Below are 55,070 nucleotides of genomic sequence, written 5' to 3' on the forward strand. Positions count from 1 at the left end.
CGGGCACGCCCTCACTGCCGGGCGGCGGTGGCGGCGGCGGCGCGATCACCGTCGACCTCGACGAGTTCGAGGGCATGGCCGCGGCCCTCGAAGGCCTGTCGAAGAACGCGTCGGGAATCAGCGACATCGCACAGCAGACGGCCGGGGCCGAACTCGTCTGGGGACTTCCGGGTACCTTCGGGTTCGAGAGTGCCTACAACGAGTCCTGCCAGGGACTCGTGGAGGCCATCGGCGAGATCGAAGGCGCCTACAACGGGAACGCGATGCGGTTGCGCTCCTGCGGTGAGGCGTACAAGTCGACCGAGGAGGCCAACGCGGCCAACCTCAACAAGTACCTCACGAAGTTCGCCTAGGGAGCAGCATGGCGCACCGCCCGTTCGACGTCGCCCGGGACGCCAGGTGGGTGCTGCAGAAGCAGTGGCTGGGACCCTCGGAGGGCCTTGAGGCCTACGCCGGTGTCGCGCGCCGGCGGTGCTACGTCGAGGTTCCGGGTCTCGGCGACGACGGACGCCGGCCCGCGCCGTGGATCGTGCGCGGGCTGAAGGCGGTGCTGCGCGGTCTGGGGATCGTGTTCATGCTGGCGATCCTCGGGGGCGGCGACCCGCCGTCGCGGCTGCGCCGCAACGCCCGGGTGATCGTGTGGGGCGAGCGCGCCGACTGCGAGGCCGTGCGCTTCGCCGCGCCGGGCCCCGTCGGGACGGGAATCTGGGCGCTCACCGAGCTGCGGCTGGCCTTCCTTGAGGCGAAACCGCTGCCGGCCGTCGACCTCGCCGACCCGAACTCCTCGGGTTACCTCAAGCCGCAGCCGGTCGACCTGAGACCGCTCGCGGAGGCGCCGGCCACGGCATTCCGGTACGAGGGGGTCGTGGAGCGCCCGGTGCGCAAGGGCGTGCCGGTCCGGTTCCACCGGGCGCGTTTCGCCGACGGTTCCGGGGTTGACATCCGCATCCTGTCGGGGGCGATGGAACAGTGACCACGGGTGAGTTTCCGACCGCATGATGGTGAACGGTGGCGTTGAGTCGCCGTCGTCCCTTTCTTTGATCTCTGTGTCCCTCTAGGGTGTTTCGCAAGTTGGAACCCCCTCAGGCGGGAGCCGTCCCGCCTGGACGAGAGGACCGTCCATGGACATTGATCCCACCCGGGTACGGCAGATCGGCGGGAAGATCCGCCAGGTCGGAGAGGACGCACAGGCGTTCCTCGGCCGGATGTCGGGTCCGGCGGCCGCGCTGAAGGGCTTCGCGGGTCTCGGTACGATCGCGACCCTCCGGCAGGTCAACACCAGGCTGACCCGGCGGACGTCGGACCTGGCCACGGCGTCGAAGCAGCACGGCGGGAACGTCATCACCGCCGCCGACAACCACGTGGCCAACGACGCCGCCCAGAAGAGCGCCATCGACCAGCTCACGCCGGCCCTGGGACGCTGATCATGGTCGAGTACAAGCACCTTCGCGACATGACCTTCGAGCCGCTGACCGAGTACGCCGACGCCGCTCGCAAGATGGCGACCGAGCTGGAGAGCTTCAGCACCGAGACTCAGCGGCAGAAGGTCGCGCTGGCCTCGGCCTGGCAGGGCGAGGACGCCACGGCCGCCGACACCGCCATCGGGCGGCACGCCACCGAGTACCAGGACACCTCCGGCCAGTACGGGCGCGTCGACGCGATCGTCACCAACCTGGTCGAGCAGCTCCGGTGGGCCAAGCAGAGCCTCGACACGGCGATCGGGGCCGTCCCCAACGTCCCCGCCCGCATCAACGACGCAGGCAGGGTCCGTGTCAACTACGCCGCACTCGGTTCCAACCCGGCACCGGCCGCCGTCAGGGCGGCCGAATCGCGTGCGCGTCAGGTCCAGGAGTACGTCAACCAGGCCGTCCAGCACGCCACCGAGTCCGACGAGAAGGCCAAGACCCAGCTCGCCGAGGTCAGGCCCGAGCCGGTGACCGTCCCGCGCGGCGCTCGGACACCTGTCGGCGACCTGAACATGGCGCAGATGGCCAACGCCGAGGCGATCATCAAGGTCGGCGAGAGCATGGGCATCAGCGAGCGCGGACAGGCGATCGCGCTGGCCACGGCGATGCAGGAGAGCACCCTTCGCAATCTGGCGAACACCACCATGCCCGACTCGCTGACGGTGCCCAACGAGGGGACCGGCAAGGACCACGACTCGGTGGGGCTGTTCCAGCAGCGGCCCAGTCAGGGCTGGGGGACGATCCGGGAGTGCATGGACCCCGACCACGCGTCGACGGCGTTCTACAACGAACTCAAGCGCGTGAAGAACTGGGAGAACCTCGACCTGACCGTGGCCGCCCAGAAGGTGCAGCGCTCGGCCTATCCCGACGCCTACGCCAAGTGGGAGGACCTGGCCTACCAGGTGCTGCGCTCGCCGCGGGCGCAGTAGGTGGAACGTGGCGGCGGTCCGGGGGCGGACCGCCGCCACCGCTGCGGGGTTTGCGGGGGCGCCGGTCCATGCTGCGCAGGCTGACTTCACCGTCTGCGCCTACGCCCACCCCGATGAGATCATGGGGGCATGGCCAAGCTCGTGCTCGACCTCCACGACATCTACAACAAGGGCACCCAGATCGACCGGGCCCTTCGCGACATCATCGACGAGGCGATAAGCAAGAAGATCACGACCGTAGAGATCATCCCGGGCAAGGGGTCGGGCGCGCTCAAGAAAAAGGTCCTGCGCTTCTTGGACCAAAAAGAGATCAAGGCCCTGTATCACCGCATCGACAAGGACTCTCGGAATTTCGGACGCCTGTTCGTCTACTTCAAGTTCAAGTAGGCGAGCCCTGGCGAGTCCCGCTCGGTCCGTCACCTGCGATGACGCCGGATCGTCGCCGTTTTGAAGCCGCTCGGCCGAACAATCGCGGGATACCGAAGGGAGAACCATGCGCCACATGCATGCGATCGCCGACCGTCTGCTCGCCGCCTTCGTCCCGGGTGGGCGTGCTGAGGCCGCCTGCGTTCCACAGACCTGGCGGGAGCAGAAGTACGTCACCTGCCCCGGCGGCCTGCGGAGCTGTACCCGTACCTGCTCCACGTTGAGCAACTGCGTCACGAGTTGCACCACCTGGGTCTGCGGCGGGTGTAACCAGTCCTGACCCCTCGACCCGGGGGCCGTCCGGTCCCCGGGTCAGGACAGGCCCTTCAAGGCGATCTCCACATCGCGCGCCTCGGAGCGGCCCAGAGCGGCGAAGATCGTCGCGGACTCCTCCCAAGCGGCGCGCGCGCCGGCCGTGCGGCCGAGCTGAGCGTGCATCTCACCGAGATCACGGAGAGTCACGGCCAGTGAGTAACTGACGTCCTGGCCCCGGTAGCACTCGGCCGCCTCGGCGTAGTACCGCGCGGCCTCCTGCAGGTCGCCGCGCCGGCGGTGCACCAGGCCGAGACTGTGCAATGTGGACGCTTCGCCGAGTCGGTTGCCCAGCACGCGGTTGACGGCCAGCGCCTCGCCGCAGCTCAGCGCGGCGGCGTCCAGGTCGCCCAGGTTGGCCTGGAACCAGCCGACCTGGTTCAGGGCCCGCGCTTCCAGGTGCGCGCGCCCGCGCACGCGCGCCAGCCCGCTCTCGGCGTGCCTCAGCGCCGACTCGTGATCCCCCAGCAGGTCGTAGACCTGGGCCGCGTGCTGATCGACAGTGCCGCGCGCATCGGGACCGGCGCCCTCGACCAGGTTCAGCGCCGCGGAGATCTCCCGGCGGGCCGCGATCTCGTTCTCCAGCATCGCGTGCAGGCGGGCGAGCCGGGCGTGGATGACGGCGTCGCGGACGGGATCGGGCCGGTCGCCGACCGCGCCGACGGCGGCCAGGTGCGCGGCCACGGCATCGTCCCAGCGGCCTCGCAGCGACTGGTACGGCAGCAGGGTCCAGGCCAGATCACGTGCGTGGCCGGGGAACCCGGAGGCCCCGGCGTGCACGGTGGCGGCTTGGAGGTTGTCATATTCGGTGGCGAACCAGGCGAGTGCCTCTTCCCGGCCGGTCATGGCCGCGACGTCGGCGGTCACCGGTTCGCGGTTCGGGTCCAGAGCGCGGGAGGCCGCGTCGGCCCACCGCAGATAGTGGTCGAGGAGGCGCCCGAGGGCGGCCCGGCGCTCCGAGTCGGTGTCCTCGGCGCGAGACCGTTCGGCGGCGTAGACGCGCAACAGGTCGTGGTGGCGGTAGCGGCCACCGTCGTCGGCGAGCAGTGCGGCGGCGGTGAGTTCCCGCAGCAGCGGATGTGCCTCTGACTCCGCGACGCCCGCCAGGTTCGCGGCGGCGACGGCGTTGACATCGGTCCCGGACAGTGTCCCCAGCAGCCGGAACAGGCGCGCCGCCGCTGGGCTGAGGGGATGGTAGGACCAGGAGAACACCGAGCGGACGTCGCCGGGGAGGTCGTTGTCGGCGAAGCCGTCGAGCCCGGGGCCGCTTTCGAGTTCACTGGCCATCGACGCCATCGGAAGGCGGGGACGCAAGGCTGCTCGCGCGGCCGCGACGGCCAGCGCGAGCGGCAGTCGTGCGCAATGACCGATGACGCGAGTGGTCGCCTCGGGCTCGGCGCGCACGCGCCCGGTGCCCAGTCGCCTTTCGAGGAAGCTTCTAGCCTCGCCGGCGGAGAGCACGTCGAGGACCACCGGGCGCGCACCGTTGACGGCGATCAGTCCGGTGAGCCGTTCCCGGCTGGTCACGACGGTCAGGCACCGCGCCGAACCGGGAAGCAGTCGGCGCACCTGCTCGGCTTCACGCGCGTTGTCTAGCACGACGAGGACGCTGCGATCGGCGAGGAGGCTGCGGTAGAGGGCGAATCGGGCGTCCTCGGCCACCGGCGCGTCGCGCAGCCGGACCCCGAGGGCTTCGAGAAACCCGCCGACCACCTCGGCGGCGCGGCGGGGCCGGCCGGATGGCGCGTGACCGCGCAGGTCGGCGTAGAGCTGGCCGTCCGGGAACCGCGCGGCCACCTGGTGTCCCCAGTGGACGGCAAGGGTGGTCTTGCCGACACCGGGCGGTCCGGTGATCGTGAGCAACGGCATTGCCGCCGACGTCGACAGGTGGGGATCGAGGAGGCCGAGTGCGTCACGGCGGCCGGTGAAACCGGCCAGGTCGGGTGGCAGCTGGCGCGGCACGACGTCCGGCGCCCGGTGCCGCGCGGGCACCCCAGGGTCCTGTCCTGCGAGGAGGGCCGCGTGGATCGCGCGGAGTTCGCCGCCGGGGTCGGCGCCGAGCTCCTCGGCGAGGTGGCGCCGGACCGTTTCGTACCTCTCCAGCGCCTCCGCGTGGCGACCGCAGCGGCGCAGGACGTCGAGCAGCCGTGCCCACAGTGACTCGCGTGAAGGGTGCAGGGCCGTCAGTTCCAGGAGTTCGGCGACGCACTCGGCCGGGTCCCCGTCGCGGATGTCGAGATCGACGCGCCGCTCGACGGCCGCCAGTCGCCGCTCGATCAGCGCCGCCCCGTAGACCTCGTGCAGCCGCGCCGGGTCAAGTCCTTCGAAGGGCACGCCGCGCCACAGGCCGGCGGCCTCGGCCAGGTTCTCGCGCTCGCGCCCCGGATCGCCGGCGCCGACCAGCGCGGTGAACCGCAGCGCGTCGACGTCCACGAGGGCTGCGTCGAGGATGTAGCCCGCGGGGTGGCTGATGATCGTCGCGGCCCCGATCGCCCGCCGCAGCCGTGCGATGTAGGTCTGCACGGTCCGCCGCGGACGAAGGCCCGGGTCATCGCCGTCCCAGAGCATCACGATCAGATGGTCGACGGGCACCGGCCGTCCCGCCGACATCGCCAGTGCCGCAAGGACCACCCGCAACCGGTTCGACAGTTCGATCGACCGGCCTTCGACGCGCACTTCCCAGGGACCCAGCATCCGGATCTGGATCAAAACGACAGACACCTCCGCGCACGCTCGCGCGCACTGATCCTGCGCGAGGACGCGATCGGGCGGGATCGCACCACAGTAGACCCCACAAGGTTAACCGCCTCCGACACCGCCGACCGAGGTCACACCAGGGACGGGTGGCCCACGTCCGTCTCCGACTCCGACAGTGCCGGGGAGTCGGCCCGCGCTCAGCGGGTCTCCTGGCTCCGGGCGTACCGCGCACCAGGGCACGGCCTATTCCGGCGGCCGGCTCAGCCGCGCAGCGGATGCAGGTCGAGACACCGGCGTTCGATGATCCGTCCCTGCCGATCGCGACGGAATCGAGCACCCGGCCGCCGGTCGCGCTCTCACGCGCTCTCACGATCTTCGAGTCCGACCGCCGCCCTGGCCTCCTTGATGTCCCTGTTGAGTTCCTCCGACCCGTGCTGGTCGGCCATCGCCGCGAGGATCTTCGCGATGGCGTTCAGCTTGTCCTGGGTGGCGGCGTCGGCGCGGGTCTGGGTGTTCTGCAGGAGCGCGACCATGAGGAAGGTGACGATCGTGGTGGTCGTGTTGATGATGAGCTGCCAGGTGTCGATATCGCTGATAAGCAGGATCGACGGCGCCCACAGCAGCACGATCAGCACACAGAAGGCGAAGAACCAGGGCTGCGAGAACAACGTGGAGGCCTGAGCGGCGAAGCGGTCGAAGAAGCTCACCTTCGACGACACGTCACTCGGCATGTGCGGCGTGGTCGAGGACATGTCCTCCCCCAGTCTCTGCGGGCTCTGGTGCCCAGGGCTTACCCCTCCCCGGACAGGCGAAACCCCCGCCGTCGTTCTTCGTGGCGGCTGGGGCGCATGCCGTGGCGATCATGCGGGTAGACGGCAGAAAGGGGCAACCGGCGACCCGCATCGCGGCACGTCAGCCGCGCCTTCGACACCAGGGGTACCGGACACCGAAGAATCGAGGCGGACTCGTGCGTTTCACCCGTTCGACCAGCCTGGACATCCTGCTCTGGCACGTGCACGGATCATGGACGACGTCCTTCGTCCAAGGCCGTCATCGATACCTTCTGCCGACCTTGCCCGACTCGTCGGCGTGGGGCCGCGGTCGCGGCGGCCGCGACTGGCCCGACAGCGCCCGCGAGGTCGCCGCCGCCGACCTCGCCGCCACCGAGGTCGACCTCGTCGTCCTGCAGCGTCCCGAGGAGCTGGAACTCGCGCAGCGGTGGCTCGCAAGAGCCGTCCCCGGCGAGGTCCCGGCGGTCTACGTCGAGCACCACGCACCGCACGAGCACGCGGCCACCACCGTCCACCACTTGGCCGCGCGCCACGACATTCCGGTCGTGCACGTCACGCACTTCAACGAACTGATGTGGGACAGCGGGTACGCGCCGACCGTGGTGATCCCCCACGGCATAGTCGACCCCGGTCACCTGTACTCGGGCGAACTCCCCCGGGCCGGCGCGCTGATCAACGAGGCGAACCGCCGCCGGCGGGTCACCGGAACGGACCTTCTGGAGGGCTTCGCGTCCGTGGCCCCCGTCGACGTGTTCGGGATCGACGCCGAGAACATCGACATCCCCGGCGTCACCGGAGTCGGCGACCTGCGGACACCCGAACTGCATCAGCAGCTCGCCCAGCGCCGCGCCTACGTTCACACCGCGCGCTGGACCTCTCTCGGGCTGTCCCTGCTGGAGGCGATGCAGCTGGGCATGCCGGTGGTGGCACCCGCGACGACCGAGGCCATCGCGGCGGTCGCGCCCGGCACGGGCGTGATCTCCACCGACATCGCCGTCCTCCAGCGCGCGCTGCGCGACTTCGCCGATGACCCCGACCTCGCCGCCGACCGCGGCAAGAACGCTCGCGAACACGCCCTCACCAACTTCGGGCTCCCCGCGTTCCTCGACACCTGGGACACCCTGTGCGGCGAACTGACCCGATGAGAACGGAGCCGACCATGCACATCGCGATGACCTGCGAACAACCCCGGCCCATGGCGGGAGCGTCGCTGTGAGCACCATCGAGATCCGCGACCCCGCCACCGGCGCGCACGTCGGCAGACTGGAGGGCGCCGGCCCCGGGGAGGTCGCCGCGACCGTCGCCCGGGCCCACGCGGCCACCACCGGCTGGTCGGCGACACCGGCCAACCAGCGGGCGAAAGCGCTGCGGGCGGCCGCCCGCGCGGTCGGCGACAGCGCCGGCGAACTCGCCGCGCTGAACAGGGCCGAGACCGGCCGTCCGCTCGACGAGGCCCGAGAAGGGATCCTGGCCGGCGCGGCGACGCTGGAGCAGTACGCCGAGCTGGGCGCCCTGCACCGGGGCCGCAGCCTGCTCGGCGACACCGAGGCGGTGGACATGATGGTCCCCGAGCCGCGTGGCGTGGTCGCCGTCCTGACACCGTGGAACGATCCGGTGGCGATCGCCTGCGGCCTCCTCGGCGCCGCGCTCGTCACCGGCAACGTCGTGGTGCACAAGCCGAGCGAACGCTCCCCGCACACCGGAGCACTCCTGACCGGCCTCATCGCCGAGGCCCATCCGGACGGCGTCGTCAACGCGCTGACCGGCGCCGCGTCCACCGGTGCGATGCTCGCCTCCTCCGAAGGCGTCGACCTCGTCGCCCACGTCGGTTCGAGCCGGACGGGACGCGCCATCGCGACCGAGGCCGCGCGCACCGGCGCCGCCGTCCTCCTCGAAAACGGCGGCAACGACCCGCTGCTCGTCGACGAGGATGTGGATCCCGCGTGGGCGGCGGCCCAGGCGGCTTTGGGCGCCTTCGCCAACTCGGGACAGATCTGCACCTCCGTCGAGCGCGTGTACGTCCACGCGGCGATCGCCGGGGAGTTCCTTGCCGCGCTGACCGCCGAGGCCGAGAACCGCGTCCTCGCGCCCCTGGTCGACGTCGCCCATCGAGAGATGGTGCACGAGCAGGTCGCCCAGGCGCTGGCGGCCGGCGCGACCGCGCTGACCGGGGCGGCGATCCCGCCCGGCGCCGGCGCCCACTACCCCGCGACGGTTCTGGCCGGCTGCGACGGGGGCATGCGGATCATGACCGAGGAGACCTTCGGGCCCATCGCTCCCGTCCAGGTCGTCGCCGGTTTCGACGAGGGCCTCGAAGCCGCGCGATCGGGCGACTACGGCTTGGCCGCGACCGTGCTCACCCGCTCCATGTCGCACGCGCAACGGGCATGGCGGGAGCTGCCGGTCGGGACGGTGAAGGTGAACGCGGTGTTCGGCGGCGCACCGGGCGGGTCGGCCCATCCGCGCCGGATGAGCGGGCAGGGCTACGGATACGGCCCCGAACTGCTCGACGAGATGACCAGGACGAAGGTCGTGCACGTGCGGCCTCCGGGACCCTGAGCCCGAACGGCCGCTCCTTGGACCTCGGCCCTGCCGTCCACGATGTCGCGGGCGAGGTCAGCCGGCCGCGGGTTCGCCGAGCGCCGCCGCCAACTCGGCCTTGTTCATCTTCGATCGGCCCTCGATGCCACGTCGCTTCGCCTCGGCGTACAGCTGGTCGCGGGTGCGTCCCCCGGGTCCGGAATGGGAGTGCTGTCCGCCCCTTCGAGACGAGGAGATGTCCTTGGTCGAGGACCTGCTCGCGGTCTTGCTCTGCCCCTTGCGTGCGCGCTCCTTGTTGACCGTCGCCGCCGCGATCTGCTCGGCCCGGGCCTTCGACCTGCCCGAACGCTTCTCGGCGGCCTTGATGTGCTTGTACTTGCGCTCCTGCTCGTCGGTCCACTCCTTGGGCATGGTCCTCACCTTCCTGCCGCGGGCTTCGACGGATTCTTCCTTGCGATACCCCCCCATTTGCCACCCCAACCGCCCGAATCGGCGGCGAACATTCCAAGCTGTCCTCAGCCGGGCCGCGCCCCGGTGAGGCGGCCGACGAGCTGGAGCCTCACCCTGGCCGGGAGTTGGCCGGTGAACCGTTCGAGGTAAGAGCGCAGGTGTCCGGGCTCGGTCAGAAAAGGCAGATCGACGTCCCGCATCTGCCGGATCGCCAACAGCGGCACCGGTGCCCGCAGCGCCTTGAAACCGCGGTTCCAGAGGCCGGGGCTGTCGCAAACGGGATGGAACTGCCCGATCATGAGACCGCCGGTCACGTACTCGTCCTTGAGACCGGCCTGGACGCGGTCCAGGCCGGCCGGGTCGGTGGGATCGACACCGGGAAGGACCACCAGGTACGACAACAGCTCCCGGTCGGACTCGCCCAGGCCCGCGGCGTGGCGAAGATACACACCCCGGATCGCCGACAGCAGCCGCGCGATCGCGTCCGCGGTCGTGGCCGCCGGGGCGGCGGTGAAGCGGAGCAGGTCACGGCGCAATGCCGGCGCGGTGTACGGGCACACCGGCCCGCTGCGGCCGAGCCGTGGATGAACCGCCGTCAGGTACTCCGCGCTCCAGCGCAGGATCGAGCGGAGCGCGGGGAGAACGGCCGGTGGAGGCACGCCGGCGGTGATCTCAGCGGGCGACCACAAGGGGTTCATCTCCCGGCGAGTTCTTCGACGCGGTGGTGGAGGCGGTCGAGGTAGGTCTCGAACTCGGGTTTGAGCAGGACGCTGCGCAGGATCCGCGCATGCTCGCCGTCGCGGGCAACGCCCGGGCGCCGGGCGGCGAAGGCCTCCCCGTCGGTGCGCAGAAGACTCAGGAACACCGGGTCGGTCTCGTCCGCGCGAGCTTCGGCGCACAGCCGCGCCGAGCGCGCGTCGACGCCGGCGAGGCTCTCCGGCTCAGTGCGCGGGAAGAAGGTGACGATGTCCAGCTCGGGCCGCTGGTAGAGGTCGAGAACCGGGGACGCCTCGATGAGATCCGACCAGCGAAGCGCCGCGCGGCGGCCGACCGCCAGTATCGCGCCGAGCCCGTCACGGGTCAGTGGGAGGACCTTCAGGGTGAGCCAGAGAGCGGCGGCGGCCGCTCCGGCTCGCGAGCATTCGAGGCTCACCTCGCCCAGATGCAGCGCCGCCTCCGTGAAGTACGTGAACGGCGAGTCGTGCCGGTAGTGGCGGGCGACGGACGGATCACCGAAGAGCACCGCCCCGCAACCGTAGGGCTGGAGCCCGTGCTTGTGCGGATCGACGACGACCGAGTCGCAGTCGGCGATCGCCCGCCACGGCTCGGGTGCCAGCGCCTCGCCACCGGCGCCGCCGGCGAGGAGGGTGAAGAACCCTCCATAGGCGGCGTCGACGTGCAGCCGCACTCCGTACTTCTCCTTCAGCGCGAGGGCCTCGTGGACGGGGTCGACCGCGCCGAGACCCGTGGTTCCCGCCGTCAGCACGACCGTGCCGATCCGGCCGCCGCGCACCAGTTTCTCCAGGGCGCCCATGTCCATCCGGCCGTGTGCGTCAACGGCCACCGAGTGCCCGCGGATCCCGAGGACCCGGCACATCCGCGCGTGGCTGAAGTGCCCGTCTGCGCTGAAGGCGATCTCCTTGCCCGGATGCGACTCGCGGGCGACGTACAGGGCCTCCAGGTTGGCGATCGTGCCGCCGCCCGTCAGGTGGCCCAGATGCGCGCCGAAGCCGAACATGCCCGCCAGCTCGGCGATCACCTCGATCTCCATGTCCGTCGTGGCCGGCCCGCCCTCACGGGCATGGTTGTTCGGGTTGGCCAGCATCGCCGTCAGGTACCCGACCACGGCCGCCGGATGCGGTGGCTTCACCATCTGCCCGGCGTAGCGGGGATGGAAGAACGGGTTGCCGCCGTCCATGCGTTTGACGAACTCGCCGTACGCGGCGCCGAAGGTCTCGTCGTCGATCTCGCCGGCCGGATGCGCCGTGTACGGCCCGAATCCGGCGCGCCACGCCCCATGCGCCTCAAGTGCCCGCAGCAGCCATCCCTGTAGATCCATCCCGATCATTATCAGCGCTCTCGCCCTGATTTCCGCCGTTTCGGCCCGACCCGGCGAAGAGATGCCGGATAGCGGCGAAAACCCATGCCCCACCGGCGGTTTTGCTAGCTTCGGGTCGGCGGGGGCAGCTCCGCCGGGCCACAAGCCCGCAAACACGAAAAACGGGGGAAACAGCGTGACGACCGCAGTTCTGGACCGCAAGTACCAAAAGCTCTTCACCAACTACGACAGCGACGGCGACGGGTTCATCGCCCGCGCCGAACTCGAGGAGTCGAGCAGCCGCCTCAGCCGTGAGCTGGGCGAGGAGGGCTCGCCCAAGGCCCGCCGCCACGTCGCGGCGACCACCCGCTACTGGGACCTCATCGCCCAGCAGATCGGCACGCCCGAACGCATCCGGGCCGACCAGTGGGTCAGCGCAGCGCGCCAGATCGCCCGCACGCCGGAGTTCGCCCGCGTCATCACCGAACTCATCGACGCCACCCACGATCTGTGCGACGCCGACGGCGACGGCGAGATCAGCCTGGAGGAGTTCCGCGCGGCCCACCGCGCCTCGGGCGCCTCCGACGCCGACGCCGCCAAGGCCTTCAAGCGCATGGACACCAACGGCGACGGCAGGATCTCGCGCAGCGAGACCGCCAAGGCCGCGCACGAGTACTTCACCAGCGAGGACCCGAAGGCGGCCGGGAACTCGTTCTTCTAGGCCGTACGGAACGCCGAAGCGGACGGGCCCGGTGCCGGGCTCGTCCGCTTCGGCGCGGGTCGGCCTCACTCGGCGGGCTGCCGGCAGTCGTCGAGCGGACATCGGGATCGGCGATGCGGGGGACCTTGAGGCGCATCACCCGGGCTCGACGACCTCAGCCGTCGTCCTCCTCGGGCAGCGGGCGTCTATCGAGAGGTTCGTTGGCCGGGCCCTGCAGAACGGTTCCGTCGGTGGCGAAGCGTGAGCCGTGGCAGGGGCATTCCCAGGTGCGCTCGGCGTCGTTGAAGGCGACCGTGCAACCCAGGTGCGTGCAGATCGCCGACACGGCGTGGAGCGAGCCGTCGTCGTCGCGGTAGACCGCGGTGGGGGTGCCGTCGACGCGCAGCACCGTGCCCTTGCCGCAGGCGAGCTCTCCGACCGCGGTCTCCTCGCCCGGCGGGTCGACCCGGTCGCCGATGAAGTGCTTGGCGACCTGGGTCTGGGCCTTGAGGATCGGCACGGCCTCGCGCAGATGGAAGCGGTGCGGGTCGTACAGGTCGGTCCAGGGCCGCGGGTCCTCGGTGAGCAGGCCGGTGAGCAGCCGTGCCGACATCACACCGTTGGTCATGCCCCAGCCGCCGAACCCGGTGGCGACATAGACGCGTCCGGTGCCGAAGGACGCCTTGCCGACGAACGGCAGCCGGTCAGGTGTGTCGTTGTCCTGCGCCGCCCACCGGTACCGGAAGCCGGTGGCCCCGAAGTGGACGCCGGCCCAGGTGGCGAGGCGCTCGAAACGCGCGGCGACGTCGCCCTCCCCGGGTTTGAACGACTCGCCGGTGATGATCAGCAGCCGCCGGCCGTCACCGTAGGGCGCGGTTCGCACCGACCGCATGTGGTCCTCGCTCGTGACGTACATGCCGTCGGGGTCGGACTCGGCGGGGATGGGTGCTGCGAGCACGAGTTCGCGCCGTGGAGTGAGGCGGGTGAACAGTTTGGCCTTGTCGAAGACGGGATATCCGGTGGTGACGACGACGTCGGCGGCGGTCACCTCGCCGTTGGCACTTCGCAGGCGGTAGGGGCCGCCGCCCTCGATGTCGAGGACCCTGGAGTCCTCGAAGATCAGGCCGCCGCGTTCGGCGATGCCCTCGGCGAGCGCGATGAGGAACCGGCGGGGGTGGAACTGGGCCTGGCCGGTGACGCGCACCGCTCCCGCGACGTCGAACGGCAGACCGGTCTCGGTCACGAACGCGGCCGGCAGGCCGGCGTCTCGCGCGGCGGCGGCCTCGGCCTGGAGATCGCCGACCTGGTCCTCGCGGGTGCTGTAGCTGTAGGCGGTCTTCTGCTCCAGCTCGCAGTCGACGCCGAGTTCGGCGACGATCGCGGCGAGGTGGGCCATCGCGTCGAGCTGGGATCGCCCGTACAGGCGTGCCGCCTCGCGACCGGCGCTGTCGGTGAGGTGCGCGAAGATGCTCCCGTGCTGAGCGGTCACCTTGGCGGTGGTGTTGCCCGTGACGCCGGCGGCCACGCGGCCGGCGTCCAGGACGGCGACCCGGCGCCCGGCCTTGATCAGCTCCCACGCGGTGGACAGGCCCGCGATCCCGCCTCCGATGACGGCGACGTCGACCGCTTCGGGCCCCTCCAGCGCTGGATAGGGGCTTCCCGGCGCGCTCTGGAGCCAGTACGACAACTCATCTCGTGGTCCCGTCATGCGCCCTATTTGCCCAGTTCGGGGCGAGGGCATGCACCGCCGTCAGTCCCAGCGCGCGGAGTTTTCCTCGTCGAACCTCTCCGGGGGCGCGGCGATCACGCAGAACGGGAGGCCCGCCGGGTCCCGCAGGATCCACAGTTCCCCGATCTGGCGAACGCGCTTGGCGCCGAGGGCCTCCAGGCGTGTCACCTCGGCGTCGAGATCGTCGGTGATGACGTCGAGGTGGACGCGCGGTTCACCGGAGCCGAGTTCCTGTACGAGGATCTCGAAGTCGACCGAGCCGAGCGGTGCGACCTGGAACTCCGGGTGCCCGTCCGCGGGACTGAACGGCCGTCCCAGCGCGTCGCGCCAGAAGGCCAGCTCGCGGTCGTGAACCGTGGGCGGAGCGTCCACCACCGCCGCGACGAGTCTGCTGTGATGCGTCATGGGATCCCCCTCCTACCGTGGCCGGCGTCAGCGCGGTGGGCCTTCGCCGTCGGATTCGACGGGGTGGTCGGCGCGCAGCGCCGCCCCGCGCGGGACTTCCTCGCCGTCGACGGCGCCGACGCGGTCCTGCTCCTCGGTCACCGTGTGCACGGCGTCCTGTTCGGGCCCGATGGTCGGGTCCTTGCCCGCCTCGGCGCCTTGGAGGGCGCCGTCACCGTCGCCGTCGTCGACGAGCACGCCAGAGCGCGGTCCGGGTCCGTCCTCGCGGCTGTCGTCGGCCGGCGCCGGCTCGTCGGAGCGTTCGGCGGCCAGGCGCAGGTCGAGGCTCTCGCCTTCCCTGGCCTCCTCCGGCGTGGTGCCCTGCCGGTCGGCCTCGCCGTAGTCGTCGCGCGAGAGGATCTCGTTCTCCAGGCGCTGGTCGGGTTCCTCGATGGTGTCATCGTCGTCGACGAAGCCGAAGGTCTCGTTGTCGGCCGCGTCGAAGCGTTCGTTGCTCATGTGCGTCCCCACCTTCGTTTCGGCTGATCAGGACCGGGTGCGAGCACCCGGCCCGTGGTCGATACCCGCCGCGACGGCGCGGCATGCGCGGTGGGAGCGGTCGGTGGCGGCGCCGGTCAGGGGCACGCGCGGGGACGCGGTGGTCACAAGTCGATGTCAACCGCCCGGAGAAACTTGACGGCCCCGCGTGACGATCACGTACGGTGACCGCATCCATCGCGATCTCGCATCGAGACCGCCGTGACCTCGGACGTCACCGGCTCGATGCGGACCGATTCCCTACCGGAGGACGCGAAGATGTCGGCGAGCCCGCAGGGGCCTCCCGCGAAGGGCAGGCTGCTCAGTCTCGGTGCGCTCCTCGCACCGGTGCTCGTCGTCGCCGGTCTCGCGGTGGCGACCACCGGCGCGGGCGCCTCCGTCCCGGCGAGTTCGGCGGCGGCGTGCGTCCCTCGTGTGACGACACCCGTGGAGGGCGTGCCGCTCAGCACCGAGCAGTGGGCCAACGCCGCCACCATCGTCGACGTCGGGGTGGCGAGCAAGGGGCTGCCGGTGCGCGCCGCGACCATCGCCGTGACCGCCGCCATGCAGGAGTCCACCCTGCACGACTACGGGCGTCTCGGTGAGTACGACGACGAGGACGCCCTCGGCCTGTTCCAGCGCAGCGCCGCCGACGGCTGGGGCACGCCCGAGCAGATCCTGGATCCCGTGCACTCCGCGGGGCGCTTCTACGACGAACTCACCGCCGTCGACGGCTGGGAGACGATGTCGCCGGCCGCCGTCGCGAAAACAGTGCGGATCCCGTCGTACCCCGCCGCGCATGCCGCGTGGGAGCCCCTCGTGACGACCCTCGTCGCCGCCCTGACCACCGGATGCTCCGTGTCGGACGCAGCGGCGACCGCCTCCGGCTGGACCGACCCCGCCCCGAGCGCGCCCCTCTGCTCCGGCTACCGCACCCTCGAACGACCCGGCCACGACGGCGTCGACCTGTGCGGGGAACGCGGCACTCCCATTCGCGCCGCCGCGGCCGGGATCGTCATCGCCATGATGTGCAACGCCTCGAAGTCGAACGGGGCGCCGTACTCCTGCGACGTCGACGGCAGCCCGAGCATCCTCGGTTGCGGCTGGTACGTCGACATCCTCCACGCCGACGCCGCCGTGACCCGCTACTGCCACATGAGCCGGGAACCCGACGTCAGCGTGGGGCGGGTCGTCACGGTCGGCGAGCAGCTCGGGTTCCTCGGATCGAGCGGCAACTCCTCGGCGCCGCACCTGCACTTCGAGACCCACACCGCCTACCCGGCCGACTCCCCCAACGCGACCGAGCCGACCGCCTTCCTCGACGCCCGCGGGGTCGAGGGGCTGGGGTGAGGGGTCGCGGTCACGCTCGGCGCGCGGTGAGCGTCTCGGTGAACATCGCGAGATAGCTCTCGTGGGCGAGGCGCAGTGCCGCGAGTTCGTCCTCCCGGAACCACGCGATGGCATCGTGCTCGTGGGGCTCGACATTGACCGGGGTTCCGGTCCAGGTGTCGATCAGCCAGATCCGCATGTCGTAGGTGGGGCCTTGGAGCCGCCGCATGGGCGGACCCGCAGGTGCCTCCACGTCGATCCCGAGTTCCTCGCGCAACTCCCGCGCGAGCGCCACGCCGGGAAGCTCGCCGGGTTCGATGTGTCCACCGGGCAGATCCCACACGTCGGGGTACCAGCGGCGCTGGGGAGATCGGTGGCACAACAACACCCGGTCGCCGTCGCGCAGGAGCCCCACAACGATCTGGGCCCGAGCGGGGCCCTGCGCAGAGGTCGACATGCCCGTAGTCTGTCAGCACCATGCCAGAGAGTCGGTGACACCACTGGCCGCTTCGGCGAAGGACCGCGGCAGGCTCACGCGCCCCTCAAGCCCCGTCGGCGGCGTCGGCCGCGTCGTGGGCGAGCAGCGCGAGCTGTACGCGGTTGTTGAGCCCGAGCTTGGTCAGCATCCGCGACACGTGTGCCTTCACGGTCGCCACGCTCATGTGCAGGGCGCGGGCGATCTCGGCGTTCGAGGCGCCCTTGCCGAGGGCGGCGGCGACGTCGCGTTCCCGCTCGGTGAGGGACGCGAGGGTACCGACGGCGTGGTCGCGGCGCGCGGCGGCGGGTTCGGGGTCGAGGCGGGTGATCAGGCGGCGGGTGACGCTCGGGGCGAGGATCGGCTCGCCTGCCGAGACCCTTGTGATCGCCTCGACGATGCGGGCCGGCGGGCTGTCCTTGAGCAGGAAGCCGCTCGCGCCGGCCCGAAGCGCGCGCAGCACGTGCTCGTCGGCGTCGAAGGTGGTCAGGATGACGACCTCGGGCGCGCCGGGACGCGCGCGGAGCCGCTCCGTGGCGGCCAGGCCGTCGAGTCGCGGCATCCGGATGTCCATGAGGACCACGTCGGGGGCGTGCTCGGCGACGGCCTTCTCGACGTGTGAGCCGTCGGCGACCTCGCCGGTCACGGTGAGGCCGGGGACGGCGGAGAGCATCATCGACAGCGCGCCGCGGACCAGGGGGTCGTCGTCGACGACGAGGACCCGTACAGGCGGGCGGTCGTGGGTCATGTCGGCCACGGTAGCCGCCCGCGCACGACGTAGTGCCCGTCACTTCGGCCATGGGTCAACTCGCCGCCCACGAGGGTGGCGCGCTCGGTCAGCCCGATCAGGCCGGTCCCGGAACCCGGAATCTCCGGCGGTCGCGTGCCCTCGGCGGGCAGCCGGCTGCTGACCTCGACGGTGACCGCGTCACCTTCGCGGCCGTCGATCGAGACGGTCACAGGGAGGCCGGGGGCATGCTTGCGGGCGTTCGTGAGCGTCTCGCGGACGATGTCGTGCACGGTGCGACCGACACGGGTGGGGACGTCGTCGGCGCCGGTGAGGCGGTCGTCCAGGGCGACCTCGGCACCCGCCCGGCGCGACTCCTCGACGAGCGCGGGCACGTCGGCGAGGCCGGTCTCGGCGATCGATACCTCCGACTCCTCGTCGCGCAGCACGGTGATGACCTCGCGCAGGTCTTCGAGAGCCTGGTGCGCCCCGGCCTGGATCACCCGCGCGGCGTCGGCGACCACCGGCACGTCGCCGGCCCCGTACTGGAGGGCTCCGGCCTGAAGGCTCAGCAGGGACAGGCGGTGTGCGAGCACGTCGTGCATCTCGCGGGCCATGCGCTCGCGTTCGAGGCGGCGCACGCGTTCGGCGCGCAGGAGCTGCTCGGTCTCGGCGCGGCGAGCGCGTTCGCGCAGCGACTCCACGAGCAGGCGGCGGGCGCGCGTGAAACCTCCCCAGGCGAGCACCGTCATGACGGCCAGGAGGTTCACCAGCATCCAGGCGGGGACCGGAAGAAGAGCCGCGGCCGGATGCAGTCCGTAGCGGACGGCGGCGACGGGAAGCGCGAGAAGGCCGAGGACGACCGCGATCGGGAAGCGCCGGTAGGCGGCGACCGTGTAGAGCGCGATACCCGCGGCGACGACGGCTGCTGGAGCGACCGTCGAGGCGGCCAGGCAGACGACGGCGACCGTCGCGGGCAGGCGTCGGCGCAGCCCCAAGGCCACGGTGGCGAGCAGCACGCCGATCCCGGTGACCAACAGGTAGATGTCGTCGGGTCGAGGGCCGGTCGCGAGCTCGGCGACCAGCACGACGGCTCCGAGGAGCGCGGCGAGCAGCATGCAGCCCAGGTCGGCCGCCCAACCCCGGGACGTGCGTGGAGCCTCGCCGCCGCCTTCGTTGCTTGCGGAGATCATGAAGGGACCATAGTGCGGCCGGCGACCCCCTCCTAAAGTCGATGGCGGGGGCCGACTAAGGAGACACGGCCGTCGGCTTTCGTTCGATGCGGGGCGACCGGGCGCGGCCGAGACTCGGATCATGACCACACAAGTGACCCGTCCTCGCCCGCCGGCCAGGGGCCTCGCCGTACTGACCGCCGCGCTCGCCCTGGTCGCGGTGACCGCGTGCGGGAACGACGCCGAGAACCCGGCGACGCCGCAGCCGTCGGAGTCGTCGGCCGCGCCGACGGCACCGGCCCCGATGCAGGCAGCCGTCGACCGGCTGGTGTCCGAGGGTTTCGTCGGCGCGGAGGCGACGGTTCTTCGCGACGGGAGCGTCGTCCAGTACACCGCCGGGCTCGGTGATCTCGCCACCGGCGAGCCGTATCCACGTGGCGCGCATGTCCGCGTCGCCAGCCTCACCAAGTCGTTCACGTCGGCGTTGGTGCTGCGGCTGGTCGCCGAGGGCCGTGTCGAGCTCGACGCGCCCGTCGACCGCTACCTCCCCGGGCTGCTGCGCGGTGAGGGCGTCGATCCCGGCGCGGTCACCGTCCGGCACATCCTCCAGCACCGCAGCGGCCTGCCGGAGTACTCCCAACTGCCCGAGGTGGCCGTAGCCTACGACGCGGCGAGCACCCGCACGTTCACGCCGAAGGAACTCATCGAACTGGCCCTGCGGCAGCCCGCGCAGTTCCCGGCCGGGGAGCGCATGCGCTACACCGCGACCAACTACGTCCTCGCCGGGATGCTGGTCGAGAAGGTGGGCGGCAAGGACCTCGCGACGGCGCTGGCGGAACTGACCGGACCGCTCGGACTCTCCTCGACCTATCTTCCGGCGGCCGGGGACCACACGATCGCCGCGCCTTTCGCGCACGGCCACGACAACGGCGCCGACGTCACGGCGCTGGAGCCCTCTGCGCTGTGGACCGCGGGCGGGCTGGTCTCCAGCGGCACCGACCTGGTCGGGTACTACTCGGCGCTGATGCGCGGTGAGGTCGTGCCGTCCGCGCAGCTGGAGCAGATGCAGGTGACCGTGCCGATGGAGGGCGCCGGGCCGGTCGGCTACGGTCTCGGGCTGATGCGGATCCCGCTGGCCTGCGGCTCCGTCGCCTGGGGGCACGCCGGCGACACGCAGGGGTACCTCGCCGTGGTCGGCGCGACGGAGGACGGGAGCCGGGCCATGTCGGTCACGGTCAACCAGAGTCCCAAAGACGCCTTCGGCCCCGCGCAGTTCGTGGAGCTGCTGAACGTCGCCCTCTGCTGAGACCGTTCTCGGGCGGGAGCGAACGCGTCGTGAAGCGGCATCCCTTACCCGGGTGCCGTTTCGCACCGTCGGCTCGGCGGTCCGGCGCTCACCGGTCCAGGCTCGGTTTCCAGCGCATGCCGTTGCTCGTGCCACAGGCCAGGCAGACCGCCCAGGCGGTGAGGTGGCGGTCGGCGTCCAGCCTGGGCTCGGTGACGGCGGTGGCCGCCTCCTCGCCGCAGCGGTAGCAGTCGCCACCCTCGGCGCTGGTCCGGCGCAGCATGGGGACCAGCCCTTCGCCCTCATGGCGCTGCCAGCCGAGCCAGTCGCAGCCGGAGCACTCCCACCATGTCTCCGGCCGCAGCCGCCCCGGTCGGCCCGGTCGTGAGTGGCCCCCGGGGAGCCCCAGCCGAAACCAGGCCAGCGGCCGGTCGCAGCGGGGGCAGCCGGGCGGCGTCGGGGCGGCGCTTCGCGGTTCGTGCAGCCGGATCTCAGGGGTGTACGCGGTGATCGTGAGAAGACCGGTCTCCGGACGAGTGCCGACGCGCAGTCTGGACTCGCCGAGTCTCGCCTCGGCACCGGCCGGGTACGGGGGCCTCGCGGGGTTCAGCGCGACCCGCCAGCCCGCGCGTTCCAGCCATTCCGCGGCCACTCGGGCCGGGTCGTCGACGCCCTCCGCCGGGACCAGGTCCTGCATGTGGAGGGAGTATTCGAATCGGAGCGCCTCCCCGCTTTCCTCCCCGGCGGCGATCTGCGGTGTCCCGGGGTTCGGGACCCGCGGGCCGGGGTCGCCGGTGAGTTCGGTGACGAGCGCCGCGAACAGCTCCCGCAGCCGGTCTCGCGCCCGGTCCAGTTCCTCTCGCGCGCCCGGGACCTCGGTCATCGGCCGCTCCCTCGGACTCCGGTCAGCAAGGTCGCCGCGGCCGCCGACAAGATGGCGCCCCCGATGCCGCGCGCCATAAGGATATGCGGATGCGAACCACCCGCAAGCAAGACCGCCGGCACCGCCAGTAGTGCCGCGATGGCCGCGAAGAGGAGCCACCAGGTCCGCGCTTCGCCCGCCGGGGAGCACCGAGGCTCGCCGTGCCAGCGGCGCAGCAGACGGTGGCGTCCAATGTGGAGGAAGCACCATATGGTCACGGCGGTTCCGAGCGCGCCGGAACCGTACTGGAGGGCCTTGAACCATGGCACACCGAAGGGAGAGGGCGCCAGCAGCACCGGCATCCAGCGGGCCAGTCCGCCGGCGTGCGTGAACAGGTCCCAGGCGACGTGACTCGCCGCCCCCACCAGGGCGGAGAGCGCGGTGACCGGCAGGCGATGACGCACTCGCGCGCTGACGGCGAAGTCGCGCAAGTGGAGCGGACCGAGGTCGGGGAGGTATCCCGCGGTGGGAAGGACGAACCGTCGAACGACCAGGCTCAACAGCACCGCGACCGGGACCGACCAGTAGACCGTCGAGAAGACCCCGTGAGCGTCGAAGGCCAGTGCGGGCATGAAGGCGTACGCCAGATCCGGCGCGACCGAGCCCATCACCAGCGCGATCCCGTCCACCCGTGACGGCCACAGGATCTTCAAGGGCAGCAACGCCGCCTGGTGGGCGGGCACGGTCAAGGGCATCGGGCCAGGATACGAGGCTCGCTTCCCAAGGCGCTCCGCGAATGCAGGCGCCCCCGGCTGGCCGCGCCCGCGCGAAGCGCCGCTATGCCCGCTCTCGTGAAAGCAGGTACGCCGCTCTCGCGCACACCCGCGACCTCGGACTCGGGCACGCACCGGGGCCCGCGTGATCGACGACGTCATCAGCGGCTTCCGTGGCGGGACGGGCGAGGGACCCGCCGCGTCGAGCCTCGCCGACGCCGCCGTCGGCTACGTGGGCGTGCCGGCGTCCGCGGTGCTGGTCGTCATGGTCTCCGCCGCAACGGCGGCGACCTGTCGGCAGCCGCCCGATGCCCTGCGCCGGGAGTAGCGAGGCTCCCCTCTCACTCCAGCACCTCGTTCAGCCTCGCTTGGAGATCCGCCAGATCGGCCCGTTCGGGAACGCTCAGCGCGCGGTGCAAGGTCGAGCGAAGCGTCTCGCTGTACCGCTGGTAGGCCGCCGTCTCCGGGCGAGCGCGCGCGTTCGTCACCGCGTCGAGCAGCAGTGCCGCGTAGGGGTGTTCGCGGACGATGACCGGGTCGCGGTAGACGACCTGCCGGGTGGCGCCGAAGCCGCCGCGCTCGAAGAGGAGCTGCTGGCTGCGTTCGCTGGTGAGGAACTCGACGAGGGCGACGGCGGCCGCCGGCTGGTCGGTGTAGGCCGACACGGCCAGGTTCTGGCCGCCCAGCACGCCGGGGCCGGGCAGCCGTGCCACGCAGAAGGACTTCTGGGCCGTGCCGCACTCGGCGAGGTCCGTCCGGGCCAGTTCCCGGTAGGCGTAGGGCCACTGGCGCAGGAACAGGGTGCGTCCGGCGGCGAAGGCGGCGAGACTGTCGGCCTCCTTGTGGCGCAGCGCGTCGGGCAGGATCAGGGGCGCGCTGCCGGGCTGGGCGAAGCGCGCGTCGAGTTCTTCGAGCGCCACCACCGTGTCGGCGTCGTCGGCGACGCGGGAGGTCTCGCCGTCGCCGAGATCCCCGCCGTGCGCCAGTGTCCACTCCAGCAGGTTCACCGAGAAGCCCTCGTAGTCGGCCAGCTGGAGGGCGATGCCGGCCTCCAGCTCGGGATGGGCGGCGCGGATCGCGGGGTCGGACAGGACCTGTTCGGTCATCGCGGCCAGTTCGTCCCAGGTGGAGGGCGGCTCGGATATCAGGTCGGCGCGGTAGTAGAGCAGCCCGGCGTCGGTGTTGAACGGAAGCCCGTACTGCTCACCGTCGTGGGCACCGGAGGCCAGCGGGCCGGGCAGGAACCCGGAGGTGTCGACCTCGTCGGTGTCGAGTTCGAGCAGGTGGCCCGCCTCGGCGAACTCGGCGGTCCAGGTGACGTCGAGGTTGTAGACGTCGACGCGCTCGGCGGCGGGGACGCTGCGGCCGTCCTGCGCGGTGGCGCGGACCTGGCTGTACTGCTCGTCGGCGTCGCCGGTCATCTCCACGATCTGCGCCCGGGGGCCCTCGGGGTGCAGCTGGTTCCACTGCTCGACGAGCTGGCCGCGCTGCCTGCCCTCGCTGACGTCGAGGCCGCTGAGCACCTGGATGGTCCCCGGCTCCGGCTTCGGCGGCGCGTCGGAGTCCACCAGTGACAGCGTCACCAGCGTCAAGGCGACGCCCCCGGCCAGGCCGACCGCCATCCCGCTCGCCCAGTTCCAGCCGAGCCGGCGCGCGGCGCGCGCGATCACATCAGGTCCCATCGGTGCGTCCTCCCCACAGTAGAAGGAACAGGCCCGCCAGCCGCTCGCCGACGGTCTCGAACTCGGCGTCGAGGCAGGATCCGGCGCTGACGTCGGCTATCGAGGCCATCGGGGTCCCGGCGCACGCCGCGTCCCCGACGGTGACGATGAAGACCCGCACGCCACCGCTTCGTGCGGCCTCGATGGCCGCGTCGACATCGGGGTCGGCGCTGGTGTCGACGCCGTCGGTGAACACCACCAGGACCGGCAGGGTGTCGGCGCCGGATTCGGCGAGGTGTCCGATCCCGTCGCCGATGGTCCGGTACAGCGGGGAGTCGCGACCTCCGGTGCCGTGTGCTTCCAGGGCGGCGCTCAGCTCGGCGCCGCGCTCCGCCGGATCGTCGACGCCGCTCACCGGCATGATCTCGGTGTGGGCTTCGGTGCCCTGTCCGGGGAAGGTCCACAACCCGAAGGCGTCGCGAGGACCCAGCAGCGGGAGTGGAGCGCTGATCGCAGTCGTGGCGACCTCCAGGCCGCTGCGCCCCTCTTCGTCGACCTCGGCGGACATCGAGCCGGACGTATCGACGGCCAGCAGCACCCGCGTCCGCCGACGTGCGTCCGTATAGGACCTCAGGGTCGTGTCGAGGCGCTGGGCCAGCGGCACTCCGCCCGGATCGCGCCAGGCGCCCCGAAGGAAACCGGCGTCGGTCCGCGCGCCGGGCAGCGGGTCGGAACCGTAGCGGCCGACGTCGCCGTCGGCGGGCCGCAGCCCTTGTGCCGTCAGCGTTTCGGTGGCCTCTTCGCTGTTGAGCCAGGCGGCGAAGCCCTCCGCCGCGGTCGCTCGCGCCCGCGGGCCGCCCGTCGTCTCGTCGGCGGAGGGCCAGCGCACCGCCGTGTAGTCCAGGCTCTCCGGCAGTTCGCCGGGAAGGTCCCCGACCGGCGGATAGAAGGCGGTCAGCCGGACCACGGGCGCGGCGGGCAGCGGGCAGCCCGCGCCGACCGCCTGGCCGGAGTTGTAGCGGACCAGGGCGCGCTCGGTGAGCAGCATCGCCGCACTGGTCGTGTCGTCGGGCCTGCTCCGCCGATGGCACAGCACGGCCGACTCGTCGCCGAGCGGATAGCCGCCCCGGTCGGCGTCGGCGCCCAGCCTCTGCTCAAGGCTGCGCCGGGCGTTGGGTTCGGCCAGGTGGCGGTAGAGGGCCTCGGTGTGGCGCAGGCCCGAGTAGGAGACGGACGGATCGGGCCGGACGATCTCCAGGCCGGCGCGGGTGGCGGCGTTGAGCAGCCCGGTCAGCGGCAGCCCGGTGGTATTGGCCTCAAGGGCGGTGGCCTGCGGGTTGGGCACGCCCAGGACCAGTGGCGTGTAGGCGAAGGGCTCCGCCGCCGCGATCGGTGCCGGCGTGACGCCGAGGGCGGCCATCTCGGCGGCGACCCTTTCGTACTGGTCGCGCGACTCGGCGATCCACACGTCGGGGCGCGGGCCGAGTTCGCGCAGGGGGTCGCCGGTCCAGCCGGCCTGGAAGCCCTCCCGAATCTGGGGCCAGCTCGCCGAATACGCCGTCAGATGCGCGGTGCGGCAGCCGTTGTGGTCGGCGCGTGCCTCGTAGGCGGCGGCCAGCGCGTCGACGGCCGCGTGCGACTCGTCGGAGGTCAGGACCCGGATCTCGGCCGGCGCGGAGCACCCGACCGCCAGGAAGGCGAGCCGGGCACCGACGCCGATCGGGACGATGACCAGGTACAGCAGAACGGCCAGAGAGACGACCATGACGGCCGGCGGAATAGCGCGACGGACACCGGGTGGGATGCCCCGCCGCGTCTTCGGCGCGCCGTCGTCGGCGTCGGGATCCGGCCCGGCGAGGCTGATGTAGCCGGCGTAGCCCACCGCCATGGCCGCGACGGTGGCTCCGAGGAGGAAGACCCAGGCTAAGAACGTGGAGGGCAGGCCCTGCGACAGAACGCCCAGGGCGGTGGCCGCGCCGGCGGCGGCCGTGATGTTCCAGCTCGTGATCCAGCGTGGCGGTCGCCGGGCAGTCATCTTCCGATACCCCCGATGTCACAGATGTGGCACAAGCCTATGGGGACGGTGCACGCGATCGGCGGTGCGGCCGCTACCGATTGCCGGAAGGGTTCCGGCCGCGAGTGAGCCGCACCGCTACCGCGCCGAGCAGAATCAGCGCGAGTGCGAGCCCGGCGGCCGATGTGGAGACACCCGTCTTCGCCGGTACGGGACGCCCGACGCCGTCGTCGGCTCCCGCCGGCAGCGGCGACCGGGACGACCGGACCGTGTTCGAGCGGACCGTGACGTCCGTGTCGAGCACGATCGGGCGATAGGCGGTTGGCGTTAGGTCTGGACGGCGACGGCGGCCGAGTTAAAGGTGAGACCATTGCCACAATCCGACATGTGCGAATAAGTCTCTTATCTACGTTACGGCGGCTCATACTCAACACGCAAAACAACCCAAACAGTATGAGAGGTGACCATGTACCCGCAATCCCGACTCCAACTCCGCCGACTCGCCACCGTCCTCGCCCTGGCCGTGCCGCTGCTGGGTGCCATATCGACGTCCAGTGACGCGGCGCGAGCCTCCCCCGATCCCCGGCATCTGCCCCCGGCCGTCGCCGAGGACGAGGCCGCCGCCATCGCCGTGGCACGACTCCCGCATTGCTCGGTCCTCAGGGCGGAGCTCTACTACGACGGGCACGCGCCGATGTGGTTCGTCGAGACGAAGTGCTCCGACGAGACGTGGCAGGACCTGCGGATCGACGCCCTGACCGGGCGGGTCATCGCCATCAACGGCGACTACGACGTCTGACCAGCCGCTTCACCACGCCCGGTCCGGTATTCGCGTTCGACCGTCCGGGCGGCCGGCTCCGGCGGGGCATCCAGCGCCCGCCGGAGCCGGCCTTCGCACCGTCGGGAACCCTTACCCCACCGCGTAGACCGAGACCCGGTCCCTGTACGAGCCCGTCACCATCAAAGTCCCGTCGGCGGAGAAGGCGATCCGGCGCACCCGGCCGGCCGTCGACATGACAGCCGACCCGGGCGCCTCCTCGAAGCTCTCCGCGTCACGGAACGCGATCCGGCCGTCCCGCCACGACCCACCCGGTTCGGCGAGGGCGAGCCGTGTCCCGTCCGGGGTGACCGCGAACGCGGAGCAGCGGTCCTCTCCGGAGGTCACCGGCACGACTTCCTCGGTCTCGATGTCGACCGCGCGCAGACGGTCGGGGTGCCATCCGTTGACGAGCAGCAGCCGCTCACCGGGATGGAAGGCGAACTCGGCCACTCCTCGGAAGCGGGCCCCGTCCCGTCGGTACGGCGAGCGCAGCCGGGCGGTTCGCTCGCCGGTGTCGACGTCCCAGATCTCGATGACGCCGGCGTCGTCGAAGGCGAGAGCGAGCAGGCGCCCAGAGGGCGACAGTCTGCCGCGGAAGCAAACGCCGCTGCCGGTGGTGTCGAGGTCGAGCAGGGGTTTGCCGTCGGTGTCGAGTACGAGGGCCCGCTGGCCGGCGTCGAAGACGAAGACCCGTTCGCGGGCGGCGTCGAAGGACGGCTGGGGCAGGTAGGTGTGGCGCTCGGGGTCGGGCCGGGGGCAATCGGCGAGCACTTCGGTGCGGCCGGTGCTCAGGTCGAGTCGCCGGGTCTCGTCGTTGACGGTGTAGACGAGTTGGTCGCCGCCGCGACCGAAGAGCACGGCGTCGATGGCGGGGTAGTGCGGGCCGGGTGGCTCGGTGTGGACGGTCCGCTGGACTCCGGTGGCGACGTCGACGAGGTAGATCCAGGCTCCGTCACTGGAGTCCCAGGTGGCGACGGTGAGGGTACGGCCGTCGGGGGCGAGGTCGAAGGTGACGTCCCGGCACATGCCGCGGGGCGCGCACTCCAGGATGAGCTCGCCGGGTTCGGCGGTGGCGCGCTCGCCGAGGACGACGTAGCCCTCGGCCATGCGCCGCCGGATCTCGTCGTGGAAGGCGCGCTCGGCCCGGCGGTCGTCGAGGTGGAGTTTCCCGCTCTCGCGCGGTTTGCCGCCGCCGACCCAGGTCAGCCTGGCCACCTCGGCGCCGGTGCGGAAGAGGTGGGCGTACTTCGGCTTCGGCGAAGCGGGGAGGGTCAGCTCGATCTGCTCGGAATCCACCCCGGTGAAGGTATCGATCGCGCGCTACCGAGGCGCCGATCACTCTTGCGGCAGGTCGATCAAGCCTTTATAGTCACTGTGACTATTGAAAGGACGGCGGCATGCACCCCCTCGTCGAAGCTCTCCAGCAACCCCTCTTCACGATCCTCGGCACCCCCGTGAGCTGGACCGAGGTCCTCGGTTTCGGCAGCGGCGCCCTCTGCGTCTGGCTCGTGGCCCGGCAGCACATCGCGAACTGGCCGACCGGCATCGCCAACAACGTGTTCTTCATCCTGCTTTTCACACAGTCGGGCCTGTACGCCGACGCCGGGCTCCAGGTCGTCTTCATCGCCCTCGCCGCCTACGGCTGGTGGACCTGGGCGCGCGGCGGCGGCCCCACCACCGACCGCCTCCCGGTCCGCCGCACCACGCGTGTCGAGTGGTACGCCCTCACCGCCGCCGGCGCCGCCGGACTACTCGGCCTCACCCTCCTCCTGAGCAGGGCGACCGACTCGACCGTGCCCTTCTGGGACGCGCTCACCACGGTCCTGTCGCTCATGGCCACCTACGGGCAGTGCCGCAAGCGCGTCGAGTCGTGGTGGCTGTGGATCGCCGCCGACATCGTCTACATCCCGCTCTACGCCTACAAGGGCCTGTACCTGACCTCGATCCTCTACGTCGGCTTCATGGCCCTGTGCGTCGTCGGACTGCGCGGATGGCGGCGCGACCTGCGCACGGTGAAGGTGGCGACCGCGTGAAGCACGGTCTGGTCCTCGGCAAGTTCTACCCCCCGCACGCCGGACACCACCTCCTCGTCCGCAGCGCCCTCGCGGCCTGCGAACGGCTGACGGTCCTGGTCTGCGCGTCGAGCGTGGAGTCGGTGCCGCTGGCCGACCGCATCGCCTGGATGCGCGAGGAGCACCCGGAGGCGCGGATCGTCGGCGCCGTCGACGACGTGCCCGTCGACCTCCAGGACCCCGACGTGTGGGACGCGCACATGGCGATCTTCCGCGCGGCGGTGCCCGAACCGGTCGACGTGGTGTTCACCTCCGAGCCCTACGGCGACGAACTCGCCCGCCGGTTCGGGGCCGTGCACGTACCCGTCGACCCGTCGCGGGGAACGCATCCGGTGTCGGGGACAGCGGTGCGCGCCGACCCCGTCGCGCACTGGGACTTCCTGTCCGAGCCGGTGCGGGCGGCGCTCACCCGCCGGGTCGTCGTGGTCGGGGCCGAGTCGACCGGGACGACGACCATGGCCCGCGCGCTCGCCCACCACTACCGCTCGCGGGGTGGTGTGTGGGCCGCGACGCGCTGGGTACCGGAGTACGGCAGGCGCTTCAGCGAGGAGAAGCTGGCGGCGCTGCGCGAGGTCCGCGCCGACGCGGACTGGACCCACATCGCCTTCACCGGTGAGGAGTTCCCACTGATCGCCGCCCGGCAGAACGCCGACGAGGACGCCGCCGCGCGCACCGGCTCGCCCGTCCTGTTCTGCGACACCGACTCCTTCGCCACGACGGTGTGGCACGAGCGCTACGTCAGCGGCCGCAATCCCGAGGTCGAGGCCCTCGCCGACCGCGTCGGCCATCACCTGTGGCTGCTCACCGACCACACGGGCGTCGCCTTCGAAGACGACGGCCTGCGCGACGGCGAGCACCTGCGCCCCTGGATGACCGGGCGCTTCCGCGCGGAACTGGCCCGAACCGGGCGCCGGTTCATCACACTGACAGGACCGCACGAGGAGCGTCTGTCGACGGCGGTCGCGGCCGTCGACGCGCTGCTCGCCGAAGGTTGGCGGTTCACCGACCCCTTGCCGGAGCGCCGATGACGAACGTACCGAGCGGATACGACAAGCACGCCTTCGAGCCCTTCGCCGTCACCGTGGATCTCGCGGTGTTCACCGTGCGCGTGGACTCACTGCAGGTGCTGCTGGTCGAGCGGGCCCTCGAACCCTTCGCGGGGAGGTGGGCACTGCCGGGCGGGTTCGTGCTGCCGGAGGAGTCGGCCGAGACCGCGGCCCGCCGCGAACTCGCCGAGGAGACCGGGCTGCCCGGCGACGTCGTCGGCTCCCTGCACCTGGAACAGCTGCGGACCTACAGCGACCCCGGCCGTGACCCGCGGATGCGCGTGGTGTCGGTGGCTTACACCGCGCTCGTTCCCGACCTGCCCGAACCGCGGGCCGGCACCGATGCCGCGCAGGCACGCTGGATCGCCTACGACAACGTCGAACCGCTCGCCTTCGACCACGACCGGATCCTGCGCGACGCGCGCGACCGCGTGCGCGCGAAGCTGGAGTACACCGGCCTCGCGACGGCGTTCTGCGCGCCGGCGTTCACCCTCGGTGAGCTGCAGCAGGTTTACGAGGCCGTGTGGGGCACGACTCTCGACCGGCCGAACTTCCGGCGCAAGGTTCTCGCCACACCGGGGCTCGTCGAGCCGGCGGAAGGGCCCCCGCGGCGGACGGCGGGCCGGGGGAAACCGGCCGCGTTGTATCGGGCCGGCGGGGCGAGGGCCCTGCATCCACCGCTGCTGCGACCCGGCGGGAAAGGTGGGGGGCCACGGTGACGTCCGACCTCACGCCGGTCCAGCCGCTGAGGGACTCGCGGGCTTCGCAGGTGTGAGCGGTGCGGATAAGGGCGTTTCGCGCGGGTACGGCCCCCACTCGATCGCGCATCCCGCCCCATCGCCCCGACACTCCTTTCGGCTCGCTTACGTCTCGGCGTTCGCGCCCGTCGGCGCGTCCGGGGGCACCGACACTGACGTTGCCACCCTTGCAAAGGAGCCACGTCATGACGCCCGCACACCTCAGCAAGCTCACCGCCTACGCCGGGTTCGCCTGCGCGCTACTCCTCACCTTCAACGTCGTGCGGCGCGCCGGCGTCCTGCCCGACAACGGCCTCACCCACGCCGTGGCGCCCTTCGCGGTGCTCGCCGGACTCTTCGCCGTCACGGGCCTCTACCGGCTCATCCGCCCCTCGGCCGGCGCGCTCGGGCTCGTCGGCTACGTCCTCAACGCGGCGGGCCTGGCAGGCGCCTTCGCGATCGAGTACACGCTCCACTTCGTCTTCCCCCACCTCTCCCCCGGCGTCCGCGACGGGCTCCTCGCCGGCGGAACGGGTGCGGCCTTCATGGTCACGGCCGTGGTTCTCATCGCCGGGGTGCTGACCTTCGCCGCCGCCGCCCTGCGCTCGCGTGCGCTGCCCGCCGGGGCGGTCGTCCTCTACGCCGTCGGCATGGTGCCGGGGGCCCTGCGCAGCGCTGTCCCGGTACCGGTCTACCTCGGCGGGCTGGTGCTGGCCGCCGCCGGCGTCGCCTGGATGGCCTGGCACGCACGAGGTACCGCCGAGAAGGCGCCTCAGCCCAGCTGAGCCAGCGCCGAGTCCACGCTCTCCTCCATCGACGTCGCCGGGCCGCCGAGCAACCCCTCCAGGTCCGGCGACACCTCCGTGAAGGCACCGGCCGCGATGGCCGTCTCGATGCCGACGAGGACTTCGGCCCCGGAGGCGGGCACACCGGCGGCGAGGAGTTCGGCGGTGAGTTCGGCGCCGCTGACCGGCCTGTGCGCCACGGGCGTGCCCGCGCGCTCGGCGACGGCGGCGGCCAACTCGTCGAGACGCCAGGCACGCGGCCCGGTCAGCTCGTACACGACGCCGCGGTGCCGCTCGTCGAGGAGGACCTCGACGGCCGCGCGGGCGAGGTCGCCGAGATCGGCCGTCGCGACGCGGCCGGATCCCGTCGCGCTGACCAGTTCGCCGTCGGCGAGCGTCTCGGCGAGCGAGGCGGTGTAGTTCTGGGTGTAGAGGCTGTGCCGGAGGATCGTGTGGGGCACGCCGCTCGCCTCGATGACGCGTTCGGTGTCCCAGGCGAGTGCGCCGATGACCGGTGGTGCGCTGCCGAGGATGCCGGTGTAGACGATGTGTCCGACACCGGCGTCGGCGGCGGCGTGGATCGCGGCGGTGTGCTGCGCCAGCCGTCCGCTGTGGGGGCCGTTGGTGGACACCAGGTAGAGGATGTCGACCCCGGTGAAGGCCGTCTTCAAGACGGTGGGGTCGTCGTAGTCGGCGGCGCGTGCCTCGGCGCCGAGACCGGCGACGGCACGCCGGTCCCTCGCCCCCACGACGATGCGCTCACCGGTCGAGCGCTCCAGAAGGAGACGCGCGACGGTTCCGCCGAGGCGCCCGGAAGCGCCCGTCACCATGATGGTCATATCGACCTCCGTCCATGGGGTGGATCATCCTCGCGATCCACATGAGACAATCGGTCGCCTTTGCACCCCTACCAGAGGAAAGCGCCCGTGTGACCGCCGAACGACCGCTCGCCCGAAAGGTACCGGCCGGACACACGCGCCGGCATCGGCGGGAAAGGTGACGCGCGGGCGGCCCTGGCGAGTGCCGGCGTCGTCACGTCCGCCGGAGCGGCCGTCGAGGCGCGCGACGTCCCGAACCGTCGTACCCTCCTGTGATCCTCTCGCCCCGCCGACCACCCCTTCACCCCGGAAGGCATGATGTCCACCGATCTGTACGGCGTTCGAGTCCTTGAGGTCGCCCCCGCCGAACCGCGCGTCCGCTTCCGCGTGTTCGTCGTCTACTACGACACCGGCTCCCGCACCCACGCTCCGCTGCCGGACGACCCGAGTTTCTTCCTGTCCCTGCTGTGGGAGGCGTCGCACCGGGAGCCGCTGACCTCGCTGCATCCCCTGTGGATGGTGTCGGCCAAGCAGATCGTCGACGAGGCCTGGATCGCCGCCGAGACCCACCGCTACGTCCGGGGCGCCGAGCGCGTGGAGACCCGCAACCATCCCGTCACCGACGACCTGTGGCCGCGCCTGAGCGACTTCTACTACCTGCGCGACGACGGCTGGCACGACGAGGAGACGCTCGTCCAGGCCGACTACGACGTCGAGGTCACCGACCCGCGATGGCTCGCGGCGCTGAGTCCGGGGCAGACCTGGGCGACCACGTCGTACTCCAGCCGCTCCGACCTGGTCACCGAACCCGAGGCGCCCGCGGTGCTGGAGTTGCGCCGCCCCGCGCTGACCCTCGACCCGTTCACCGGCGAGGAAGACGACGGCGGCACACCGGGCGACCTGGCCTTCTCCGACGACGGCCGCTTCCTCGCCGTCACCAACCAGGCGTGCGAGCTGGTGGTCTTCGACACCGGCGACTGGTCGGAGCGCACCAGGATCGCCGGCAGTCCACTGTGGGGACAGGACGTGCGGTGGATCCCCGGCACCCACCTGGTCACCGGACGCGACCTCGACGAGGAGCCCGAAGCGGGCGCCCGGGTCCGCGCCTACGACGTCGACGCCGGCGCCGAGACCGAGGTCACCGAACCGCCGCTTCGCGCGACCCCGCACGGCGCGGAGGCGAGACGACTGGCGAACACCGCCGCCGGCAGCGGTGAGGCGTGCGCGATCCGGCCCGACGGAGCCCATCTGGTCACCGGCGACGGCGACGACCCCGGGCGAGGGCTCTCCCTGTGGCGGGTGGCCGACGGCAAACTCCTCACGCGCTGCCTCGCCGACGCCGACATCGTCCGCGAACTCGCCTGGTCGCCCGACGGCACCACGCTCGCGGCCTCGGTGATCACCGGGTGGCAGGGCTACGGCGGCGAGTTCCGCCTCTACCGCGCGGGACAGCCCGTGCGGCCTCCCGCCGAGGTCTCGCCGACGGTCGCCGAGCTGCGGGCGCTGGCCGCCGAGACGCACGACCCGCAGGACTCGCTGCTCCTTCTCGACCTGCTCATCGAAAGCGAACAAGACCCCGCCGCGATCGGCCGCGCCTACCGCGACAAGGCCAAGGCCTTGCGCCACACCGACCCGCCCGCGGCCACCGAGGCCTACCGCCGGGCCGTCGAACTCGGCGGCTCGACCAACGCCCTGCACGCCTCCCGGGAACTCGCCCTGCTGCTGCGGGACCTCGGCGACCTCGACGGGGCCGTCGAGTCCGTGCGCACCGCGCACCGCATCGCGGGCGGGCGGGATCTGGCCAGCAGGAACAACCGCAAGTCGCTCGCCGAGGTGCTGGTCCTGCTCGCCGACCTGGTCCGCACCCGCGCCGGCCAGGGCGACCACGTCGAGGCCAGTGCCCTCTACCGCAAGGCCATCGACCTCGGCGCGCCCAAACCCGGCTGGGCGCACCTCGGGCTCGGCTGGACGGCCACCGAGATCGGCGATGACGAGGCCGCCGAGCCGCTGCTCCTGCGGGCGCTCGAACTCGCCCCGGCAGACCTGAGCATCAGGGGCTACGCCTCCATGCTGCTCGGCGGGATCGCCAAGAAGCGCCGCAACCTCGCCGAGGCCCTGCGCTGGTACCGGCAGGCCTTCAAAGCCGACGACGCACACCGTCCGCTGGCCACCGGCCACCTCGGCGAACTGCACTATCTGCTCGACGAGACCGAGCAGGCGCGCGTCTGGTACGAGCGGATGCTCAGGGCCACCGACGATCCGGAACTGGTGGCCGAGGGCTGCTGCCGGCTCGGCGAGCTCGCCGCCCGCGACGGCGACCGGCAGGTCGCCGTCGACCTGCTGAACAGGGCCGTGGCGACCGGTTCGGGCGCCTTCGCCGACTCCGCCCGCAACCTGCTCGGCGACCTGACCGGCGGACGGGGCGGCTCCTAGACGAAACCGGACTCGTAGGCGGCGATGACGGCCTGGGTCCGGTCACGGACCCGCAGTTTCGCCAGGACGTTGCCGACGTGCGTCTTGACCGTCTCGGCGCTGACGTACAGCTCGCCGGCGATCTCCGCGTTCGTCTTGCCGGTCGCCATCAGGCGCAGGACCTGCTCCTCGCGTTCGGTGAGTCCGGCGCGGCTAAGGGCCGAGGGCCGGCCGCGGTGGCGGGTGGCGAGGTCGCGGATCGCGGCCGGGAAGAGAAGGCTGTCGCCGCGCACCACGACACGGATGGCCTCCAGGAGACGCTCGGGACGCGCCCGCTTGAGCAGGAACCCGTCGGCTCCGGCGCGCAGTGCCTGGTAGACGTACTCGTCGTTGTCGAAGGTGGTGACGACGAGGATCTTCGGCGGCTCGCTCACCGTCGACACGATCCGCTCGGTCGCCTCGAGACCGTCGACGGTCGGCATGCGCACGTCCATCAGGACCACGTCGGGTTTGAGCCGGCGCACCATCTCCAGCGCGTCGACGCCGTCGCCGGCCTCGCCGACCACCTCCAGGTCGGGTTCGGCGTCGATGATCACCCGGAGCCCGGTCCGGATCAGTTCCTCGTCGTCGGCGAGCAGCACGCGTACGGTCACCCGCCGACGATAGCCGCCGTGATCACCGGGAGGGCAGGCGTACCTCCAACTCCCAGCGCCCGCCGGACGGGCCGCTCTCGACGGTGCCGCCCAGGGTTTCGGCGCGTTCGCGAATGCCGGTGAGCCCCCGGCCGCCGCCGGGGCGGTCCCCTCGGCCGCCGGGCGTGTTGCGTACGAGCAGCCTCAGGGTGTCCGCGGTGACTTCGACGGACAGTTCGACCGGGCCGCCGTCGCCGTGGCGGGCGGCGTTGGTGAGGCCCTCCTGCGCGATCCGGTAGGCCTCGCGGGACACCACCACGGGAACCGTGGCGATGTCGCCGTCGACGGTGTAGGCGACGTCGAGGCCGCAACCGGCGACGAGTTCGGGCACGTCGGCGAGGCCGACCCGTGGCGCGGTGGACGAGGCGTCGCGGCCGTCGGAGCGCAGGACGCCGAGCACGTGGTCGAGGTCGGCGAGAGCGGTCCGCGCGGTCTGCTCGACGGTGGTCATCGCCTGGCGGGCGAAGTCGGGGTTGCTGTCGACGACGCGGACGGCCGCCGCGGCCTGCACGGTGACGATGGACAGGGCGTGGCCGATGGAGTCGTGGAGTTCGCGGGCGAGGCGGTTCTGCTCGGTGAGCCGGTGCGCGGCGGCCTCGGCCTCGGCGAGGCGTTCGGCGGAGGTCGGGGCGAGCAGCCGGGTGCCGGCGCGACGGAGCAGTTCGCCGAGCACGGCGATCGTGTAGACGAGGGCGACGAGGAGTGTCACACCGACGACGGGAGCGGCCGGGCCCGCGGTGGCCAGCACTCCGGTGAGCGTGCCGAAGCGTTCGAAGTCCTCCAGCCAGGGCGAGACGCCGACCAGGACCGCGTAGGGCACGAGCGCGAGGGTGACGCCGCTGGCGAGGCCGCCGGCGCCGAGGTGGAGGACGAACCACAGCGCGACGCGTCCCCGCGCGGAAGTGTGGACTCCGCCGGGCACCCCGAGCAGCGCTCGGGCGGTGGCGGTCTCCATGGCGCGCACCGGGAGCACGAGACCGGTGAGCCCGACGACGGGGAGCGCGGCGACGAAGACCCACAGGTCGACCGCGAGGGTGCCGACGCCGGCCGCGCCGGTGCGCCAGGCGACGGTGACGACCTGCCCGGCCATCATGTACGGCATCAGCAGGGCACCGCCGACGATGAGCCACGCCCAGGCCCGGTACGTGGTCGGGCTGAGCAGCGGGCGAAGGATCATGGCCCGATCGTGGCACATCGCGACCCTCCGGGACCTCCCGCGCGGGCGGCAGGCCCTCCCCCACGCGGGGGAGTCGGTCAGCCCGCGTCTTCTTCGAGGTGCTCCAGGAGGATGGGGACGTGGCTGGTGTCGACGTTCTTGACCGCCGTCACCAGCGTCACCGTGCCCTTCGCGGCCGCCTCCCGCAGTTCTCGCAGGGGCTCCGCGGCCTCGTCGGCGTCGAGTTCGGCGCGATAGCGGCCGGCGAACTCGTCGTGCCGCTCGGCGGGCGCCTCGTGGTACCACTTGCGCAGGCCGGTGCTGGGCGTGATCTCCTTCGGCCAGCGGTCCACCTCGGCCTTCTCCTTGGCGAGCCCGCGCGGCCAGAGCCGGTCGACGAGGACGCGGAGTCCGTCCTCGGGCCGTGGTTCCTCGTAGGCGCGGCGCACCCGGAATCGGTCCCCCACGGGGCCCCCTCTCCTCTGCCGACCATTCTCGGCCCCGCCGCCGCCGGTCGCCGCGCTTCGGCGAACTGGAACCCCGGACCCCATCTCGTACGTCACAGCACCATGCGAACCAGAACTGGACTACTCACCGTCACGCTTCTCGCCGCGATGACCCTCGCGGCGTGCGGCAAAGGAGACGGGACCGGCGAGGCCGGTGATCCCGCCTCGAACGACGCCTTCTCGCCGCGCGCGGCGCAGGTCGCCGAGGTCTGGCGCGCCGTTCCCCCGACCGGGGTCTGGAGCACCGGTTTCGTGCCGCTGACCGGCCTGACGGTCAAGCCGACCGCGGGTCCCGACGGGCAGCCGCTCGACGAGGCGACCCAGACCGCGCTCACCGCGGGCTTCCTGATCCTCAAGACCGACCTGCCGAACGGGTCCCCCGCCGAAGGCGAGATCGCGTTCCCCGACGGCACACCGCTGCCGGTCGGTCTCGTCGACGCGCAGACCGCGTGGAAAGACCTCGCACCCGCCGACCCGGCCGACTGCTCGGCGACGCCGCAGGACCCCGACCCCTCCGGCAGCGGCGGTCCCGACGACTCCACCTCCCACAAGGTCCCCTGCTCGACGCTGCGCGTCACCGGCGCCGAACTCGGCTCGATCCCGCTGCTGACCAGCCGGGGAACCGCCGAGGTCCCGGCGTGGCTGTTCACCGTCGACGGACTCTCCGAGCCCGTCGCCCGCGTCGCGGTCTCCCCCGACGACGTCGACGAGGTGCCTCGGGTCGACGTGCCCGAACCCGGCGACATGACCGGCCTGGCCGCCGCGCAGGACCTGGTGTCCGTCGACGGCGGCACCGTCACCTACCGGCTCGGTGTCGGCGCCTGCGACACCGACATCAAGCCGCTGTTCCTGGAGACCGACAGCGTCATCGTGGTCGCCGGCAGCGTCAAGACCACCGGCGACACCTGCATCGACCTGCTCAAGTACGAGCCGGTGACGATCACCCTCGGCGAGCCCCTCGGCAACCGCCCGATCGTCTCGGCGCACACCGGCCAGCCGGTGCACGCCGCGCTGTTCTAACCCCGCGGGGCCGGAGCGGCGTTGCGCAGCCGGATGCCGCTCCAGCCGAGCGTGCTCTCGGTGACCGCGGCCCAGAAGGGCCACAGGTTCGGCAGCACCCGCAGGCCGATCCCGGCCGCCTGGTGGCAGGCGAAGAGGTCGCCGACGCGTTCGGCGGGCCCGAGCGGGAGGACCGGCTCGGTGGCGACCTGGGCGTGGGGATCGTCGGCGGTGAAAGGCCGAAACCGCTCGGCTGGCAGGCGGTAGGCGTAGAGCTCCACCGTGCGCATCGCGTCGAGCCAGGCGTACTCGACGGCGTGGACCCGGTCCCCGCAACCGGGACCGATGATCATGTCCCGGTCGTCCTCGGTGGAATCCTCGGTGACGAAGGCGATGGCGCGCGGGCACTGGCGCGGGAACCAGTAGTCCGGGGCGCGATCGTGGTCGACGGCCCACACGTAGGCCTCGGGCTGCTGGGCGGTGACGGCGACGTGCGGTTCGAAGCGGGTGATCGTCGGATCCTCTGAAAAGTGCAGGACCTGTCCGGGTTCTGGTCGCATGCGCGGATGCAACCAGGATCGGCCCGCACGGGGCAACCCTTTTGGCGGGCGAGCACTACAGTGACCAGGCCCCTCACCCGCGATACCCCCCGACGGAGCAGGTCAATGTCCCAGCCCCCGTATCCCGGACCCCCGCCTCCCCCGAACGATCCCCAGCAGCCGTACGGGCAGCAGCCCCCGCAACAGCCCTGGCAGCAACCGCAGCAACCGCAGCAACCCCCGCCCTACCAGCCCCAGCAGCCGCAGTACCCGCCCCAGCAGCCCGCATACGGGCAGCCTCCTGCGTACACGCCTCAACAGCCCGCATACGGGCAGCCGCAGTTCGGGGCCCCGCAGGACCAGCAGCAGTGGCAGCAGCCCTGGCAGCAACCGGCCGTCCCCCCGAAGAAGAAGGCCGGACTCGGCCTGTACTTCGGCATCGGCGGCGGCGCGCTGGCCGCGATCATCATCGTCATCGTGCTCGTCGTCGCCCTCAACGGCAGCGCCTCCACGCCTCCCGCCGACGCCGGCCCCTCGGACGATCCGGGCGTGACCGCCAACGACGCCAACCTGGTCTACATGTCGCTCAAGCCGACCAGCCTGCTCCCCGGCCACAGTGGATACGAACCCGAGAACACCGTGCTGTCGGCGCTGTACGCGGGCCTGACCCGCAACGACCCGGTCTCCGGAATGCCGGTCAACCGGATCGCCGAGAGCGTCACCAGCACCGACTCCAAGACCTGGACGATCAAGCTGCGGTCCGGCTTCACCTTCCACGACGGCGAACCCGTCACCGCGTCGTCCTTCGTGGACGCCTGGAACTACGTCGCCGACGAGGCCAACGCCATGAGCGCGGCCTTCTTCTTCGAGCGCTTCGAGGGCTTCGAAGGGGCGCAGGGCAGTGCCAGCACCATGTCCGGCCTCGCCGTCCAGGACGACCTGACCTTCACCGTCACGCTCGTCGAGCCCTGGGTCGTCTTCCCGACGGCGCTGTCCTACCCGGCGCTGTCGCCGATGGCGCGGGCGTGCCTCGACGCGATGAGCAGCTGCGAGACCATGCCGATCGGCAACGGCCCCTTCCGCATGGACGGCCCCTGGTCGGCGGGAACGGAACTCACGCTCCTGCGCAATGACGCCTTCGCCGGCGACAAGCCTCAGTACGGGTCGCTGGAGTTCATGTTCGTCGACGACCCTGCGATCGCCTACCCCGCGCTCGCCGCCGGCGAGGTCGACGTCGCCCGCGTCTGGGATGAGCCGCCCAACGAGGTCGAGACGGTGACGCTGCCGATCGCGCAGCTCGGCTACATCGGCTTCCCCACCGGCAAGAAGCCCTACCAGAGCGCCGACCTGCGCCGGGCCGTCTCCCTGTCGATCGACCGCGAGGAGATCATCGAGACCCTCGGCCTCGACTACATGGTCCCGGCCGACTCCTTCACGCCGCCCGGCATCGTCGGGCACAACGCCGGCTCCTGCGGGGACTGCTCGTTCCAGCCGGAGATCGCCAAGGAACTGTTCGAGAAGGCGAAGTGGCCGAAGGGCGAGCACGTCGAGTTCGCGCACAGCATGAACAACGCGGTGGCCGCGCAGTATCTGGAGCTGGTGTGCGCGAGCGTGACCGAGGTGCTGGGCGCCGATTGCGACGTGGTCGCGATGGAGTCCGCCGAGTTCTCCGGGGACATCGCCGCCAACGGGCACGACACGCCGTGGGCCTCGGGCTGGATCCCCGACCAGGCAAACGTGGAGGCGTTCCTGCGGCCGCTGTACGGGACCGGGAACTACTTCGGTTACAGCAATCCCGCCTTCGACGACCTCGTCGCGCAGGGAAACGCCAAGGCGACGATGGAGGAGGCGTTCCCGCTCTATCTGGAGGCCGAGCGGCTCATGGCGCCCGACCTGCCGCTGATCCCCTTCTCGACCGAGCGGTACATCGCCGGGCACAGCGAGCGGATCGTGCGGGGCACGCTCCAGGTCGATCCGTCGACCGAGGCTCCGCTGTTCGACCTGATCCAGGTCACCGGGTAGCCGGGTAAGGCGGCATCAGCGCACGACGCCGAGACCGGCCCGGGTCAGCAGATCGCGGATCCGGTCGGTCTCGGCCTCGTCGAGGGGACGCAGTGGCGCGGCGGCGGCGGGGTGGTCGATGACGCCGCGCAGGTAGAGGGCGGTCTTGAAGGCGCCGAGCGCCACCGCCGACGGTCCGACGCGGGAACGGTCGGCCACCGAGGTGATGTCGAAGAGTTCGACGAGTCGTTCCTGTTCGGCCGTCGCGGTTTCGGCGTCACCGGTGAAAGCGGCCGCGGCGAGCCGGACGTAGCCGTCGGGGTCGACGTTGCCGAGACCCGGCACGGCGCCGTGCGCGCCGAGTCCGAGCGCGAGGTCGCAGAGCAGTTCCGAGCCGGTGAGGACGCGCAGGCCGGTCCCCTCGGTGAGCCGAAGGACGCGGCGGAAGGCGGAGAGGTCACCGCTGGAGTCCTTGACGGCGGCGATGTGGCGGGACTGGGCCAGTTCGGCGAGCGAGGACGCGGGCAGTCCGGTGTGGACGGCGCTGGGGATGTCGTAGGCGACCACGGGAACGCCGATGGAGTCGTGGACGAGGCGGTAGTGGGCGGTGACCTCGTCGGGGTGGACACCCACGTAGAAGGGCGCGGTGACCACGACGGCGTCGGCGCCGAGCGTCTCGGCGCGGCGGGCGTGGTCGATGACGCGGCGGGTGCCGGTGTCGACGGCTCCCACGAGGACGGGGACCTGCCCTGCGGCGGTGCCGACGACCGTGCGCACGACGGTGTCGCGCTGGCCGTCGGTCAGCAGCGCGATCTCACCGGTGGAACCGCCGGCGAAAAGGCCGTCGACACCCGCGTCGAGCAGGAACGCGCAGAGCCGCTCCAGGGAGGCGGTGTCGACGTCGCCGTCGGCGGTGAACGGGGTGGCCACGGGCGGGACGATCCCGGCGAGGTCGATCATGCGCGGCGGCCGGCGAGCGCGGCGAGCAGGGGAAGCTGGGCGGGGTCTTCGAGGGCGGCGCCGACGGCGACGACCCGTGCTCCGGCGGCGAGATAGCCGTGGGCGCTGGCGGCGTCGACGCCCCCGGTGGCGACGAAGCGGATGGCGGGGAAGGGCGCGGTGACCGCGCGGAACCAGGCCGGGCCGAGGACGGCCGCGGGGAAGGCCTTGACCCAGGTCAGGCCCAGGGACAGGGCACGCTGGACCTCACCGGGGGTGGCGACTCCGGGCAGGTGCGGAATACCTGCGGTGATGCTGGCCTCGATGACGGCGGGGTCGAGACCGGGCGCGACGGTGAAGGCGACGCCTGCTTCTGCCGCCGCGCGCAGCTGCTCGGCGTCGATGACGGTCCCTGCGCCGACGCCTCGGCCGCGTTCGGCCCCCGCCGCGACGGCCGCGCGCAGGGACGGGAGAGCGTCGGTGGTCTGGATGGGGACCTCGACGTGCTCGATGCCGAGGTCCCAGGCGCGGGTCGCGAGTTCGACGGTGCGCGCGGGGTCGTGTCCGCGCAAGATGGCCATGACGGGTGTCGTGGCGAAGGCGGCGTCGAACCAGGCGCCGAAGTCAGTGGGCACCGCTAGCCTCCGGTTCGCGGACTCGCGGGCCGTGACCGGCGCGGTAGTCGCCGGTGCTGCCGAGGGTCCAGGCGGCGAGGGAGTGGCCTAGGGCCAGGCGCTCGGCGGGCGGGCGGCCGGTGAGGAGGGCGGCGAGGAAGCCGCCGGCGAAGGCGTCACCGGCACCGACCGGTTCGACGACGGCCACCTTGCGGGCGGGCAGCCGGTGGACGCCGGTCGCGCCGGTGTCGTCGCGGGTGAACTCGACGGCTTCGCGGTCGGCGTCCTTGACGACGACGTGGCGCGGCTCCGGGAGGAGCGCGGCGACGTCCTCGGCGGTCCCGGCGCCCCACAGGGTCTCGGCCTCGTCGAGGCCGACGAGGACGACGTCGGCGAGGCGGGCCAGGGCCAGCAGGGCGGCCCCCGCGCGGTCGGGCGGCCAGAGGGCGGGCCGGTAGTTGGCGTCGAAGGAGACGCCGAGGCCGTGCTCGCGGGCCCTGGCGATGAGGGCGGGCAGGAGTTCGGCGCAACTCTCCGACAGGGCGGGTGTGATGCCGGTCAGGTGAAGCCAGCGGGCACCGGCGAGGGGCCAGTCGTCGATGTGGGCGGCGGCGAGACGGGAGGCCGCCGAACCACTTCGGTAGTAGTGGACCCGGGTGCCGTCGGGGCCCGGATCCTTGAGGTAGAGGCCGGTCGGAGCGCCCGCGTCGCGGACGACCCAGCGGGTGTCGACGCCGTGCTCTTCGACGGCGCGCAGGACGCGGTCGCCGAGCGGATCCGCGCCGAGTCGGCTGATCCAGGCGGTGGGCAGGCCGAGTTCGGTCAGGTGTGCGGCGACGTTGGACTCGGCGCCGCCGTGGGCGAGCGCGAAGTGCTCGGCCTCGGCGAGCCGGAGGGGCTCGGTCGGGGTCACCAGGGCCATGGTCTCGCCGACGCAGAGCACCTGGGGCGCAGGGGTGTGGGACACCTCACCGACGTTAGCGCGTGATCGACTGCGGCCCGGTCGGCTCGGGCCGTTCTGTTCCGCATGTTGGGAGCGCTCCCCTGGGGCGCCGTGGTGGTTCTTCCGGATTCGGGAGGCGATCATGGCGCGCCTATCCTTTCGGATGCCGACGCGCGTCGGCATCCGAGAGGAGTTCCCGTGGACAATGCCGGTTCCGCCCGACGCGAGCACGGGGGCACCGCCGCCGGGCACGTGAACTCTCCGCTCGGACGCGTGCTGGTGACCGGGGCCGGTGGCCTGATCGGGCGAGCGGTGATCCGGCATCTCGACGGGCTGGGCGTCCCGGTGACGGCGCTGGTGCTCTCGGATCCCGGCGACCTGGGCACCGAGCGGGTCGTCGTCGGCAGCGCCGGTGACCGGGCGACCGTGGAGGACGCTCTCGACGGCGTCGACGCGGTGATCCATCTCGCGGCGCTGCCCGCGCCGGGCCTCGGCACGCCCGAGGAGGTGTTCTGCGGGAACACCTCGGCGACGTTCAGCGTCCTCGACGCGGCGGGTGCGGCCGGGATCCGGCGGGCGGTGATCGCCAGCAGCGTCAACTACCTCGGCTACCTGTTCTCCCCGCGACCCGACCAGGGTCCGGCGTCCCTGCCCGTCGACGCGACGACGCCGACCGTCGCGGCCGATCCCTACTCGCTGTCGAAGGTCGTCGACGAGCAGATCGCGGCGGCCGCACACCGCTGCCACGGGATCGGCGTGGTCTCACTGCGTTTCCCGTTCATCGGCGGGTTCGGCGAGGTACCCGGACTCGACGGCCGCCTGCCCGAACGCGCCGAGCGGCTCGCCGCCTGTCCGGGCGAGGGCGCGCCCGACCTGTGGCTGTACCTGGAGACCCGCGACGCCGCCCGCGCGGCCGTCGACGCACTCTCGCCCGCCCGGCCCGGCGCCCACGCGGTGTTCGTCGCCGCCCCGGAGACCTTCGTGCCCTACCGCACCGCCGAGCTGATCGAGGCCTTCCACCCTCGCGCACGCGTGACGCGGGAACTGCCGGGCCGTACCGCGCCCGTCGACCTCGACCCGGCCCGTCGGCTGTTCGGCTTCCACGCCGAGCACGTCCTCGACCTGCCGATCCTCCCCCTCCCCGCACAAAGGAGCGACAACCGATGACCGTCCCCGAAACCCTCGTCCCGGGTGTGCCGCCGTGGCCCGCGCGCGACGGCCTGCGGATCACCGGCGTCCGCTCGATCACGACCGCGCCGGGCGGGATCCCGCTGGTCGTGGTCCGCGTCGACACCAACGAGCCAGGCCTCTACGGCCTGGGGTGCGCGACCTTCACCCAGCGGCACACCGCCGTCGCCGCTTACGTCGACAACCACCTGGAGCGCCTCGTCCTCGGACGGCATCCCGCCGACATCGAGGACATCACCCGCTCGGCGCACTATTCCTCGTATTGGCGGCACGGTCCGGTCGGAAACAACGCGCTGTCCGGACTGGACATGGCGCTGTGGGACATCGCCGGCAAGCGCGCGGGGATGCCCGTCTACGAGCTGCTCGGCGGGAAGGTGCGCGCGGCCGCCGCGACCTATGTGCACGCCGCCGCCGCGACGATCCCCGAGACGCTCGACGTCGCGCGCGACTTCATGGAGCAGGGCTGGACGCACGTGCGGCTCCAGGTCGGCCAGCCCGGGCTCGGCACCTACGGCGCCCCCGGTTCGCTCGGCGGCCATCCCAAGGCCCCGAACCGGGACGGCTGGGACGTGCGCCACTACCTGCGCACGACTCCCGACCTCTTCGCCGCCGCCCGCGCCGAACTCGGCGACGCGGTGGAACTCCTGCACGACGTGCACTCCCGGCTCACGCCGAAGGAGGCGGTCATCCTCGCCCGCTCGCTGGAGCCCTACCGGCTGTTCTTCCTGGAGGACGTGCTGGCGCCGGAGTACTTCGACCGTCTCCCCGAGGTCCGCGAGGCCTCGCCGGTGCCGATCGCCGTCGGCGAGCTGCTCACCTCGCTGCCGGAGGCGGTGCGGGTCGTGCGGACCGGCGGCGTCGACCTGATCCGCTGCCACATCTCGGCGATCGGCGGGCTCACGCCGGCGCGCAAGCTGACCGTGCTGTGCGAACTCCTCGGCGTCAAGACCGCCTGGCACTCCCCCGCCGACGTGTCGCCGGTCGGCGCGGCCGCCAACGTCGCCCTCGACGTGACCACGCCCGCCTTCGGGATCCAGGAGGGACACGTCTACCCCGAATCCGTGCACGAGGTGTTCCCCGGCACGCTGCGGATCACCGACGGCTGGATCCGCCCGAACGAGGCTCCCGGCTGGGGCATCGAGATCGACGAGAAGGCCGCCGCGAAGTACCCGGCGGGCCTGGCCGGCCACGACGAGTGGGCGATCACCGTGCGCGCGCCGGACGGGTCGATCCAGGCCCCGTAGGCGCCGCTACCGGCCTTTCTCGTTGTCGTTGCCCTCACCCCGGTAGACCAGGTGCACGGCGTCGCCGTTCTCCCCGTCGCCGTCCCCGTCGGCCCGGCGCAGGGCGAGCAGCGCCACGTCGTCGTTGATCTCGGGAGCGAAGCGGCGCAGGTCCTCCCACACCCCGCGTGTGAGGCGCGCCAAGGGTGGCGCCTTGCCGGTCATCAGCTCGGCGAGGCGCCATTCCAGCGGGTAGAACCGCCCGTTGGCGTCGCGCGCCTCCAGCGCACCGTCGGTACAGGCGAACAGGACGTCGCCGGGATTGATGTCGAGACGGAGGACGCTCGGCCGGACGGGCACGAGCTCGCCGAGCCCGAGGGGCGGCGCCGCGACGGCCCGGACGCGCCGCACGCCCCCGCCGGAGAGGACGTAGGGCGGGATGTGGCCGCAGACGACCAGTTCGACCCCGCCGCCGGGCGGGAAACCGATCAGGAGCGCCGTGGCGAACTGCTCGGTGTCGCGGTCGGCGTTGTCGACGGCCAGACGGCGTTCGAGGCGCTCGGCGACCTGTTCGAGCCCTGCGACGTCCAAGACGGCCTCGTGGAAGGCGCCCAGCAGCGCGGCCATGTTGGACACCGCGTCGAGGCCGTGGCCCTTGACGTCGCCGATGATGGCGCGTACGCCGTAGGGCGACTCCCGCACGTCGAAGAGGTCACCGCCGACGATCGCGTCGCGCTGCGCCGAGCGGTACAGGGCGGCGCACTCGATGTCCCCGACGCGGCCCTGGAGGCGCGGCAGGACCGCCAGCTGCACCGCCGCGGCGATGCCGCCGACACGGTTGAGCCGCCGGTCGTAGCGGGCCCGCGCGGCGGCCGCCAGGACACCGACGAGGGCGACGCCGACGACCACCAGCAGTTCGTTGTGCCCCGACAGGCCGATCCCGCCCACATCGCTGTCGTGGTCGAACAGCCAGGCGGCGACCGCGACCGAGGCGACGCCGTAGACGGCCGTGACGACCGGACCGCACGCCACGGCGGCGAGCAGCGGTGACGCGCCGACGAGGAAGGTCAGGCCGACGCTGACGGGGCTCAGGTGCTCCAGCATCGCCGCGGCGATGAGCACGGGCAGGGGGAGCCAGCGCAACCACTGCGGCCGCGCGTAGCGATTGAGCGCGTCGTAGTCGTACGGCAAAGGTCCCCCCGACCTTCTCGTTACCACGCATTCAATCCGAATCCACGGCCGTCGCGTGAGCAAAGAGCGGATCAGGGGGACTTCGTTCAGCCGATCGCGCGTACCGCCACGGCCCGGCGCAGCTCGTCGGCGGCGTCGGCGAGGGTGCGGCGGAGCACGGGCGCGAGCGTCTCGTCGGCCAGGAGCCGCACGGCGGCGCCGACCGTCGGTTCATCGACGGCGTAGGCGGGGAAGGCCGCGCGGATGACCGGACCGGCGACCTGCGGGGTCAGCCGGCCGAAGATCACCGAAGCGTCGGCGAGGAAGCGCTCGACGTAGGGCGCGCACACCTCGGCCTGCTCGGCGTGCCAGAAGCCCTCGGCGGTCGCGGCCGCGATGCGCCCGGAGACCTCGCCCTCGGTCAGCAGGCGCCAGGCCTCGGCCTTGGCCTCCGCCGTCGGCCGGGCGGCCCGGATCCGGGCGGCCCATTCGGCGCCCTGCGCGCTGGGATCGCGGCCCGCCTCGGCGGCGATGCGCGCGTCGTCGGCGTGGCCGAGGACGACCAGGCGGTAGACCACGGCCCAGCGCAGGTCGGTGTCGAGCGCGAGGCCCTCGGGGACGTCCTTCCCGGCGAGCCATTCCTCAAGGAGGCCGGCGTCGCCGGTGCAGGCGATCAGCAGGCGCGCGGCGGCCAGCTGCCGGCCCCCGCCCGGTTCACCGGCCGCCATGGCCTTACGGCAGGCGTCGACGAGCACCGACTCGGCCTCGGCGCGGGCCTCGGGCGCCAGGAAACGCGTGGTGAGCGAGCCGGTGATGAAACGGGCGAGGTCCTCGAACACGCCGACCTCGGTCTCGGTCGGCAGGCCGGCCGCCACGAGCGCGAGCGCGTCGCGGGCGGGGAGTTCGGCGTCGCGGGTGGCGTCGGTGATCGCCGACCAGACCAGCGCGCGGGCGAGGCTGTCGTCGAGGACGGGCAGGATCTCGGGCAGGAGCGCCTTGCCGTACTCGTCGAAGCGGATCTTGGCCCAGGTGCGGTCGCCGTCGTTGAGCAGGACCAGCCCGGCGGGTTCGCCGGTGAACTCCGGGACCGGCGTCTCGCCGTCGCCGGGTTCGACGTCGACGACCGTGCGGGTGGCGACGACGCGGTCGCCTTCGAGCCGGTACACGGCGGCGCCGAGCCGGTGCGGGCGCAGCGTCGGGTACTCGTCGGGGGCGGTCTGCACGATCGCGACCTTGCGGTACTCACCGTTCTCGATGACCGTGCGGGGGCGCAGGGTGTTGACCTGCGGGTGGCGCAGCCACGCCTGCGACCAGGGGCCGAGGTCCTGGCCGCTGGAGGCCGACAGGGCGGCGAGCAGGTCGGCGAGGGCTGCGTTGCCGAAGGAGTGGGCCTTGAAGTAGTCCCGCAGGCCGGCCAGGAAGGCCTCGTCGCCGAGCCGGACGACCAGCTGCTTGAGGACCCCGGCACCCTTGGCGTAGGAGATCCCGTCGAAGTTCGACAGCGCGCTGGCGGTGTCGGTGACCTCGTCGGGCGCGACGGGGTGGGTGGAGGGGCGCTGGTCGGCGGCGTAGCCCCAGCCCTTGCGCCCGACGGCGAAACCGGTCCACGCGCCGCTGTACTCGGTCGCCTCGGCGGCCACGCGCCAGCCCATGTACTCGGCGAAGGACTCGTTGAGCCAGATGTCGTCCCACCAGCGCAGGGTGACCAGGTCGCCGAACCACATGTGCGCCATCTCGTGGGCGACGACGACGGCCCGGTCCTGCCGCTGGTTGGGCGTCACCGCGCCCCGGAAGAGCAGCTCGTCGGTGAAGTTGACGCAGCCGGGGTTCTCTACGGCTCCCCAGTTGAACTCGGGGACGAAGGCCTGGAAGTAGTTCCCGAAGGGGTACCGGATGCCGAAGCGCTCGTGGTACCAGTCGAAGCAGGCCCGCGTGATGCCGAAGAGCTCCTCGGCCTGCTCGTCGAGCTGCGGGGCGAGCGCGCGGCGGGACAGCAGGCCGAGCGGGATTCCGTCGTGCTCGGCGTGGACGACGTGGTAGGGGCCGGCGACGACGGTCATGAGGTAAGTGGAGATGGGCTTGGTCGGGTGGAAGGCGACCTCGCCGGTGGGGAGGCGTTCGCCCTCGCCGTTGGCCCAGACGGTCCACTCGGCGGGTGCGTCGACGCGGAGGGTGATCGGCGCCTTGAGGTCGGGCTGGTCGAAGCAGGCGAAGATGCGCTGGGCGTTGTCGAGCCCCGCCATGGCGTAGAGGTAGACCTCGCCGTCCTCGGGGTCGGTGAATCGGTGCAGGCCCTCGCCGGTGGTGGAGTAGGCCATGGTGGCCTGGACGGTGAGGGTGTTGGTGGGCAGCAGGTCTTCGAGGGGAATCCGGTTGTCCTCGATGGAGGAGATCTCGATCGTGCGGCCGTTGAGCTTGACGTCGCGGACCGCCATCGCGCGCAGCTCGGCGAACGTCGCGGCGCCGGGCTCTTTGCAGGCGAAACGGACGACGGTGGTGGAGGGGTAACCGGCCGCGGGGTCTTTCCCGGTGAGGTCGAGGTCGATCTCGTAGGAGTCGACGTCGAGCAGCGCGGCGCGCGCGACGGCTTCGTCGTGAGTCAGGCTCGGCATTCCCCTAGGGTACGAACGCCTCGGCCGGTGTGCCCTTCGACTTCATGCGCTGACAGCGAAATCGCCGCGGAAGGTGCGCCGGTAGGTGCCGGGGGCGACTCCGAGGGCGGCGCGCATGTGCTGGCGCAGCGAGGTTCCGGTGCCGAAGCCGGTGCGCACGGCGATCTGGTCGACGGCGAGGTCGGAGCGTTCGAGCAGGTGGCGGGCGGCGTCAAGGCGCTGGGCGGTGAGCCAGCGGGCGGGGCTCTGGCCGGTCTCGTCGCGGAAGCGGCGGGTGAAGGTGCGGCGGCTCATGCGGGCGTGCCCGGCGAGGATCTCCAGGGTGAGCGGCCGGTCGAGACGTTCGATGGCCCAGGCGCGGGTGGCGGCGGTGCCGCGCTCGGCGGGGTCGGGCACCGGCCGTTCGATGTACTGGGCCTGGCCGCCGTCGCGCCAGGGCGGAACGACGCAGCGCCGGGCGACCTGGTTGGCGATCTCGCTGCCGTGGTCGCGGCGGACGAGGTGAAGGCACACGTCGACGCCCGAGGCGACGCCGGCCGAGGTGAGGATGTCCCCGTCGTCGACGAACAGGACGTCGGCGTCGACCCGGACCTTCGGGAACAGCGCCTGGAAGTGGCCGGCGTGGTGCCAGTGGGTGGTCGCGGGGCGGCCGTCGAGGAGTCCGGCGGCGGCCAGGACGTATGAGGCGACGCAGATGGACACGACGCGGGTGCCGGGCCGGATGCGGGCGAGTCCGGCGGCGACTTCGGGCCGCAGGACGCCGCTGTCGTAGACGGGGTCGGTGTCGTCGTGGGCCGGCGGGATGATCACCGTGTCGGCGGTCTCCAGTGCCTCGGGGCCGTGGTCGGGCGTGATGGCGAAGTCCGCCGCGCTGCGTACCGGTCCGCCGTCGAGGGTGCACGTGACCGTCTCGTAGAGGGCGCGGTCGCCGGGGCCGAGGGCGGTGCCGAGGATGCGCGAGGGGATCCCGAGTTCGAAGGGGATGACGGCGGGCAGGGCGAGGACGGCGACCTTGTGCGCGATGACCATGGCCCGATTCTTTCAGATGTCGACCCACGGGCCGTTTACCGGTGGTCGGCCTTCATCGCAGGCTGGAGGCGTGCACCGTCGGGGTGCCGAGACGAGGAGGAAAGAGATGGCGACGATGCGCGCTGTACTGCCCGGTCCGGACGGACTCGCCGTGGGCGAGGTGGACCGTCCGGAACCGGGTCCGGTCGAAGTGCTGGTGCGGGTGCACGCGGCGAGCGTGAACCCGACCGACGTCAAGACCGTCGAGAACGGACGGCGCATGGACGGCGGGGCGGCCACCACGCCCGGCTACGACGTGTCGGGCGTGGTCGAGGCGGTCGGCGCGGGCGTCCGGCTCTACCGGCCCGGCGACGAGGTCTTCGGCATGATCCGCTTCCCGCACCCCGGTCGCGCCTTCGCCGACTACGTCACCGCTCCCCCGCGCCACCTGGCGCTCAAGCCGGCCGGCGTGGATCACGTGCACGCCGCCGCGCTGCCGCTGGTCTCGCTGACGGCCTGGCAGGCCCTGGTCGACATCGCGTCGGTCCAGCCCGGCCAGCGGGTACTGATCCACGCGGCGGCCGGAGGTGTCGGCCACGTCGCGGTCCAGCTCGCCAAGGAGCTCGGCGCCCACGTCATCGGGACCGCCAGCGCCGCCAAGCACGACTTCCTCCGCTCGCTGGGCGCCGACGAGCTGATCGACTACACCGCCACCGACTTCGCCGATGTCCTCGAAGGCCTCGACGTCGTGGTCGACACCATGGGAGGCGACTACGGCGAGCGGTCCCTGAGCGTGCTCCGGGACGGCGGCGTGCTGGTGAACCTGCTGCCGCCGGCCTCGCCCGATCTGGTGGACAAGGCCGCCGCGCGCGCGATCCCCGCCGGGTTCATGCTCGTCGAGCCCGACCACGCCGACATGCGCACCATCGCGCGCCTGGCGGGGTCGGGGAAGCTGCGCGCCGAGACCGACACCGTGCTGCCCCTGGAAGAGGCGCAGAAGGCCCACGACCGTGTGGCCACCGGTCGCGCGAGGGGCAAGGTCGTGCTCACCACCGTGTGATGCAGGCGGGCGCGGCACTCGACGTCGAGCCCGGTGCCGCGCCCGCCGCCCGCTCAGGCCGTCCCGTCGCCGGCACTGCGGATGTGACCGAGCTTGTCAGGGTTGGCGACGCAGAGGAGGCGGGTGATGCGTCCCTCGGCGTCGAGTTCGGCGATGAAGGTCGCGTGGGGCTTGCCGTCGAGGAAGACGATGCCGCCGGGCTCGCCGTTGATCCAGGTGGGGGCGGCGGTCAGGTTTCCCTCGACGAAGCCGTTCGCCTTCGCCATCGCGCGCGCCACCCGGCTGCTGCCGCTGATGGGCCGCAGGTTTCCCGCGACCCGGCCGCCGGTGTCGGTGACGACCGTGATGTCGGGGGCGAGGACTTCCAGGAGGGTGGCGAGGTCACCGTTGATGCTGGCGGTCATGAACCGCTCGGTGACCTCGCGCTGCTTCTCGCGGTCGCTGACGAAGCGGGGGCGCTGCTCGGCGACGTGGGCGCGGGCCCGTTTCACCAGCTGCCGGACACCGGCCTCGCTGCGGTCGAGGGCCTCACCGATCTCACCGTGGCTGAAACCGAAGGCCTCGCGCAGGACGTAGGCGGCCCGTTCGAGCGGCGAAAGGGACTCCAGCAGGACGAGCATCCCCAGCGAGACCGAGTCGCGCAGGGCGGCCAGGGCGCCCGGGTCGCCGGTGCCGGCGATGACGGGCTCCTCCTCGGTGCTCGGCTCGGGCAGCCAGGAGCCGGTGTAGTCCTCGTGCCGCGACGCGGCGCTGCGCAGCCGGTCGAGGCTCAGGCGGGTCACGATCGTGACCAGGAAGGCGCGCGGGTTGACGATCTCGGTCTCGGCGCCGGCCTTGTCCCACTTGGGCCAGGCGTCCTGCACGACGTCCTCGGCGTCGGTGAAACTGCCGAGCATCCGGTAGGCCACGGCGCGCAGCACCGGCCGGTTCTCCTCGAACGTGTCGATCATCGTGCTCACCCTGCTCACGCCTCCTCCATCGCGCCGGCCGGCCGAACCCTGCGGTGCGGAAGGTAGGGACCGGGACCGGGACCGCCGAACATGAACACCGCCGAGCCGAGTACGAGATCCTTGTACCAGACGGCGACCCGGCCGCGCAGGACGGCGTTGCGCGGCGACTCGTCGGAGGCGTGCACGAACTGGATGACGGCGTCCTTGCGTCCCAGGCTCACGCATTGGTGGATGTGGCGGAAGGTGAAGGGCTCGGGCCGGCCGCCGGAGATGGCCTTGGCGAGGGCGTCGGCGATGTAGGGGCCTTGGAAGCCGCCGGAGCGGCAGCCGTAGGCGAGGCTGTCGCCCCATGTCCCGGCGAGCGCGGCGGCGTCCCCGATGACGTGGATCCCGGGGTGGGATACCGAGCGGAGGCGGTCGTCGACGATCGCGCGTCCGGCGCGGTCGACGGTGAGGCCGGCCTCGGCGGCGAGTTCGGGGACGGTGAAGCCGCCGGCCCATACGCACACGTCGAAGTCGACGGTGGTGCCGTCGTCGAGGAGGAGCGCCCGCTCGGTGATCTCGGTGACGGCGGCGCCGGAGACCACGTCGACGCCGAGGCGGGTGAAGGCCGCGTCGACGTGCTCCTTCGCGGCCGGGGAGAGGTGGGCGCCGGGTTCCCCGCGGGAGACGAGCCGGACGGTGAGGCCGGGCCGGGACTCGGCGAACTCCGTGGCGGCCTCGATGCCGGTGAGCCCGCCTCCGCAGACGACGAGGGTGCCGGTGGTGGCCTCGGCGAGCGCGGCGGCGGTCGAGGGTTCGAGGACGTGGGCGTGCTCGCCGATACCGGGGACCGAGGTGGTGTCGACGCGGCTGCCGAGGGCGTAGACGAGGGTGTCGTAGGCGATCTCTCGACGGCCCTCGGCGGTATCGACGGTGACCGTCCGGGCGGTGGTGTCGATGTCGTGGGCGGTGCCGATGACCAGGTCGACGGCCGTCCCGGCGAGGAATCCGGTGAGCGGCAGGGGCGCCAGTTCCTGGCCGGTGGCAACCTGGTGGAGGCGTGGGCGCTGGACGAACTCGTCGCGTGCGTTGACGAGGGTGACGCCGACCAGTGCGGTGTCGACCCGGCGGGCGAGACGGGCGGCGGCGGTCAGGCCCGCGTATCCGGCTCCCAGTACGACGACCCGGTGCTCGATGCTGTCCATGGCGTGTTCCTCGCTGTTCCTCGGGCGGTGTTCACCAAGGAGACGCGCCCGGGACGAGAAACGTGACAGCGCCGCTCAGCTGGGGAAGAAGACGTCGGTGAGAAGGCGTCCGTCGGCGAGGAGGCCGCCGTCGACGGGGAGCACGAGGCCGGTGATCCAGGAGGCGTCCTCGGAGGCGAGGAAGGCGACGGCGGCGGCGATGTCCTCGGGTTGCCCCGCGCGGGCCATGGGGTAGCGGGTGCCGATGTCGTCGATGTCCTGCTTCTTCCACGCGCGGGTGCGAATCGAGCCGGGCGCGACCAGGTTGACGCGGATGGATCCTTCGAGGCCGGCGGCGAGGCGGGAGCGCGGGGAGTATTCGACGGCGAGGTTCTGGGTGAGGCTCTGCAAGCCGGCCTTGGCCGCGGAGTAGGCGGCCGCGCCGAAGGCGGCGATGCCGTTGATGGAGCCGATGGAGACGACGTTGCCGGCCGGCGCGGCGAGCAGGTGCGGGAGCGCGGCCTTGACGCAGCGGACGGCGCCGAGCAGCGTCGGGTCGACCTGGCGGTGCCACTCCTCCTCGTCGAGGTCGTCGAACTTCGGCCGGCCCGCGACGCCGACGTTGTTCACCAGTACGTCGAGCCTGCCGTGCGCCTCCATGGCGGCGGCCACCGCGGCGTCGACGCTCTCCCGGTCGGTGACGTCGCAGGCGACCGGGACGGCCCTGGCGCCCTCGGCGGTCAGTTCGGTGGCGGTCGCCTCGGCGGCCGCGAGGTCGATGTCGGAAACGGTCACGGCCGCTCCCTCGGCCGCGAGCCTGCGGGCGACGGCTCGCCCGATGCCGCGCGCCGCGCCGGTGACGAGGACGGCACGGTCGTCGAATCGCCGCATGGGACACCTCCGGGGTCGATGAATGCGTCCACAGTAGAGCTTCCCGGATCCGTTGTGCGGATTCCTGACTCGCCGTCGGCGATCTTGATCTGGTAGCTTTCCGGACTTCGTGTCCGGAGGTCCGATGCTCACCACTCTGCGGCGGCGCGTGTTCGGCGACGCCGACTATCGCCGCTACCTGCTGCTGCTCACCGTCACCGGCGCGGCCGGCTCGGCCGGGATGCCCCTGGTGCCGCTGTTCTTGTCGCAGGAGCTCGGCGCGAGCCTCGCCGAGGTCGGTGTCCTGACCGTCTCCGGGCTGCTCGGCGTCGCCGTCAACCTTCCCGTCGGCAGGCTCAGCGACCGCCTTCGCTCGCGCCGGCCGCTGATGCTGGTCTTCGCCTCATGCATGGGACTCGGCTGGGCACTCCTCGGTTTCGCGTCCTCCTTCTGGGTCGCGATCGGCATCTACGCGGTGCTCCTGTCGGCCCCCTTCGGAACGCTCAACGCGCAGATCTTCGCCGCCCTCAACGACACCATGCGCGAGCGCGGAGAGTCCCGGCCGTCGACGATCAACACGACCCTGCGCGGCGGCTACTCCTTCGGCTACATGCTCGGACCCGTCCTGAGCACCGTGCTGGCCGCGAGCGTGGGCATCCGCGCCGCGTTCTGGATCGCCGTGGCCGCCTACGCCCTCGTCGTCGTCCTCGCGTCGCGAATCCGCCCGGGCGCGGGTCCGCGCGCGACGGACACCGGCGAGAACGGCGCGAAGCGCACCGGGATCCTCCCGCTGGCGCTGTTCGCGTGCGGGCTGAGCATGGTCATCGTCGGAGACATGCTCCGCGACGTCTACCTGCCCATCTACGTCGTGGAGTACCTGCACCAGAGCACGGTCGCCTTCGGCGTGCTGATCGCCGCCATCGCCGGACTCGAGGTCGTCGTATTCCCGCTGGTCGGCGCGCTGGCCGACCGCTTCGGCATCGAACGCGTCATCGTCGCCGCTCTCGCCATCGGCGTCGTGGCCTACGCCGTCCTGGCCTCCAGCACGCAGATGTGGCAGGTCTGGCTGTTCCGCCTGCTGCAGGTCGTGCTGTTCGCCGCGACCATCGGGCTCGGCCTCAGCTACGCCCAGGGGCTCGTCCCCGGGCGGGCCGGACTGGCGTCGGCGACATTCTTCAGCGCGCAGACCGCCGCGCGACCCGTCAGCGGACTGGTGGGCGCCGCGGCGGTCGGCGGCCTGTCCCTGCCGGGGATCTTCTGGGTGCCGGCGGGACTGTGCGCGCTGTGCCTGGTGGTCTTCGCGGCGACCTCCCTGCGCGGGCGCAAGCCAGTTCACGAGGAGGCCGGGGTGAGCGTGTGAACGGACCTAACGGCGCAGCTTCGCCAGCAGCTTCGTCAGACGCGGCAGGACCCGCAGCTGCACCGGCCTGCCCTTCTGGTTGACGA

General features: G+C 72.0%; 55 protein-coding genes (2 of these 55 cut by a window edge). 24 read left to right on the top strand and 31 right to left on the bottom strand.

What is annotated here, in order from left to right:
• The 6 genes from AB0I28_RS19110 to AB0I28_RS19135 all read left to right on the top strand — a co-directional run.
• A protein-coding gene (locus AB0I28_RS19110) for a hypothetical protein (RefSeq protein ID WP_357494933.1) crosses the window boundary here: on the top strand, positions 1–353 show its 3' portion. 901 nt of this gene lie to the left of the window's left edge; only the last 353 of its 1,254 coding nucleotides appear in the window; its start codon lies off the left edge, out of view; it ends in the stop codon at positions 351–353.
• An 8-nt stretch (positions 354–361) separates the two neighbouring features.
• Complete coding sequence (locus tag AB0I28_RS19115; protein WP_357494935.1) at positions 362–973, top strand: hypothetical protein; 612 nt, start codon at positions 362–364, stop codon at positions 971–973.
• 148 nt (positions 974–1,121) lie between these two features.
• Positions 1,122–1,424 (top strand): hypothetical protein, encoded by a 303-nt coding sequence (locus AB0I28_RS19120; RefSeq protein WP_357494937.1) that lies wholly within the window; start codon positions 1,122–1,124, stop codon positions 1,422–1,424.
• A 2-nt stretch (positions 1,425–1,426) separates the two neighbouring features.
• Entirely contained in the window at positions 1,427–2,395 is a 969-nt protein-coding gene (locus AB0I28_RS19125) for a hypothetical protein (RefSeq protein WP_357494939.1), read from the top strand.
• A 129-nt stretch (positions 2,396–2,524) separates the two neighbouring features.
• Positions 2,525–2,782: a Smr/MutS family protein gene (locus AB0I28_RS19130; protein WP_357494941.1), complete on the top strand. Its 258-nt coding sequence runs from the start codon at positions 2,525–2,527 to the stop codon at positions 2,780–2,782.
• Between the two features lie 106 nt (positions 2,783–2,888).
• Positions 2,889–3,101 carry a hypothetical protein gene (locus AB0I28_RS19135; RefSeq protein WP_357494943.1) on the top strand — a complete coding sequence of 71 codons (213 nt, stop codon included), beginning with the start codon at positions 2,889–2,891 and terminating at the stop codon, positions 3,099–3,101.
• 32 nt (positions 3,102–3,133) lie between these two features.
• On the opposite strand, the gene AB0I28_RS19140 is transcribed toward AB0I28_RS19135, so the two are convergent.
• Both AB0I28_RS19140 and AB0I28_RS19145 read right to left on the bottom strand, forming a co-directional pair.
• Entirely contained in the window at positions 3,134–5,854 is a 2,721-nt protein-coding gene (locus tag AB0I28_RS19140; RefSeq protein ID WP_357494944.1) for a BTAD domain-containing putative transcriptional regulator, read from the bottom strand.
• 332 nt (positions 5,855–6,186) lie between these two features.
• A complete protein-coding gene (locus AB0I28_RS19145) occupies positions 6,187–6,582 on the bottom strand; it encodes a low affinity iron permease family protein (RefSeq protein WP_357494946.1) in 396 nt (131 codons plus the stop codon).
• Between the two features lie 215 nt (positions 6,583–6,797).
• Here AB0I28_RS19145 and AB0I28_RS19150 point away from each other — a divergent pair, with 215 nt between their 5' ends.
• Positions 6,798–7,766 carry a glycosyltransferase gene (locus tag AB0I28_RS19150; protein ID WP_357494948.1) on the top strand — a complete coding sequence of 323 codons (969 nt, stop codon included), beginning with the start codon at positions 6,798–6,800 and terminating at the stop codon, positions 7,764–7,766.
• A gap of 67 nt (positions 7,767–7,833) precedes the next feature.
• Positions 7,834–9,180 (top strand): aldehyde dehydrogenase family protein, encoded by a 1,347-nt coding sequence (locus AB0I28_RS19155; protein ID WP_357494950.1) that lies wholly within the window; start codon positions 7,834–7,836, stop codon positions 9,178–9,180.
• A 57-nt stretch (positions 9,181–9,237) separates the two neighbouring features.
• Here the strand turns inward: AB0I28_RS19155 and AB0I28_RS19160 are convergent, their stop codons facing one another.
• The 3 genes from AB0I28_RS19160 to AB0I28_RS19170 form a co-directional block, all read right to left on the bottom strand.
• Complete coding sequence (locus tag AB0I28_RS19160; protein ID WP_357494951.1) at positions 9,238–9,573, bottom strand: plasmid stabilization protein; 336 nt, start codon at positions 9,571–9,573, stop codon at positions 9,238–9,240.
• A 104-nt stretch (positions 9,574–9,677) separates the two neighbouring features.
• A complete protein-coding gene (locus tag AB0I28_RS19165; RefSeq protein ID WP_357494953.1) occupies positions 9,678–10,310 on the bottom strand; it encodes a DUF6875 domain-containing protein in 633 nt (210 codons plus the stop codon).
• A complete protein-coding gene (locus AB0I28_RS19170) occupies positions 10,307–11,671 on the bottom strand; it encodes an aminotransferase class V-fold PLP-dependent enzyme (RefSeq protein ID WP_357494955.1) in 1,365 nt (454 codons plus the stop codon). Before AB0I28_RS19170 ends, AB0I28_RS19165 begins: the two co-directional genes overlap by 4 nt.
• A gap of 175 nt (positions 11,672–11,846) precedes the next feature.
• Between AB0I28_RS19170 and AB0I28_RS19175 the strand changes: the two genes are divergently transcribed.
• A complete protein-coding gene (locus AB0I28_RS19175) occupies positions 11,847–12,371 on the top strand; it encodes an EF-hand domain-containing protein (protein WP_357494957.1) in 525 nt (174 codons plus the stop codon).
• A gap of 154 nt (positions 12,372–12,525) precedes the next feature.
• On the opposite strand, the gene AB0I28_RS19180 is transcribed toward AB0I28_RS19175, so the two are convergent.
• The 3 genes from AB0I28_RS19180 to AB0I28_RS19190 are packed head-to-tail and all read right to left on the bottom strand — an operon-like array spanning position 12,526 to position 14,982.
• Positions 12,526–14,058: an FAD-dependent oxidoreductase gene (locus AB0I28_RS19180; protein WP_357494959.1), complete on the bottom strand. Its 1,533-nt coding sequence runs from the start codon at positions 14,056–14,058 to the stop codon at positions 12,526–12,528.
• Between the two features lie 42 nt (positions 14,059–14,100).
• Positions 14,101–14,484, bottom strand: coding sequence for a VOC family protein (locus AB0I28_RS19185; protein WP_357494961.1), 384 nt, complete (start codon positions 14,482–14,484; stop codon positions 14,101–14,103).
• Between the two features lie 27 nt (positions 14,485–14,511).
• Complete coding sequence (locus tag AB0I28_RS19190) at positions 14,512–14,982, bottom strand: hypothetical protein (protein ID WP_357494963.1); 471 nt, start codon at positions 14,980–14,982, stop codon at positions 14,512–14,514.
• Between the two features lie 240 nt (positions 14,983–15,222).
• On the opposite strand from AB0I28_RS19190, the gene AB0I28_RS19195 reads away from it, so the two are divergent.
• Positions 15,223–16,350, top strand: coding sequence for a M23 family metallopeptidase (locus AB0I28_RS19195; RefSeq protein WP_357494965.1), 1,128 nt, complete (start codon positions 15,223–15,225; stop codon positions 16,348–16,350).
• A 10-nt stretch (positions 16,351–16,360) separates the two neighbouring features.
• Here the strand turns inward: AB0I28_RS19195 and AB0I28_RS19200 are convergent, their stop codons facing one another.
• The 3 genes from AB0I28_RS19200 to AB0I28_RS19210 all read right to left on the bottom strand — a co-directional run bounded on the left by AB0I28_RS19200 (position 16,361) and on the right by AB0I28_RS19210 (position 18,724).
• Positions 16,361–16,786, bottom strand: coding sequence for an NUDIX hydrolase (locus tag AB0I28_RS19200; protein ID WP_357494967.1), 426 nt, complete (start codon positions 16,784–16,786; stop codon positions 16,361–16,363).
• Positions 16,787–16,871: 85 nt separating this feature from the next.
• Positions 16,872–17,552: a response regulator transcription factor gene (locus tag AB0I28_RS19205; protein WP_357494968.1), complete on the bottom strand. Its 681-nt coding sequence runs from the start codon at positions 17,550–17,552 to the stop codon at positions 16,872–16,874.
• The gene (locus tag AB0I28_RS19210) at positions 17,549–18,724 is read right to left on the bottom strand and encodes a histidine kinase (protein WP_357494970.1); all 1,176 of its coding nucleotides are present in this window, start codon (positions 18,722–18,724) and stop codon (positions 17,549–17,551) included. Before AB0I28_RS19210 ends, AB0I28_RS19205 begins: the two co-directional genes overlap by 4 nt.
• Before the next feature lie 121 nt (positions 18,725–18,845).
• Between AB0I28_RS19210 and AB0I28_RS19215 the strand changes: the two genes are divergently transcribed.
• Positions 18,846–20,009 (top strand): serine hydrolase domain-containing protein, encoded by a 1,164-nt coding sequence (locus tag AB0I28_RS19215; protein WP_357494972.1) that lies wholly within the window; start codon positions 18,846–18,848, stop codon positions 20,007–20,009.
• Between the two features lie 88 nt (positions 20,010–20,097).
• Here AB0I28_RS19215 and AB0I28_RS19220 read toward each other — a convergent pair whose 3' ends face one another.
• Together AB0I28_RS19220 and AB0I28_RS19225 are read right to left on the bottom strand one after the other, a co-directional pair.
• Entirely contained in the window at positions 20,098–20,871 is a 774-nt protein-coding gene (locus AB0I28_RS19220; protein ID WP_357494974.1) for a hypothetical protein, read from the bottom strand.
• A complete protein-coding gene (locus tag AB0I28_RS19225; protein WP_357494976.1) occupies positions 20,868–21,605 on the bottom strand; it encodes a DUF4184 family protein in 738 nt (245 codons plus the stop codon). The genes AB0I28_RS19220 and AB0I28_RS19225 overlap by 4 nt, the downstream gene beginning before the upstream one ends.
• 163 nt (positions 21,606–21,768) lie before the next feature.
• Here AB0I28_RS19225 and AB0I28_RS19230 point away from each other — a divergent pair, with 163 nt between their 5' ends.
• Positions 21,769–21,951: a hypothetical protein gene (locus AB0I28_RS19230; RefSeq protein WP_357494978.1), complete on the top strand. Its 183-nt coding sequence runs from the start codon at positions 21,769–21,771 to the stop codon at positions 21,949–21,951.
• 13 nt (positions 21,952–21,964) lie between these two features.
• Here AB0I28_RS19230 and AB0I28_RS19235 read toward each other — a convergent pair whose 3' ends face one another.
• On the bottom strand, positions 21,965–23,305 hold the full coding sequence (locus AB0I28_RS19235) for an extracellular solute-binding protein (protein WP_357494980.1): 1,341 nt from the start codon (positions 23,303–23,305) through the stop codon (positions 21,965–21,967).
• The gene (locus tag AB0I28_RS19240; protein WP_357494981.1) at positions 23,295–25,319 is read right to left on the bottom strand and encodes a vWA domain-containing protein; all 2,025 of its coding nucleotides are present in this window, start codon (positions 25,317–25,319) and stop codon (positions 23,295–23,297) included. Before AB0I28_RS19240 ends, AB0I28_RS19235 begins: the two co-directional genes overlap by 11 nt.
• A 445-nt stretch (positions 25,320–25,764) precedes the next feature.
• On the opposite strand from AB0I28_RS19240, the gene AB0I28_RS19245 reads away from it, so the two are divergent.
• Complete coding sequence (locus tag AB0I28_RS19245; protein ID WP_357494983.1) at positions 25,765–26,097, top strand: PepSY domain-containing protein; 333 nt, start codon at positions 25,765–25,767, stop codon at positions 26,095–26,097.
• A 111-nt stretch (positions 26,098–26,208) separates the two neighbouring features.
• Here AB0I28_RS19245 and AB0I28_RS19250 read toward each other — a convergent pair whose 3' ends face one another.
• Positions 26,209–27,414 carry a WD40 repeat domain-containing protein gene (locus AB0I28_RS19250; protein ID WP_357494985.1) on the bottom strand — a complete coding sequence of 402 codons (1,206 nt, stop codon included), beginning with the start codon at positions 27,412–27,414 and terminating at the stop codon, positions 26,209–26,211.
• Positions 27,415–27,515: 101 nt separating this feature from the next.
• On the opposite strand from AB0I28_RS19250, the gene pnuC reads away from it, so the two are divergent.
• The 4 genes from pnuC (at position 27,516) to AB0I28_RS19270 (ending at position 30,758) form a co-directional block, all read left to right on the top strand.
• Positions 27,516–28,151, top strand: coding sequence for a nicotinamide riboside transporter PnuC (gene pnuC / locus AB0I28_RS19255; RefSeq protein WP_357494987.1), 636 nt, complete (start codon positions 27,516–27,518; stop codon positions 28,149–28,151).
• Positions 28,148–29,218, top strand: a complete 1,071-nt coding sequence (locus tag AB0I28_RS19260; protein WP_357494988.1) for an AAA family ATPase — start codon at positions 28,148–28,150, stop codon at positions 29,216–29,218. The genes pnuC and AB0I28_RS19260 overlap by 4 nt, the downstream gene beginning before the upstream one ends.
• Positions 29,215–29,955: an NUDIX domain-containing protein gene (locus AB0I28_RS19265; RefSeq protein ID WP_357494989.1), complete on the top strand. Its 741-nt coding sequence runs from the start codon at positions 29,215–29,217 to the stop codon at positions 29,953–29,955. Before AB0I28_RS19260 ends, AB0I28_RS19265 begins: the two co-directional genes overlap by 4 nt.
• Before the next feature lie 224 nt (positions 29,956–30,179).
• A complete protein-coding gene (locus AB0I28_RS19270; protein WP_357494990.1) occupies positions 30,180–30,758 on the top strand; it encodes a hypothetical protein in 579 nt (192 codons plus the stop codon).
• Here the strand turns inward: AB0I28_RS19270 and AB0I28_RS19275 are convergent.
• Entirely contained in the window at positions 30,746–31,597 is an 852-nt protein-coding gene (locus AB0I28_RS19275; RefSeq protein WP_357494991.1) for an NmrA family NAD(P)-binding protein, read from the bottom strand. The genes AB0I28_RS19270 and AB0I28_RS19275 overlap by 13 nt on opposite strands.
• A gap of 297 nt (positions 31,598–31,894) precedes the next feature.
• On the opposite strand from AB0I28_RS19275, the gene AB0I28_RS19280 reads away from it, so the two are divergent.
• Positions 31,895–34,009, top strand: a complete 2,115-nt coding sequence (locus AB0I28_RS19280) for a tetratricopeptide repeat protein (RefSeq protein ID WP_357494992.1) — start codon at positions 31,895–31,897, stop codon at positions 34,007–34,009.
• On the opposite strand, the gene AB0I28_RS19285 is transcribed toward AB0I28_RS19280, so the two are convergent.
• The 3 genes from AB0I28_RS19285 to AB0I28_RS19295 all read right to left on the bottom strand — a co-directional run bounded on the left by AB0I28_RS19285 (position 34,006) and on the right by AB0I28_RS19295 (position 36,303).
• Complete coding sequence (locus tag AB0I28_RS19285) at positions 34,006–34,641, bottom strand: response regulator transcription factor (RefSeq protein ID WP_357494993.1); 636 nt, start codon at positions 34,639–34,641, stop codon at positions 34,006–34,008. The genes AB0I28_RS19280 and AB0I28_RS19285 overlap by 4 nt on opposite strands.
• 22 nt (positions 34,642–34,663) lie before the next feature.
• On the bottom strand, positions 34,664–35,857 hold the full coding sequence (locus AB0I28_RS19290; protein ID WP_357494994.1) for a histidine kinase: 1,194 nt from the start codon (positions 35,855–35,857) through the stop codon (positions 34,664–34,666).
• Positions 35,858–35,934: 77 nt separating this feature from the next.
• Positions 35,935–36,303 carry a DUF488 family protein gene (locus tag AB0I28_RS19295; protein ID WP_357494995.1) on the bottom strand — a complete coding sequence of 123 codons (369 nt, stop codon included), beginning with the start codon at positions 36,301–36,303 and terminating at the stop codon, positions 35,935–35,937.
• Positions 36,304–36,405: 102 nt separating this feature from the next.
• Here AB0I28_RS19295 and AB0I28_RS19300 point away from each other — a divergent pair, with 102 nt between their 5' ends.
• A complete protein-coding gene (locus AB0I28_RS19300) occupies positions 36,406–37,362 on the top strand; it encodes a hypothetical protein (protein ID WP_357494996.1) in 957 nt (318 codons plus the stop codon).
• Here the strand turns inward: AB0I28_RS19300 and AB0I28_RS19305 are convergent.
• On the bottom strand, positions 37,359–37,901 hold the full coding sequence (locus AB0I28_RS19305; protein WP_357494998.1) for a DUF6886 family protein: 543 nt from the start codon (positions 37,899–37,901) through the stop codon (positions 37,359–37,361). The two genes, AB0I28_RS19300 and AB0I28_RS19305, sit on opposite strands and share 4 nt — an antisense overlap.
• A 105-nt stretch (positions 37,902–38,006) precedes the next feature.
• Between AB0I28_RS19305 and AB0I28_RS19310 the strand changes: the two genes are divergently transcribed.
• Complete coding sequence (locus AB0I28_RS19310) at positions 38,007–39,902, top strand: ABC transporter substrate-binding protein (protein WP_357495000.1); 1,896 nt, start codon at positions 38,007–38,009, stop codon at positions 39,900–39,902.
• Between the two features lie 15 nt (positions 39,903–39,917).
• On the opposite strand, the gene AB0I28_RS19315 is transcribed toward AB0I28_RS19310, so the two are convergent.
• From AB0I28_RS19315 to AB0I28_RS19325, 3 genes are read right to left on the bottom strand one after another with little or no spacing between them, the layout of a single operon-like run.
• Positions 39,918–40,841 carry a dihydrodipicolinate synthase family protein gene (locus AB0I28_RS19315; RefSeq protein WP_357495002.1) on the bottom strand — a complete coding sequence of 308 codons (924 nt, stop codon included), beginning with the start codon at positions 40,839–40,841 and terminating at the stop codon, positions 39,918–39,920.
• A complete protein-coding gene (locus AB0I28_RS19320; protein ID WP_357495004.1) occupies positions 40,838–41,455 on the bottom strand; it encodes a bifunctional 4-hydroxy-2-oxoglutarate aldolase/2-dehydro-3-deoxy-phosphogluconate aldolase in 618 nt (205 codons plus the stop codon). Before AB0I28_RS19320 ends, AB0I28_RS19315 begins: the two co-directional genes overlap by 4 nt.
• Positions 41,445–42,401 (bottom strand): sugar kinase, encoded by a 957-nt coding sequence (locus tag AB0I28_RS19325; protein ID WP_357495006.1) that lies wholly within the window; start codon positions 42,399–42,401, stop codon positions 41,445–41,447. The genes AB0I28_RS19320 and AB0I28_RS19325 overlap by 11 nt, the downstream gene beginning before the upstream one ends.
• A gap of 174 nt (positions 42,402–42,575) precedes the next feature.
• On the opposite strand from AB0I28_RS19325, the gene AB0I28_RS19330 reads away from it, so the two are divergent.
• Both AB0I28_RS19330 and AB0I28_RS19335 read left to right on the top strand, forming a co-directional pair.
• A complete protein-coding gene (locus AB0I28_RS19330; protein WP_357495009.1) occupies positions 42,576–43,544 on the top strand; it encodes an NAD(P)-dependent oxidoreductase in 969 nt (322 codons plus the stop codon).
• Positions 43,541–44,809 (top strand): enolase C-terminal domain-like protein, encoded by a 1,269-nt coding sequence (locus AB0I28_RS19335; protein ID WP_357495012.1) that lies wholly within the window; start codon positions 43,541–43,543, stop codon positions 44,807–44,809. Before AB0I28_RS19330 ends, AB0I28_RS19335 begins: the two co-directional genes overlap by 4 nt.
• Positions 44,810–44,815: 6 nt before the next feature.
• Here AB0I28_RS19335 and AB0I28_RS19340 read toward each other — a convergent pair whose 3' ends face one another.
• The 3 genes from AB0I28_RS19340 to AB0I28_RS19350 form a co-directional block, all read right to left on the bottom strand.
• Positions 44,816–45,979 carry a PP2C family protein-serine/threonine phosphatase gene (locus tag AB0I28_RS19340; protein ID WP_357495016.1) on the bottom strand — a complete coding sequence of 388 codons (1,164 nt, stop codon included), beginning with the start codon at positions 45,977–45,979 and terminating at the stop codon, positions 44,816–44,818.
• A gap of 86 nt (positions 45,980–46,065) precedes the next feature.
• Positions 46,066–48,570: an aminopeptidase N gene (pepN, locus tag AB0I28_RS19345; protein WP_357495018.1), complete on the bottom strand. Its 2,505-nt coding sequence runs from the start codon at positions 48,568–48,570 to the stop codon at positions 46,066–46,068.
• Positions 48,571–48,612: 42 nt separating this feature from the next.
• Complete coding sequence (locus AB0I28_RS19350) at positions 48,613–49,599, bottom strand: helix-turn-helix domain-containing protein (protein WP_357495020.1); 987 nt, start codon at positions 49,597–49,599, stop codon at positions 48,613–48,615.
• Between the two features lie 106 nt (positions 49,600–49,705).
• On the opposite strand from AB0I28_RS19350, the gene AB0I28_RS19355 reads away from it, so the two are divergent.
• Entirely contained in the window at positions 49,706–50,638 is a 933-nt protein-coding gene (locus tag AB0I28_RS19355; protein ID WP_357495022.1) for an NADP-dependent oxidoreductase, read from the top strand.
• A 53-nt stretch (positions 50,639–50,691) separates the two neighbouring features.
• Here the strand turns inward: AB0I28_RS19355 and sigJ are convergent, their stop codons facing one another.
• The 3 genes from sigJ to AB0I28_RS19370 form a co-directional block, all read right to left on the bottom strand.
• Positions 50,692–51,606 carry an RNA polymerase sigma factor SigJ gene (sigJ, locus tag AB0I28_RS19360; RefSeq protein WP_357495025.1) on the bottom strand — a complete coding sequence of 305 codons (915 nt, stop codon included), beginning with the start codon at positions 51,604–51,606 and terminating at the stop codon, positions 50,692–50,694.
• Entirely contained in the window at positions 51,603–52,775 is a 1,173-nt protein-coding gene (locus AB0I28_RS19365) for an FAD-dependent oxidoreductase (protein WP_357495027.1), read from the bottom strand. The genes sigJ and AB0I28_RS19365 overlap by 4 nt, the downstream gene beginning before the upstream one ends.
• Before the next feature lie 75 nt (positions 52,776–52,850).
• Complete coding sequence (locus tag AB0I28_RS19370) at positions 52,851–53,645, bottom strand: SDR family NAD(P)-dependent oxidoreductase (RefSeq protein ID WP_357495029.1); 795 nt, start codon at positions 53,643–53,645, stop codon at positions 52,851–52,853.
• 124 nt (positions 53,646–53,769) lie between these two features.
• On the opposite strand from AB0I28_RS19370, the gene AB0I28_RS19375 reads away from it, so the two are divergent.
• Positions 53,770–54,984 (top strand): MFS transporter, encoded by a 1,215-nt coding sequence (locus tag AB0I28_RS19375; RefSeq protein WP_357495031.1) that lies wholly within the window; start codon positions 53,770–53,772, stop codon positions 54,982–54,984.
• Between the two features lie 6 nt (positions 54,985–54,990).
• On the opposite strand, the gene AB0I28_RS19380 is transcribed toward AB0I28_RS19375, so the two are convergent.
• On the bottom strand, positions 54,991–55,070 hold the 3' end of the coding sequence (locus tag AB0I28_RS19380) for a glycosyltransferase family 2 protein (RefSeq protein ID WP_357495033.1). The gene runs 1,807 nt beyond the window's last position; the window shows 80 of its 1,887 coding nt (coding positions 1,808–1,887); its start codon lies beyond the right edge, outside the window — the gene reads right to left on this strand; the stop codon is at positions 54,991–54,993.

The sequence above is a fragment of the Phytomonospora sp. NPDC050363 genome (assembly GCF_040655735.1).
In the GTDB taxonomy this organism is placed as follows: Bacteria; Actinomycetota; Actinomycetes; order Mycobacteriales; family Micromonosporaceae; genus Phytomonospora.

Excerpts from the sequence above, each read along its gene's own strand:
- AB0I28_RS19115 (WP_357494935.1), top strand. The coding sequence starts at position 362 with ATGGCGCACCGCCCGTTCGACGTCGCCCGGGACGCCAGGTGGGTGCTG.
- AB0I28_RS19120 (WP_357494937.1), top strand. The coding sequence starts at position 1,122 with ATGGACATTGATCCCACCCGGGTACGGCAGATCGGCGGGAAGATCCGC.
- AB0I28_RS19125 (WP_357494939.1), top strand. The coding sequence starts at position 1,427 with ATGGTCGAGTACAAGCACCTTCGCGACATGACCTTCGAGCCGCTGACC.
- AB0I28_RS19130 (WP_357494941.1), top strand. The coding sequence starts at position 2,525 with ATGGCCAAGCTCGTGCTCGACCTCCACGACATCTACAACAAGGGCACC.
- AB0I28_RS19135 (WP_357494943.1), top strand. The coding sequence starts at position 2,889 with ATGCGCCACATGCATGCGATCGCCGACCGTCTGCTCGCCGCCTTCGTC.
- AB0I28_RS19145 (WP_357494946.1), bottom strand. The coding sequence starts at position 6,582 with ATGTCCTCGACCACGCCGCACATGCCGAGTGACGTGTCGTCGAAGGTG.
- AB0I28_RS19160 (WP_357494951.1), bottom strand. The coding sequence starts at position 9,573 with ATGCCCAAGGAGTGGACCGACGAGCAGGAGCGCAAGTACAAGCACATC.
- AB0I28_RS19165 (WP_357494953.1), bottom strand. The coding sequence starts at position 10,310 with ATGAACCCCTTGTGGTCGCCCGCTGAGATCACCGCCGGCGTGCCTCCA.
- AB0I28_RS19170 (WP_357494955.1), bottom strand. The coding sequence starts at position 11,671 with ATGGATCTACAGGGATGGCTGCTGCGGGCACTTGAGGCGCATGGGGCG.
- AB0I28_RS19180 (WP_357494959.1), bottom strand. The coding sequence starts at position 14,058 with ATGACGGGACCACGAGATGAGTTGTCGTACTGGCTCCAGAGCGCGCCG.
- AB0I28_RS19185 (WP_357494961.1), bottom strand. The coding sequence starts at position 14,484 with ATGACGCATCACAGCAGACTCGTCGCGGCGGTGGTGGACGCTCCGCCC.
- AB0I28_RS19190 (WP_357494963.1), bottom strand. The coding sequence starts at position 14,982 with ATGAGCAACGAACGCTTCGACGCGGCCGACAACGAGACCTTCGGCTTC.
- AB0I28_RS19200 (WP_357494967.1), bottom strand. The coding sequence starts at position 16,786 with ATGTCGACCTCTGCGCAGGGCCCCGCTCGGGCCCAGATCGTTGTGGGG.
- AB0I28_RS19205 (WP_357494968.1), bottom strand. The coding sequence starts at position 17,552 with ATGACCCACGACCGCCCGCCTGTACGGGTCCTCGTCGTCGACGACGAC.
- AB0I28_RS19210 (WP_357494970.1), bottom strand. The coding sequence starts at position 18,724 with ATGATCTCCGCAAGCAACGAAGGCGGCGGCGAGGCTCCACGCACGTCC.
- AB0I28_RS19215 (WP_357494972.1), top strand. The coding sequence starts at position 18,846 with ATGACCACACAAGTGACCCGTCCTCGCCCGCCGGCCAGGGGCCTCGCC.
- AB0I28_RS19220 (WP_357494974.1), bottom strand. The coding sequence starts at position 20,871 with ATGACCGAGGTCCCGGGCGCGCGAGAGGAACTGGACCGGGCGCGAGAC.
- AB0I28_RS19225 (WP_357494976.1), bottom strand. The coding sequence starts at position 21,605 with ATGCCCTTGACCGTGCCCGCCCACCAGGCGGCGTTGCTGCCCTTGAAG.
- AB0I28_RS19235 (WP_357494980.1), bottom strand. The coding sequence starts at position 23,305 with ATGGGACCTGATGTGATCGCGCGCGCCGCGCGCCGGCTCGGCTGGAAC.
- AB0I28_RS19240 (WP_357494981.1), bottom strand. The coding sequence starts at position 25,319 with ATGACTGCCCGGCGACCGCCACGCTGGATCACGAGCTGGAACATCACG.
- AB0I28_RS19245 (WP_357494983.1), top strand. The coding sequence starts at position 25,765 with ATGTACCCGCAATCCCGACTCCAACTCCGCCGACTCGCCACCGTCCTC.
- pnuC (WP_357494987.1), top strand. The coding sequence starts at position 27,516 with ATGCACCCCCTCGTCGAAGCTCTCCAGCAACCCCTCTTCACGATCCTC.
- AB0I28_RS19265 (WP_357494989.1), top strand. The coding sequence starts at position 29,215 with ATGACGAACGTACCGAGCGGATACGACAAGCACGCCTTCGAGCCCTTC.
- AB0I28_RS19270 (WP_357494990.1), top strand. The coding sequence starts at position 30,180 with ATGACGCCCGCACACCTCAGCAAGCTCACCGCCTACGCCGGGTTCGCC.
- AB0I28_RS19275 (WP_357494991.1), bottom strand. The coding sequence starts at position 31,597 with ATGACCATCATGGTGACGGGCGCTTCCGGGCGCCTCGGCGGAACCGTC.
- AB0I28_RS19280 (WP_357494992.1), top strand. The coding sequence starts at position 31,895 with ATGTCCACCGATCTGTACGGCGTTCGAGTCCTTGAGGTCGCCCCCGCC.
- AB0I28_RS19290 (WP_357494994.1), bottom strand. The coding sequence starts at position 35,857 with ATGATCCTTCGCCCGCTGCTCAGCCCGACCACGTACCGGGCCTGGGCG.
- AB0I28_RS19300 (WP_357494996.1), top strand. The coding sequence starts at position 36,406 with ATGCGAACCAGAACTGGACTACTCACCGTCACGCTTCTCGCCGCGATG.
- AB0I28_RS19305 (WP_357494998.1), bottom strand. The coding sequence starts at position 37,901 with ATGCGACCAGAACCCGGACAGGTCCTGCACTTTTCAGAGGATCCGACG.
- AB0I28_RS19310 (WP_357495000.1), top strand. The coding sequence starts at position 38,007 with ATGTCCCAGCCCCCGTATCCCGGACCCCCGCCTCCCCCGAACGATCCC.
- AB0I28_RS19315 (WP_357495002.1), bottom strand. The coding sequence starts at position 40,841 with ATGATCGACCTCGCCGGGATCGTCCCGCCCGTGGCCACCCCGTTCACC.
- AB0I28_RS19335 (WP_357495012.1), top strand. The coding sequence starts at position 43,541 with ATGACCGTCCCCGAAACCCTCGTCCCGGGTGTGCCGCCGTGGCCCGCG.
- pepN (WP_357495018.1), bottom strand. The coding sequence starts at position 48,570 with ATGCCGAGCCTGACTCACGACGAAGCCGTCGCGCGCGCCGCGCTGCTC.
- AB0I28_RS19350 (WP_357495020.1), bottom strand. The coding sequence starts at position 49,599 with ATGGTCATCGCGCACAAGGTCGCCGTCCTCGCCCTGCCCGCCGTCATC.
- AB0I28_RS19355 (WP_357495022.1), top strand. The coding sequence starts at position 49,706 with ATGGCGACGATGCGCGCTGTACTGCCCGGTCCGGACGGACTCGCCGTG.
- AB0I28_RS19365 (WP_357495027.1), bottom strand. The coding sequence starts at position 52,775 with ATGGACAGCATCGAGCACCGGGTCGTCGTACTGGGAGCCGGATACGCG.
- AB0I28_RS19370 (WP_357495029.1), bottom strand. The coding sequence starts at position 53,645 with ATGCGGCGATTCGACGACCGTGCCGTCCTCGTCACCGGCGCGGCGCGC.
- AB0I28_RS19375 (WP_357495031.1), top strand. The coding sequence starts at position 53,770 with ATGCTCACCACTCTGCGGCGGCGCGTGTTCGGCGACGCCGACTATCGC.